The organism is Ruegeria sp. BG3 (genome assembly GCF_056538485.1).
Window position 1 is genome coordinate 1 of the sequence record NZ_JBQFTE010000007.1, and the last position, 55353, is coordinate 55353.

The following is a 55353-nucleotide window of genomic DNA, read 5'->3' on the forward strand; positions in this document are numbered from 1 at the left end:
GGTCAGCCTCTACCGCCTTGGCTGCCGCATCGAGGATGCGATCGGCCGACAACAAACGTTTATACGTCTCGGTCGGACTGATTGATCCGTTGGCAAAGGCAGAATTCGCGTATGAGGATGCCTGACCGATATTGGCCAGGTTCACCGATGCCGAAGCGCCAGACCCTGGCAGGATAAGCGATGCGTGTGAGGTGTATTTGACTGGCGCGGTTGCCAGATATCCGCTGATCGGGGCCCAGATGCAACTCGCACCCAGAAGGAACAGTGCCACGTAACGGGGCAGGCGGCCTAGATCGCTAAGGCGCCCACCCTTTAAGATGCGACGCCACCCCAGCGTTCTAAAATTGGATCGGGAAATGCGCACCCAATGCAGAAATTGCATGTCGCGCGTGGAATCAGAGGAGTTCGAAATCTGTTGCGGCATGGAAAAACCCTTTCTTGCAAGGGTGATACACCGCATCTGATCGCTGATCATTCGCTCAGCAGGCTAGGGGCCGAGGGGATTGGGAGCGCCCCCTATCCCTTTGGATAGTCACGCTTAGAACAACCCCGCCTCGCGCGCGGCCAAGGCGGCCTGGGTTCGATTGCTGACACCAACTTTGCGGTACAAAGTCTTCATATGCAGTTTGATCGTCGGCTCTGACAGATCCAGATCGCGGGCGATTTCCTTGTTGGATTTGCCTTCAGTCAGCCCTTTCAGAACCTGCCGCTCGCGCTCTGTCAGTTTTTGCGCCATGGGGTGGGAGTCTTCCGGCTGCTCTGCGTTTATGAAACCCGCAGGAAGGTATTGCTCGCCCATCGCCATAAAGCGGATCGCGTTAACCAGGGATTTGGCAGGTAGGGTTTTGGGAACGAAACCGGCAGCCCCTAGTTCCAGCGCGCGTTGCGCCAGATCGCGCGAGGTGTCGCCGGTAAACAGGGCCACATGTTGGACGCCGTCTAAAGCGATACAGGTTTCAAGCCCGCTCAACCCGTTCATGCCGGGCATGTTCAGGTCCAGAAGGACCAGATCAAAGGCTCCGTCGTTTTCAATCAGAGTTTTCGCCGCGGGGAAGTCCGGCGCGGTCTCAACCTCGATCCCACCTGCGGCATCTATGAAAGCAACGAGCGTGTCCAAAATAAGCTCGTGGTCGTCAGCAATAAGAACTTTCATCTAAAATCTCCGTCTGCCCCCAACCACACCCAAATGCGTTAATAAATCATTGAACACATGGCATGAAGCCTGCCTGACGGACAGGTGAATATCCAATCGGATAGGTCAGTGGGCCGTTTCCACCACGCTATGTGCTGCGGGGTCGTTTGAATAGACCTATTCTCCGATCGCTCTCCGGATGCTCGCCTATCGGTTGCAGGATCACGTTGGCAGTCTGAAACCACAGATTGTCATCGTTGATCGGAGAGTTCCATGCAGTTCCTGTCAGTCCAAGATATGTACAAAGGCGCGCAGCCGACACCCACACCAACTCTGGAAGAGACTGAGATTTTGGGTTTGCCAATTGTGAATGCCCAATCCGGACAGGTGATCTCAAAACTGCTGGATGGGATGCGCCGGACGGTATTTTTCCTGAACGCACATTGCGCAAACATACGGGCCCGTAACCATACCTATCGAGCAGCATTGGCCCGGGCAGATATGATCCTTCCGGACGGAATTGGGGTAGAGGTCGCGGCAAAGTTGCAAGGTGTCCAGCTGGCCGAGAACCTGAACGGTACGGACTTTGTGCCCAAACTGCTGAAACGGGCGGCGCGTCTTGGGCAGTCGGTCTACCTGTTGGGGGGACGTCCCGGAACAGCTCAGGCAGCGGCGGCCCGGTTGCAGCATATGATCCCCGATTTGGCAGTGGCTGGTACGCGCGATGGTTATGAAGGTGCAGCGCGGGTTGATGAGGCGATCGACGATATCAACCAGTCCGGCGCGGACATCCTGTTGGTCGCGATGGGCGTCCCGCTGCAGGAACTGTGGATCACGCAGAACCGCCACCGGCTTGACCCTCGCATCGCGCTTGGTGTGGGTGCTTTGTTTGACTTCCTGGCCGGGAATGTGCGCCGGGCACCGTGCGTCGTTCGTCGCGCCCGGATGGAATGGGCATGGCGGCTAGCGATGGAGCCCCGTCGCATGGCCCGAAGATATCTAATCGGCAATTTCGAATTCCTGGGGCGTGCCGCGCACAATTCTGTCCCCAAGGTCTCAGCATGCCGCCTGCTGGACCTTACTTTGGCGGTGGCCGCGCTGTTTCTTCTGGCCCTGCCCATGGCCGCAATCGCCGCATTGGTGCGATTGGACAGTCGCGGCCCCGCTTTTTTTCGGCAGACGCGGATCGGTCAAAACGGCGTGCCTTTCACGATCTACAAGTTCCGCTCGATGACGCAGGATGCAGAAGCACGGCGTACGGACCTGCTCGCCCATTCGGACCGTGAGGGCGTGTGCTTCAAAGCTAAAAATGATCCACGCATCACCCGTGTCGGGAAAGTTCTGCGCCGGTGCTCGCTGGATGAACTGCCGCAAATCTTCAACGTGCTGAAAGGGGATATGTCTCTGGTTGGCCCGCGCCCGGCCTTGCCCGAAGAGGTTGCAGCCTATCCTGAACAAGCACTTGAGCGCCTTCAGGTGCGTCCCGGTATCACTGGCCTCTGGCAGGTTTCGGGCCGCGCGGGCATCGGCTTTGACCGCATGATCGAACTGGATACGGCCTATGTCCGCGCCCGCTCGCTCCTTCTGAACCTTTTCCTCATCGCATTGACCGCACGTGCTGTCGTGTCGGGCAGAGGCGCTTACTGATCAAACCTAGGAGCATAGAAATGACACGTATTCGCAAAGCTGTATTCCCGGTCGCGGGTCTGGGCACAAGGTTTTTGCCCGCCACCAAATCGGTGACCAAGGAGATGTTGCCACTGATCGACCGTCCCTTGATCCAATATGCGGTGGACGAGGCCCGCGCCGCCGGGATTGATGAATTCATCTTTATCACCTCAACCGGCCAATCCGCGCTGGAGACGTATTTTAGGCGGAACCCGGGGCTGGAGCGCAAACTGAAGGATGGCGGCAAAACCACCCTGCTGAACCGATTACGCTGCACGCACCTTGAGGACGAGACATACAGTTTTATCCAACAAGACAGCCCGCGCGGTCTGGGCCACGCAGTCTCTCTGGCGCGTGACATTGTCGGTAATGAACCCTTTGCCGTGATCTTGCCGGATGATGTGATCCACGCGCAGCGTCCGGTCCTGGCGCAAATGGTCCAGAACTTAGAAGGCAGCCACATGATCGCGACCGAAGCCGTCCTATCCGACCGGATCAGCGCTTATGGCGTGGTCGATATCGAGCAAAGGAGAGGGCAGGTGCAACATCTGAAAGGGTTGGTTGAAAAGCCATCCGCCGACCAGGCCCCATCCGAGTTTGGCATTGTCGGGCGATATCTGCTGCACCCTTCGATCTTCGATCAGCTGAACGGATTGGCACCCGGCGCGGGCAATGAAATCCAACTGACCGATGCGATCGCGGCGGATATCGAAAGGACCGGTTGCCACGGCTTCGCCTTTCAAGGAGAGCGCTTCGATTGTGGATCGGTCGCCGGATATCTTGAGGCAACCACCGTCTTTGCGTTGCAACGTGCCGAACTGCGGGACGGGTTCAAATCCATGCTGCGTCAGCGCATGAACCTCCTGTCTGCCGCCGCATAAGACAGAGGCACCTATCCGAACGGATAGGTGCGTATCCCCATGCCCATCTGTCGCTGCGGACCTATTTCTGGTTTCTTATGGTCAAAGAAATGGAGACCAAGATGCGTGTGTTTTTTGCGATCATAACAGCGGCGTTCACTTTTTGCCTGACGTCTGCGCAAGCCGAAGACTTGGCGGCCCCGTCAGGTGAGGTCGTTCTGACCATTTCGGGCAATATCGCACAGACCGGGCCCGACGGGGCGGCGCAGTTCGATATGGAAATGTTGCAGGCGCTGCCGCAACGCAGCTTTGAAACCTCGACGATCTGGACTGAAGGCGAGACCAGCTTTGTCGGCGTTCCCCTGTCTGTATTGCTGGAACGGATCGGAGCAGAAGGTGAGACGATCCGGGCAACGGCGATTAACGACTACGCGGTTGAGATCCCTGTGGATTCGATCTCGGAACAGGACCCAATTGTCGCCTATGAGATGGACGGTGCGGGGATGTCACGGCGGCAGAAAGGTCCGCTATGGATCGTATATCCATACGACAGTGACACCAAGTACCAGACCGAGGTGATTTACTCTCGCAGCATTTGGCAACTCGACAGGTTGGAAATCGTTAAATAGCGTGGGGTTACAATACAGTATGAAGTGGGCGATGCGGGCCAAACATTGACAAGAAATTTCCAAAACCACTCGCGTCGCCGGTGGGCTTTCGGGCTCATCGGCATCGCCGTTCTGGGTGCCCTAGCTTTGGTCGTGTTGCTGTCCGTCAAGGTGATATCCGATCTGCGCGACCGGCAGTCAGCCCGGACAGACAACGTGCAATGGACGCTGACGCAGGTCGAGGTCGAGTTCCTGTTCTACCTCAACGCGCTAGAGGCTGGTGTATCGGATGCAGAGGCAAGCACCGAAAACCTGGACCTTATCCGCCGCCGTTTCGATCTTTTTTACAGCCGTATCGATATTCTGGACACCTCGCGTCTGTTTGAAACGCTGCGAAGTGACCCGAAATTCACTGAACCTCTGAGTGACGTCTCCGCCTATCTGGAGGCCTCGGTGCCTACAATCGACGCTAGGGATCCTGGGCTCATTGCGGGGCTGCCGGATCTCTATGACGGCGCGCAGGGGATCGCTCCAAAGGTGCGAGAGCTTTCGGTCTCGGCGATCTCGTACTTTGCAAGCCAGTCGGATCATCGCCGTGAGGAAACCGCGCTCAGCCTGTTTCAACTGGCCGTTTTGTCCGGTGGGTTGTTTTTGACGCTGACTGCGGTCAGCGCCTACCTCTTGGTGGTCAACCGCAAAGCTGATCGGCGGGGGCAGGCGATTCAGCAGGCAAACCAACGCATGAATACAATCCTGTCGACCTCATTGGATGCCGTGATCGTGGTGAACGCCGCCGGCACAGTGCTGGAGTTCAACGCGGCTGCACAATCGATTTTCGGGTATTCCGAGGCAGAGGCCAAAGGGCATTCGATCGGTGAATTGATTGTGCCTTCGCATCTACGCGAGGCCCACAACCAAGGCATGGAGCGGATGCAGAGCGGAGGCGACCGTCACGTCGTTGGCAAGGGTCGCGTCCAGCTTGAGGCGATGCGCAAGAATGGGGATGTCTTTCCCGTTGAACTCGCGTTGCAATCCGCCCAGGCCGGGGATGAGGAAATCGTCATCGGTTTCGTCCGCGATATCTCACAAAGCGTTGCGGATCAAAAAGAGCTTGTCTCGGCCCGCGACCGTGCCCTTGCCGGGGAAAAGGCCAAGTCGGATTTTCTGACTGTTATGAGCCATGAGATCAGAACCCCGTTGAACGGGCTGCTGGGCAACCTCACCCTTCTCAAGAATACGCGCACGACCAAACAGCAGTCTCAGTTTGTCCGCAACATGGAGATCTCGGGCCAGGTTCTGCAAAGCCATGTGGATGCGGTGCTGGATATTGCTCGGTTCGAGGCCGGCAAGCTGTCAGTCGCGCACGAGCCGACCGACCTGAACGCGATGCTGCAGGACCTAGTGGATGGTCAAAGCGGCAATGCGGCCTCGCGCGGCAACTCAATCTCTTGGCAATGGGTGGGTGGAGCCTATCCGCATGTCGCGACTGATGCGCAAAGGTTGCGGCAAATTCTGCTGAACCTCGTGGGTAATGCGATCAAGTTTACCGAAAATGGCCGTGTTTCTATTGAGGTCGAAAGATGTGAACCTGAAGATCAGGGTAAGGCACATGTATACGAAGTGCGTGTGATCGATACCGGGGCTGGCATCGCCGATGATGAGATCGACGCCATTTTTGATGACTTCTACACCAGCGATCCCTCTATCGGTCGCACGGTCGGAGGAACCGGGCTTGGCCTGGGAATTGCCCGTAGGTTCGCGCAGGCCATGGGCGGTGAGGTCGGGGCGGAAAGCACATTGGGCGAAGGCAGTGTTTTCTGGCTGCGGATACCGTTGCAGCCGTGGGCGCGCGACCAACTGCTAGAAGCTGCTCAGATCAATACCGAGACCGTTCGCCCTCTGAACTTGTTGGTGGTCGAAGATAACGAGATCAACCTCGAGGTCATCTGCAACATGCTGGCGCTGGACGGTCATAGTGTAGCGACAGCGGAAAATGGGCAGGTCGGCGTCGACAAGGCCAGCAGTCAGAGGTTCGACGCGATCCTGATGGATATCAGCATGCCGGTGATGGATGGGCCAACCGCAGCGCGCCATATTCGTAACGGTCAGGGGCGGTCTGAAGATGTGCCGATTATCGCGGTGTCGGCCAATGTCCTGCCAGACGCGGTCGAAACCTTTCGCGCCGCTGGCATGACGGCTTTCATTGGCAAACCAATTTCGCTTGATGCCCTGCGCACTGCGCTTTCGGTGGTCACCCGAGCCGAGGGACAGATTTCGGAGCATGCGCAGCCTGATCCGTTGGCTGAGCTAAGAGACAGCCTCGGGCCCGAAGTCTTTGCCCGCCTGCTTGCCAAGTTCATTGCCGAAGGGGATGAGTTCGTTGAACAGCTCGAAACCGGGGCTTTTGACCAGTCAGATTTGACCCAAGTCGCTCAGGTTTGTCACAAACTGGCTGGCAGTGCAGCGACCTTCGGCGCGGAAGAGTTTCGAGAGGCGTTAATTGCGGTAGAGACTGCGGTCAAAGAACGCAAAGAAATCACTGACAAACTCGCTGCAGTTTCTACCGCTTGGGAGCGGGCGAAAGCATCGCCCGCTCGGGATTGAATTAGGGGGCTAGCAGTGCCGCTGCGCCGACGATACCAACCGCGCGGGCGACCTCGGTCAAGCCGGTCACTTTGCTGTCGTAGCAGGCAATCGCATCACCCGGCAGAACATAGGGGTCATAGTCATCCCGATCCCCACGTCGCAGCAGCTTTTCGATATTGCGTTCAATGACGATCGAGTTCCCGGTCATCGGGTTGCGGGTGAACAGGACCGCGCTGCGATTGGCGTTGGTCGTCTTGGCTCCGCCGACGCAATTGGTATCGACGACGGCCTGCAGGTAGCGCGTGCCATAGGGTACCTCACGCACGTCGCGTCCAATAGCCGACTCTGCGTTGCCAGTTGCAGGTTGCGTGAGGTTGGACATATAAAGCGTCACGCCGGGCGGGCTGATCGGGCTGGGGCGCATCAGATCATCCTGGAAACACCCTCGGCTGTTGACCACGATCTGATCCCCGGTCAGCAGCATGATGTCGGTCGGGTCTGAGCCTTCGAACACGCCGCGTAGGTCCATCCGGTAGATCGTGCCTTGCCGGTGCAGTTCGACCGCTGACAGATCCGCATCAGGGCGCACACCTCCGGCAGCGCGAATGGCCACCGAGAGGTTGCGCGCCTCGGTCGAGGCGCCCAGCACACCCTGGCGCCCTCGATCCAGTGAGTCGCCTGAGATGCCTCCGATCTCGACCGAGTGCGGCTCAAACACTGCGCCTTTCACGCCGACAGTGACCGAGGCGAGATCGCTGATGCGCGCCGTGACGCGCGGGGTGTTGTCGTAGAACTGCGCTGCCACCAGAACGCGGGCGACATCCCGCTCTACCTGCTCGGTGGTACGACCCTGTGCACGCACCGGCGGTAGGTAAGGCAGCTTCAGATCGCCATCGCGGGACACAACATAGGTGTCGCTGAGAAGCTCATCCCCGTCGATGGTGATCTGCACCATGTCATTGCGCGAAAGCTTCTCGCCCAACAATGGGCTAAGCGCGGGCTGTGACCATTTAGCAAAAGCACTTGCACCCTGATCCCCGGTCTGAGGCATACAGGCGCGTCCATTCATATGCTCCGCTTGCAGCAAAGGTCCATTTGCCCGGCGCCGCGAGGGGGCACGGTACTGCGCTTGATAGCTGTCGCCTTTTGCGACGGGTTCGATGTTGCGCGGGGTCTTCATGCTGCTGCAACCCGACAGAGCAATTGCGCTGACGGCTCCTAATACCAAAACTTTGAAATGTCGTGTCATTTTGAACTCTCCTGAACTGCATCCACAGCTACAGCAGTGTCTTGATGTGCGTCAGACCGGCATCGGGATTGCCGCTTATCCCATTCGGATAGGTCGCTCGCCGGATGGTTCTTCCTGCTGTCCGCCCGCGTCTGGGACAGGGATGTCGCGGCTAATTTAAACTGATCCCAACAGTGTTTTGGACTTTTGGCGACATGACTCAGCGATTGGCACATTCCGGTTTCTTGCGGCACTTGCTGGCCTATGCGGCGTCCGAAGTGGCGGCAAAAGCCTCGCGTCTTGTGGTCGTTGTTGTTGTGGCCCGCAGCCTCAGCCCCGAGGCGATCGGTCTGGCTGCTGCTGCCCTCGCCGCAGGGGATATCCTCAAGGCGCTGACCGAGAACGGTGTGGGGCAGAGGATCATCCAAGCCCCGCAGGCCGAGCTGGAACAGCGCTGCAACACCGCGCGTCGTATTTTCTGGGTTTGGTGCGGGGCGCTGTTTTCGCTGCAACTGGCAATAGCTGCGTTCCTCTACGCGATAGGGCACGAGACGCTGGCGCTGCTGCTCGCCATTCTGGCCGGAGAGTACCTGTTAATGCCCGCCGGTCTGGTGCAGGCCGCGCTTGCGATGCGTGAGGGCAAGCTGCAACAGACTGCCGCGGTTGCAGGAGGGCAGGTGGTTGGTGCGAATGTCATGGCGGCGCTACTAGCGCTGCTCTGGGCCTCGCCGCTGGCTTTGGCGCTGCCCCGCTTGCTGGCTGCTCCGATCTGGCTGGTCCTAATGCGCCGCCTCCGCCCTTGGGCGTCGGACACCAAACAAGGATTTGCCGCCCTTCGCCCCTTTGTTGGGTTCGGCTGGGCCGTTCTGGGGGTCGAGATCGTCAAAGTTCTGCGTCTGCAAGCCGACAAGCTTGTCGTCGGCGCGATGCTGGGGGCCGAGAGCCTTGGCATCTACTTCATGGCTTTCAACGCTGGGCTCGGCTTGGCGACATCGTTCACGCAGGCCTTTTCAGTCGTTCTTTTCCCACATCTTTGCGCAGCCCCGGATAAAACCAAGGCGCTGCGTCATGGGCTCGGCACGTCCCTCCTGGTGCTGAGCCCGTTGGTTTTTCTGCAAGCCGCGCTTGCGCCGGTCTATGTGCCGCTGCTGCTGGGGGCCGAGTGGCAACAGATTTCACCGGTGGTTTCGGTCTTGTGCCTTGCCACATTACCCAGCGTCATCTGGTCCGCCGTGGCCGGCTGGCTACGGTCCGAGAACCTCGCGATTACTGAGCTGCGGGTCAGCGCGGCTTTGGCTTTCGCATTGATCCTCAACACCGCGATCATGGCTCCGTTCGGGCTGATGCCAGTGGCGTTCGGATACCTGCTGACCAGTACTGCCCTGATGTTGACCGCCTCTTGGGTGCTGTTGCCACGGGATCACAAATCAACAGAAAGGTTCGGCTTCCAATGACCCGCTTTACCGTCATCGTGCCGTTTCACACCGATGCGGATACAATTGCCGACACGCTGACCAGCATTCGCACGCAAAGCTTCACGAATTGGGAGGTGATCTGCGTCGGCGACCGTCCCTCAAGCGCGTGCCTGTCCGTCGTGCTAGATCACATCGCGCAAGACCACCGTATCCGGGTCGCCAGCAGCCCCTTCGATGGCCCAAGCGCTGCCCGCAACTATGGGGCCGAACTGGCCAAGGGTGACATACTGGCGTTCTGCGACGCGGATGATCTGTGGCACAAGGACAAGCTGGCGCAACTAGACGAAGCCTTTCAGCCGTCTTTGACAGATGCAGTTTTTGGGCAAATCCGGTTCTTCACCGATCAGCCCGGAGATTCTCAGACACGCTCGACCGTTCCAAGTGCAACGCTGACCATTCAGGACCTGTTGGCCGAGAACCCGGTCTGCACCATGTCCAATCTTTCGATACGTCGTGAAGTCTTCAACGCCGTTGGCGGGTTAGACACGAGAACGGTGCATAACGAAGACTTGGAGCTGTTGATCCGCCTCGCAGGCGAAGGGTTCACCATCGAAGGGGTCAATCAGTTCCAAGTCTGGTATCGCACCAGCGCCCGGGGCTTGTCGTCGGATTTGGCCGCAATGCGCGCTGGGCGGGCCTACGCGGTCAAAACAGCCGCATCATATGGCGTGTTCCCGTCGCGGTCATCCGAGGCCATCTATCAGCGCTATCTTGCACGCCGGGCGCTGCGGTTGGGGCATCAGAGTCAGGCCCTGTTCTACACACGCAACGGCTTGAGCCTGCATGCGCGCAGTTTCCTGCTGCCCCTGCGCCGAGGACTGCTTACCGTCGCAGGGGCCGCGCTGGCCCCGATCCTGCCGCAAGCGATCAAACGCGCGTTGTTTTCATGAGAATTCTGAAGGAGATCACCATGCCCACAGCATCCATCGTCGTACCCGCCTACAACGCCGAAGCAACCTTGGCCGAAACGCTCGCCTCACTGCAGGCGCAAACCTATGACGATTTCGAAATCATCATTGTCGACGATGGATCGCAGGATGCGACTGCCGAGATTGCCCGCGCACACCAAAGCGACCCAAGCGTACGACTGGTCCAGCAAGCCAATCGCGGGCTGGCGGGGGCCAGAAATACCGGCATCGCTGCCGCGCGTGGTGCATTCGTCGGCTTTTGCGACGCCGACGATCTGTGGATGCCCGAAAAGCTGGCGGCTCATATTCACCATCTCAAGGCCGAACCGGATGTGGGGGTTAGTTACTCCGGCAGTGCCTTGATCGACGAGGCGGGGTGCGCGATGGGGATCAAACAAGCACCCCGCCTGAAGGATGTGACCGCAGCACATGTTCTGAACCGCAACCCAATCGGCAATGGATCGGCGGCCGTTATTCGAAAGACGGTGCTGGAGGCTCTGGCCTACCGCCCGAGCTTTGAAACCCAGCGGGATTGGGTCTTCGATGAGACATTCCGCCAGTCCGAAGATATCGAATGCTGGATGCGGTTGATGTTGAAGACCGATTGGCAGATCGAAGGTGTTCCGGGGCTTCTAACCCACTACCGGATCAACGCAGGCGGGCTTTCGGCGGCTTTGGATCGCCAGTTGGAGGCGTGGGAGCGGATGGTCGCGAAGCTGCGCCCGCTGAACCCTGAATTCTTTGCCCGGCACGAACCCTCGGCCCGTGCTTATCAGCTGCGCTATCTGTCGCGGCGGGCCATCACCAACCTCGATCAGGACACAGCTTGGGAGTTGTTTGCGCGCAGCGTCCAGGAAAGCCTCCGCCCGGTGCTTGAGGAACCTATGAAATCGTTCAGCACCTTCGCCGCGGCCCTTGTGTTGAAAACGCTTGGACCCGGCCCGATCACCCGGCTGGGACAAATGAAATCCAAACTTCAATCGATCTGAGAGAGGGGTCATCATGGAACAGAAAAAGATCCTACACCTGGTAGACGACACCACAGCGGGTGGCGTGATGCGGATGCTCGACCATCTTTTGGCGCAATCAGATCTGTCCGGCGCGGTCGAGCAAAAGGTGTTGAAAGTCAAACGGACAGCATTTTCTTGGGGCAAACTGAATGCGGATGTCATCGTGTCCCACGTCGTACCAAGCTGGAGAAGCCTACCCGCATTCTCGGCGCTTCGCGCAATGCACCTGGACACTCGACTGGTCCATGTCGAACACAGTTACACCCGGGCATTCACCACCCTTAATGTACCTTATAAACGTCGGTTTTTTGCGATGCTGCGTGTGATCTATTCCTTATTTGATCAGGTGGTCGCCGTCAGCCATGCGCAGTCGGACTGGATGAAGGAACGACGCCTGGCTGCTTCGGAAAAACTGGCTGTCATTCCTCCGACCGTTGATCTTGAGCAGTTGTCACGCAACACTATGCCTCCCAAGTCAAAGACCACAATTGGCGCTATCGGGCGGCTGGAACAGCAGAAAGGGTTCGACATCCTGATCCAGGGTTTTCGGTCAACCCGAACGCCGGAGGCGCGCTTGTTGATCTTTGGCGAAGGCAGTCAGCGTTCATACCTTGAGGCGTTGGCAGAGGGTGACCTGCGCATCGAATTTAAGGGCCATGCCAAGGACCCGGCAAAAGCTTATCAAGCCGTCGATATCATTGCGATTCCCTCGCGTTGGGAGGCTTATGGACTTGTGCTGGACGAAGCGCTTGCCGCGAAGCGCAATGTGATCGCCAGTAAAGTTGATGGGTTACGTGACCGTGAAGGAGATACGAGAGTTTCATTCTGCAACCTTGACCCTTATGCTTGGCGATTTGCGATCAATAATTTTCTGCTTTCCAACACTATTGAGAAAAGCAGCTGAATCAAAATTTGACACTGGATCTTTTGCGTTTTGCCGAGCCATTCACTGCAAAATCAATTGTGATTTCAAAGAAATTGCCTGAGTCCAGCTTTGCGTTTTGTGCGCGAGCCTACTTAGCGCAGTACATTTTGGTGCCCTCTTTGGACTGCGAGCGGTCATTGCCTTGTGCTAAGTGGACGGCAGCTATGTCCCGCGTAGAGGTCGTTCGTCGCAACCGGACTGAACGTCAACTTTGCGGGACCAACCTGCCGTAAGTCTTCTAAGGTTGAATTGCCGCTTTGTGCGCTTAGTGAACTTTTCTGGTGTTCTCAGCGAGCGCAATTATTCAGTGCTCGCGCTTGTCATTTGCTAACCCGACATGGAATACAAACTTCGGTTTGGCCGCCGTTGCTAACCCTGAACCGTGCAGGGCGATGACGAGACAATACTCATCCCGCTGCTTTCAATTGCCCCATTGTGTGAAAAGTTCCACAGCGGCACGGATACCGTCTGCGGTTGCAGTGGGTCGCGGTTCATAACACGCCTCGTCACCAGTTTGGTATTTTCCGGTTCGGACCAGTATGGCCGCGCGCAAGTCCGCCTTCAAAGCACCCGCGATATCGCTTTCGACATCATCGCCAATCATTGTTACCTCAGCAGGCTCCAGCCCCATGCTTTGCGCGGCAGAGTGGAAAAACGCTGGCGATGGTTTTCCAAACAGAAGAGCATTCGTTCCACTCGAATACTCAAGCGCCCGGACGAAAGCGCCGGCATCCAGACTCAATTCGCCGTCTGTATCGCGAAACACTCTGTTCGACGCCAATGCAAGAAAGGGAGCACTGTCTTGGATCAGGCGAAAGGCTGCGTTCAATCGTTCATAGGTAAAATAGCGGCCGGCATCTCCAACCACTACCGCTTTGGGGCCAGATTTCGAGCACTTTGCAAAATCCTCTTCCAGATCCGGATGGATCAGAAGATGTGGCGCAAGACCGTTTTCCTCTAGCCAGGCACAAGCTGCCGCAGCGGGGGTCAGGATTTCTTCGGGATCTGCGTCTATTCCGAAGCCTTGTAGCTTATCCAGAATAACACGCTTCGGTCGTCGGGTTGAATTCGTTAGAAAGCGAACCGGAAGTCCTGTGTCGCGAATGGTTGAAACCGCCTCCGCAGCACCCGCCAGTGGTTTGTCGCCCTGATACAGAACACCTGCGATATCAAAGAGAACGCCTTTGCTCACACCTTCCTCACAAACTACGAAAAACTCTTTCTTTCGGGCTCAATTTGCCCAAGTGATGGTTCGCACTTGACGCCCACTTAGCCATCACATAGGAAGGCGAAGCATTTAGCGGGTATAGCTTAATGGTAAAGCCCCTGCCTTCCAAGCAGGCTATGTCGGTTCGATTCCGTCTACCCGCTCCAAAAAATAATCCCCGACACATTGCCTACAAAATAGTCTGATATTTTGTGTCAGATTGTTGACAAGTTTGACAAAATATTGACCTAAACCTTAGCCTTCCAAGCAGGCTATGTCGGTTCGATTCCGTCTACCCGCTCCAACTCAGCCGTACATCTCTGCGTCAAATGGCCCAGGCCCCTGGGCATTTTGCGCGCGGCTTCTTGACCCTGCGGGCCAGTATCGCCAAGAAACAGCAACTCCGCATTGAAGACAAAGTGAACACATAAGGGCCGCACATGGCGAGACAGACAGCCAGCACGACCACCGCATCCGCGCCGGGCGCCAGTGAAGAAAGAGCAGGCTCGAAAAAGTTGGGCGTCTTGGCGTCGCTTTGGCCGTTCATGAAGCCGTATCGCCTGCTGATGCTGGGGGCGACATTGGCGCTGGTCCTGACGGCTGGTATGACGCTTACCTTGCCCTTGGCCGTGCGCCGTGTGGTGGACAACTTCCGCATTCAGGACGGAGAGCTGCTGGATTGGTACTTCCTGGCCGCGCTTGGCATTGCCGGTATTCTGGCCGTGGGCACAGGCATCCGCTACGCGCTTGTTACCCGTCTGGGCGAACGTGTGGTCGCCGATATCCGCAAGGCCGTCTTTGACCGTGTGATTGGCATGAGCCCCGAGTTCTACGAACGCATCATGACCGGAGAGGTCCTCAGCCGGATCACCACCGACACGACGCTGATTCAATCGGTGATCGGGTCATCTGTATCGATTGCCCTGCGCAACCTGCTGATGTTTGTCGGAGGGTTGGTGTTGATGCTGTTGACCTCGGCCAAGCTGACAGCGCTGGTTCTGCTGCTGATCCCGGTCGTTGTGGTGCCAATTCTGGTGTTGGGCCGCAGGCTCCGCGCCATCAGCCGCGAGAATCAGGACTGGATCGCGGCCTCATCGGGCAACGCGGGCGAAGCGCTGGGTGCGGTACAGACCGTGCAGGCCTTTACCCACGAACGCGCAAGCCGCAAGCAATTCGGCGACATGACTGAGACATCGTATGTCGTCTCGTTGCGGCGTATCCAGACGCGGGCCATTCTGACGGTCATCGTGATCTTTCTCGTCTTCTCAGGCATCGTTGGAGTGCTGTGGATGGGGGCCAACGACGTGCGCAACGGGGTGATGACCGAAGGGGTTCTGATCCAATTCGTCATCTACTCGGTCATCATGGCAGGCTCTGTCGCTGCCCTGTCCGAGATCTGGAGCGAACTTCAGCGCGCCGCAGGGGCCACTGAACGGTTGGTCGAGCTGCTGAATGCTGAAGATACAGTGACCGACCCGTCCCAAGCAAAACCGTTGCCGCAACCGGTGCGCGGAGAGATCAGGTTCGAAGAGGTCACCTTCCGCTATCCTGCGCGACCCGATGTGGTGGCGCTGGACAAGCTCAGCCTGCAGGTCAATCCAGGCGAGACGGTTGCCTTCGTTGGCCCCTCTGGCGCGGGCAAAACAACTGTTGTTCAACTGCTCCAGCGGTTCTACGACCCGAACTCGGGGCGCGTGATGCTGGATGGGATGGATCTGCAAAACCTGAACCGGGCAGATTTCCGCCAGCATATGGCGCTGGTCCCGCAGGATCCGGTTATTTTTGCCGCCTCGGCTCGTGATAATATCCGCTTTGGCCGTCTGGATGCCTCGGACGCGGAGGTCGAAGCCGCCGCGCACGCTGCTGCTGCGCACGACTTCATCGCGGCACTGCCCGAAGGCTATGACAGTTTCGTTGGCGAACGGGGAGTGATGCTGTCCGGCGGGCAGAAACAGCGGATCGCTATTGCACGCGCCATTTTGCGGGATGCGCCTGTTCTGTTGCTGGACGAGGCGACCTCGGCGCTGGATGCAGAAAGCGAAAGGGCTGTGCAGGGCGCGGTGGATCAGATGCGCGCCGGGCGCACGACCCTGATCGTGGCGCACCGGCTGGCTACTGTGAAAAAGGCAGACCGCATTGTCGTGCTGGAGGCCGGTCGCATTGTCGCCCAAGGCACGCATGACGATCTGGTGGCGCAAGATGGGCTTTACGCCCGTTTGGCCCGTCTTCAGTTCACTGACGGCGTCGCTGCGGAATAAAGTGACGCTCCGGCAATCGCCGTTACGCCGTAGCGTCATTCTACATTTTCAACTTTTCCCTCGCTAAGCCCTTGCTTGCGCCGCCAAGGTTGTGATCCCATCTGAGGTAAGATCACTCCGCGTGTGGCGCGCGGGAGAATAAAACACGGGGAGGAGCCACATGGCCTTTGTTGGCAAGGAAGACAAAGCGCGTATTGAACAGGAAATGACGTGGGAGGACCGCGACCTGCCGGTGACGTTCCACCAGCTGCTATCGCGCACGGCAGAGAAATTTCCAAACCACAACGCGGTCAGTTTTCAGCTGTTTTCAGGTCCGAATGACAAGGCCGAGACGCTGACATGGTCCAACCTTCTAGGGCAGGTCAATCAGGCGGCCAACCTGTTTCGCTCGCTCGGGATCGGCGAAAACGACGTGGTGGCCTATATCCTGCCCAATTGTAACGAGACGCTGGTGACCCTGATGGGCGGTGCCGTGGCCGGTATCGTAAACCCGATCAACCCGCTGCTCGAGCCGGAACAGATCGCCGCCATTCTGCGCGAGACGGGTGCCAAGGTTGTCGTCACGCTCAAGTCCTTCCCGAAAACGGATGTGGCGCAGAAGGTAGAAGAGGCCGTGCGCCATGCGCCCAAGGTCAACACCGTTCTCGAGATTGACCTGAACCGCTATCTGACGCCGCCGAAGTCCTGGATCGTTCCCTTCCTGCGGCCGAAAATGGGCGACAAGGCAAAGCTCGCGCATGCGGACTATAAGAACTTCAATCAGGAATTGGCCAAACAGCCCACGACCCTGACCTTCGCAGACAGCACCGAGGACCGGGTGGCCTGCTACTTCCACACAGGCGGCACGACCGGCATGCCGAAGGTGGCGCAGCACAAATACTCGGGCCTGATCTACAATGGCTGGCTGGGCAATACGCTGTTGTTTGACGAAAACGACGTCATCATGTGCCCGCTGCCGATGTTCCACGTCTTTGCCGTTCATGTGATCTGGATGGCAGCCGTGTCCTCGGGCGCACATGTGATTTTCCCGACACCTCAGGGTTATCGCGGCGATGGCGTGTTCGACAATTTCTGGAAGCTGATCGAACGTTGGAAGGTCAGTTTCATCATCACCGTGCCCACCGCGATCTCGGCCAAGATGCAACGACCGGTGGACGCTGATATTTCCTCGGTGAAAACGGCGTTCTCCGGCTCGGCCCCGCTGCCGGTGGAACTGTTCCGGCGGTTCGAAGAGGCAACAGGCGTGACTATCGTTGAAGGCTATGGCCTGACCGAGGCCACCTGCCTAGTCTCGTGCAACCCGGTGGATGGTGAGAAAAAGATCGGCTCGATCGGGATTCCCTTCCCCTACACAGATGTCAAAATCCTGCAGGACAGTCCGGACGGGCCAAAGGAATGCGCGGTGGATGAGATTGGCGAAATCTGCGTTTCGAACCCCGGTGTCTTTGCGGGCAATACCTATACCGAAACCGACAAGAACGAGAACCTGTACCACTATGACAAGTATCTGCGCACAGGCGATCTAGGCCGTTTTGACGAGGACGGGTACCTCTGGATCACCGGACGTGCCAAGGACCTGATCATTCGAGGCGGACATAATATTGACCCTGCCGAGATCGAAGAGGCCCTGCTGGGGCATGAGGCCGTGGCCTTCGCAGGTGCCATTGGTCAGCCCGACGCCCATTCCGGTGAGGTGCCTTGCGCATTCGTAGAACTGGTGGAGGGAGCTTCGGTGACCGAAGAGGCGTTGATGGAGTTCTGTAAAGTCCATGTTCATGAACGCGCGGCTCAGCCCAAGCACATGACAATCCTGACCGAATTGCCCAAGACCGCGGTTGGTAAGGTGTTCAAACCTGATCTGCGCAAGCACGCGATCACCCGGATCTACAATGGCGCCCTTGAGCAAGCTGGCGTTGATGCCCGTGTCGTCTCGGTCATCGACGACAAGAAGCGTGGCCTTGTCGCACAGCTTGACGCGAACGGCGCATCCGAGGACGATGTCAGCAAGGTGCTGGGCGCGTACACCCGGCCGTGGGAGTGGGCAGCCTAACCGGGAGTGAACATGGATTATGAACGTCTGATTGATGAGGAAACTTGGGCGTTCATAAGACGCACGGCTGAAAGCTATCCTGACGATGCGGTGGATCTGTCAATCGAAGACCAGCGCAAGGTTTATGACAAGATGTGTCAGGATTTTCGCCAGCCGCGACCCGAAGGGGTGGCGGTGCAGGACCTGTCCGCCAATGGCGTGCCGGTCCGTATTTATACCGCTGGGCAACCGACACGAACCGTCGTCTATTTCCATGGCGGCGGTTTCGTCGTTGGCGGGCTGGAAAGCCACGACGATGTCTGCGCCGAGATTTGCGCACAGACCGGATATCGGATTGTCGCCGTCGACTATCGCCTGTGTCCCGAATACGTGCATCCGGCCCAGTTTCAGGATTGTTGGACTGCTACAAACTGGGCAGCGGAAGAGTTCGGCGACCCGATGATCCTGGCTGGTGACAGCGCAGGGGGCAATCTGGCCGCATCTGTTGCTCACCACGCGCGGGGTCGGCTAGAGAACATCTTGGGGCAGGTCCTGATCTACCCCGGGCTGGGCGGTGATACGTCCAAAGGCTCGTATATCGAACACGCGCATGCGCCGTTGCTGACGCTTCAGGATATTAAGTTCTACGAAACCGTCAGATGCGGAGGGCCAGCCCCGAGCGGTGATCCAACCTTTGCCCCGCTTCAGGATACCGACTTCTCGAGCTTGCCACCGACCGTTGTCATCACCGCCGATTGCGACCCTCTCAGGGATGATGGATCAGATTATTGCGCTGCGATCCAATCCGCCGGAGGACGGGCAGAATGGATCAACGAACCCGGCCTCGTCCATGGCTATCTGCGCGCCCGAACCTCGGTCAAGCGCGCGGCAGATAGTTTTGAACGGATTTCCATCGCCATTGAGGCGCTGGGGCAGGGGATCTGGTCCTACGACTAACCCATCTCGGGTCCAGTATAGAAAAGGAATGCCCTGCCAAGTTCAGGACATTCCTGCCGCCGTATGTGGCAGCGAAGTGCTTTGATCAGCTCAGGAAGGGCTTGGCCTTCATCGTGTCCGCAAGCGGCGCGCCCATACGGGTCAGGATGGTAGGGGCAAGCTGTAGCTGGTCGATCACGGTATCGGCCTCTGGGCCTTCTGCATCGCCAAAGTAGTAGAGCGCGGTTTCCTGTTGCAACGGGCTGCGCCCGCCGTGGTGACCGCGTTCGTCCTGCCCGTGATCGGCGGTGACGATGACCTCATAGCCCAGCTTGCGCCAGTTCGGAATGAAGGGGGCCAGCATCTCATCCATCACGAAACAGGCGTGGTCCATTTCCTCGCAATCGTGGAAGAAGCGATGGCCCATGCTGTCCAAGGTGCACGTGTGCAGGATGCCGTAGTCCAACCCGTGGCGCAGGCACAGGTTCGTCAGCGTGGCAAACAGATCGACATCGCAGGGCGTCATCTGGTTGGCCTTGCCATAGCCGGTCATGCTGTGGAACCGGCCATGGTTGATGGTTTGGCTCTCGTACTCGTCGTATTCCACGTCGCGCACATAGTCGAACGGATGGCGGTTGAAGAACTGCGACCAATAGCTGTGGGTGACGGCTCCGGTCACTCCCCCGGCCTCGCGGACCTGGCTGAATACGTCCTTGTGGCTTAGGCGGAAGACGTTGCCGTTGCCGGTGCAACCATGCTCCTGTGGGGTCACGCCCGTGTGGATCGAGGCATAGCAACTGGCCGAGGTCGATGGCAGGACCGAGCGGAGTTTCCACACGCGGGCCTCACCACTATCGACCCAACCTTCGAGATTGCCGAACAACCGGCGGAAGTTGCGCCACGGGACGCCGTCCAGAATGATGAGGAGGAGTTTGCGGTCCATGATCCGACCCTTTTCGAGAGTGTTTCCGGCGACCCTAGAAGATTCGTAGCACTTGGGCTGCCCATTCCCGCCCCGAATAGCAAAATCCCGACACCTGTTTTTGACACGTGCCGGGATTTCGTAGCTTTGATCGGGGTAGAGATCAGTTCCCTGCCGCCTCCATCTTGCGGTTGGCAACGACTTTTTCCAGCCAGCCCAGCTCCATCTCGGGAACCGAGCTGAGCAGCAGGTCAGTATAGTCGTCGAATGGCGGACTAAGCACCTGAGACTTCGAGCCATAGCGCGCGACGCGACCCTGATACATAACCGCGATGCTGTCGCTGATTGCGCGGACCGTCGCCAGATCATGGGTGATGAACAGGTAGGCCACATCCTCGATCTTCTGGAGGTCCAGCAGCAGCTTCAGGATGCCGTCAGCTACGAGCGGATCAAGGGCCGAGGTGACCTCATCACAGATGATCATCTTAGGCTTGGCCGCCAGTGACCGCGCGATACAGACACGCTGTTTCTGCCCACCGGAGAGTTCCGCCGGGTAGCGATCGATGAACTTTTCACCCAGTTCGATCTCATCCAGCAGCTCGACAACGCGTTTGCGTTTCTCGGCCCCGCGCATGTTGAAGTAGAACTCCAACGGGCGGCCGATGATCGTGCCGACGGTCTGACGCGGGTTCATCGCAGTGTCCGCCATCTGATAGATCATCTGCAGTTCTCGCAGGTCTTCGCGTGTGCGCCCCTTCAGATCCGAGCTCAGCTTGCGCCCGTTGAAGGTGATCTCACCCTCACGTGCGGGCAGCAGGCCGGTAATCACACGCGCCAACGTGGACTTGCCCGACCCGGATTCGCCCACAACCGCCAATGTTTGCCCCGGATAGAGCTCAACATTGACGTTGTGCAGAACATCAAAGTTCAGACCCTTATAGCGCGCGGTAATTCCGTCGACTTGAAGAACCGGCTCTGCGGTCGGCTTTTTCTCTTCGTGTTCGATAGACCGGACCGAGACCAGGGCTTTGGTGTAGTCTTCCTGAGGGTTGTTGATGATCTGATCGGTATTGCCGTACTCGACCGTGTCGCCCATCCGCAGAACCATGATGTCATCGCTGACCTGCGCCACAACCGCAAGGTCGTGGGTGATGTAGAGCGCGGCGACGCCGGTATCTGCAATGGCTTCTTTGATCGCCATCAGAACGTCGATTTGGGTGGTCACGTCCAAGGCCGTGGTGGGTTCGTCGAATACCACCAGATCAGGCTCAGGGCACAAGGCCAGCGCGGTCATGCAGCGTTGCAGCTGACCACCGGAAACCTGGTGCGGGTAGCGACTGCCGATATTGTCCGGATCGGGCAGGCCCAGCTTGGCGAAGAGTTCACGCGCACGGGCCTCAGCCTGTTTGCGGGTGAATTTCTTCTGCTCGACCGCCGCTTCGACGACCTGATCCATGATCCTTTTGGCAGGGTTGAACGACGCGGCAGCGGATTGGGACACATAGGTGACCTCACCCCCACGCAGCTTGCGGATATCCCCATGAGATGTCTTGAGGATATCGCGTCCGTTGACCCAGACCTCGCCGCCGGTGATCTTCACGCCACCCCGGCCATAGGCCATTGAGGCCAGGCCGATGGTGGATTTACCGGCACCGGATTCGCCGATTAGCCCCAGCACCTTGCCGCGTTCAAGGTCAAAGCTGACCCCATGCACGATTTCGATGTCATGGGGCTTTTCGCCCGGCGGATAGACGGTCGCGCCGATCTTGAGGTCGCGGACCTTGAGAAGGATATCGTCGCTCATCCCCGGCCTCCTTTCAGCGATGTGGTGCGGTTCAGAACCCAGTCAGCCACAAGGTTGACCGAGATGGCCAGCGTCGCGATGGCGACGGCGGGCCACAGCGCAGCACCGATGCCATAGACGATACCGTCCTTGTTTTCCTTCACAATGCCGCCCCAGTCCGCCAGCGGCGGTTGCACGCCCAGGCCCAGGAAGGACAGGGTAGAGATGAACAGAACCATGAAGATGAACCGTAGACCAAACTCGGCCACCAGCGGTGACAGAGCGTTGGGCAGGATTTCCCGGAAGATAACCCATGCGCGCCCTTCACCGCGCAGTTTCGCGGCTTCAACGTAGTCCATCACGTTGATGTCGACCGCGACCGAGCGCGACAGTCGATAGGGGCGGGTTGCGTCCAGCAGGCCCATCACAAGGATCAGGATCGGAACGGTCACCGGAACGATGGCCAGAATAACCAGCGCAAGGATCAGGGTCGGGATCGACATGATCAGGTCAACAGTCCGGCTGAGTGCCTGATCCGCCCATCCGCCCAGAACAGCGGCCAGCAAACCCAGAGACGTACCGGTCAGAAAGCTGAGCAACGTGGCTGCGGCGGCGATGAAGATCGTCGTGCGCCCGCCATAGATCATGCGGGTCAGTAGGTCCCGCCCAATATTGTCTGTACCCAGCAGATGTTCGGCGCTGGCTGGCTCCCACACATCACCAACAACTTCTGCCATTCCATAGGGCGCAATCAGGGGGGCCGCGATGGCCACAAAGAAATATGCGCCAGTGAACAAGAGGCCAATCAGTGCCGAAAGAGGAATGTTCTTTATCATTTCGGATGCCTCAGTCTTGGGTTGGCAAGGATCGACACGATATCGGCAACCATGTTCAGGCCGATATAGACGGCCGCGAATACAACGCCACAGGCCAACACGACGGGCACGTCACGTTTGGTCACCGCATCCACCAGATACTGCCCCATGCCAGGATAGACGAACACAACCTCGACTACGACGACGCCGACGACCAGATAGGCCAGGTTCAGCATCACAACGTTTACGATCGGGGAAATCGCGTTGGGGAAGGCATGGCGTGCAATGACCTGAAAAGTGCTGAGGCCCTTTAGTTCGGCTGTTTCGATATAGGCCGATTGCATGAGGTTCAGAATGGCCGCGCGGGTCATGCGCATCATTTGCGCCAGAACCACCAGCGTCAGAACGAAAGCCGGCAGCGCAATTGCATTCAGCTTCTGTCCGAAGGTCATTGAATCGTTGATCATCGCCAGGGATGAGAACCAGCCCAGTTTGACCGAGATAAAGTAGATCACCACGTAACCGATCAGAAACTCGGGGATTGAAACGGTTGTCAGAGTAATCGCCGAGATCAGCTTGTCGGGCCAGCGATTGCGGAACCGAACTGCCAGAAGGCCAAGGAAGATCGCAAGCGGAACAGACACGATTGCAGCGACGCAAGCAAGGAACAGCGTATTGCCCAGGCGTTTTCCGATGCTCTCGGAAATATCAAGTTTGTTGGTGAGGGATTGCCCTAGATCGCCTTGCGCGATGCCACCCAACCACTCGAAATAGCGGGTTAGGGCAGGGCGGTTCAGGCCCATCTCTTCTCGTAGGTTGGCAAGGGCCTCAGGGGTTGCGGACTGCCCCAGGACGGCTTGCGCGGCGTCTCCGGGAAGGGCTTCGGTCAGGCCAAAAATCAGAGCCGAAGCGCCGAGCAGCAATAGGAGTCCCAGCGCAAGGCGCTGGGAAACCAGTTTGATGATAGGATGCATTATCCGTTGCCCGAGTTACACGAACCACATCTTGCGCGACATGTTGCCGTTCATCATCTCTTGCGTCGGATCAGATTCCCAACCGTCCAGCTGGTTGCTGATGCCTTCAACAAAGTCGTTGAACATCGGGCAAATCAGGCCGCCTTCGTCGCGAACCATTTGGCCCATCTGGCTGTAGATGCCCTTGCGTTTCTCGGCGTCCAGTTCGGCGCGCGCTGCGAACAGCAAGTCGTCGAAGGCCTGAACCTTGAAGCGCGTGTCGTTCCAGTCTGCGCTCGACAGATACGCGGTCGAATACATCTGGTCCTGGACCGGACGACCACCCCAGTAAGAGGCACAGAACGGCTGAACGTTCCACACTTCCGACCAATAGCCATCATTGGGTTCACGCTTGATTTCCAGCGGGATACCTGCCTGTGCAGCGGTTTGTTGGAACAGCGCCGCCGCATCCACAGCACCGGGGAAGGCGCCATCTGCAACGCGCAGAATGATCGGCGATCCATCGTGGCCGGATTTCTTGTAGTGCTCGGCTGCTTTTTCAACGCTGAACTCTCGCTGCTCAATGGTTTCATCGAACAAGGGGTAGGCCGCGTTGATCGGCATGTCGTTCCCGATCGAGCCATAGCCACGCAGAACTTTGTCCACCAGATCCGCGCGGTTGATAGCGTATTTCAAAGCCGTGCGCAGTTCGTTGTTGTCGAACGGAGCCGTGTCACAATGCATGATGAACACATAGTGGCCACGACCAGCGGTCGAATGGACAGTCAGGTTTGGTGCGCGGCCCAGCAGGTCGGCAACTTTAGGCTCAACGCGGTTCACGGCGTGAACCTGACCCGATTGCAGCGCGGCTGTCCGGGCGGTTGCGTCGTTGATGACTACCACTTCGACGCTGTCAAAGTTGCCGAAATCGCTGTTCCAGTGGTTTTCGTTCTTGGTGAACAGGTGGCGGACGCCGGGTTCATCAACTTCCAGCTTATACGGGCCTGTGCCGATACCGGCTGCCGGGTTCTCCATGCCACCGTCAGGCTGAATAATCAGGTGATAGTCGGCCATCAGATAGGGAAGGTCGGCGTTGGGCTCGGACAGGGTGACCTGGAAGTTGTCGCCATCGGCCTTCATCGACTCGATGCCCTTCATGATGCCCAATGCACCGGACTTGGAGTCTTCGTTCGAGTGGCGCTGCATGGTTTTCAGCACGTCTTCGCTGGTCATGGTCTTGCCGTTGTGGAACTCGACCCCTTGACGCAGCTTGAAGGTCCAGACCTTCGCGTCTGCACTGCCTTCGACGCTTTCGGCTAGGCGTGGCTCGATCGTGCCGTCGGGTGCAACTTCGACAAGTTGGTCGCCAAACTGTTTGCCGTTCTGGAACGGGACCGAGCTTGCATAGGTCGCCGGGTCCAGCGAGTTGGTCGATTCGCCGCCCTGCAGGCCGAATTTCAGATCGCCACCCTTTTTCGGGCCGGCTGCACGGGCCGCGTCGGCAAACATCGTGCTGGCCATGGCTGCCGAAACGCCAAGAGCGGCGGCTTTGCCCATGAACTCGCGACGGGTCAGTTTGCCTGCCGTCACCTGTTTGGACATGTGAGTGAGTTGTTCGTTCATTCAGAAGCTCCCAGTTGGTTGTGTCCGCCCGTTTTCGGGCTTTTTATTGACGCGTGAGTCAACGTTGACGCATTTCAGCGGGTCGGGCAAGTGGAATTCCGTGTCGCAAATGTGCCTTGCCTGACAATACCGTGTTTATCAAAGCCGTCATAGCGCCGTGTCTTCGCGTCCTCCGCTATGACGAAAATGATCTATTGGTTGCCTTGGTCGGTATCGGGAGAATACGTCATTCTAATCCCGAATTGCGACAATCAGGTCCATGACATTGGTTCCTGTCGGCCCGGTCACCAGCAAAGCGCCTGCGTTTTCCAGGAAGGCCCCACTATCGGCGGCAGCCAGCGCCTCGTACGCGCCTTCGGCCCATGTGGTACCAGAAACGACCCCGCCCGCTGCGTTGGTTGGGCCATCCGTTCCGTCGGTTCCTCCGACCACGACCGTGATATCTTCAAGGCCGGAAATCTCGTGCGCCAGTGCCAGTGCCAGTGCCTGATTGCGCCCACCCTGTCCGGGGTTTGGGGGCAGCACAACAGTCGGCTCGCCGCCAAAAACCATGACGCCTGATCCCATCTGCCTTAGCTTCTCACCGATTGCGGTGGCGACAGCTTGATAATCGTCATGCAAGGCCTCTTCATTGGCCAGTACCGACAGACCCGTATCCTCGGCCGCTTCGGCGGCTGCCGCACGGGCATGGGCGTTCGAGGCAATGATCTGCGCTTCGGCCTCGTAAGAGACCTGTTCAGGCAGCGCGCCGATGCCCGAACCGATAACGTTCAGATCATCCCCCGGCACGTCCGAGATCGCCAGAACCGTGACCTTTCGGCCTTTGAGCCGGGACAGCAATCCTCCGCCTTTGACCTGCGAAATCTTGCGTCGTTCCGCATTCATCGCCCCGATATCAAGTCCCTCGGAGAGCAGCTTATTGTTCAACGCCTCCAGATCCTCAAGCGTTTTGCCACCTATCAAATCTTCAGCCAGCGAGGACGCGCCGCCCGACACCAACAGGAGCAAATGCGCCTCGGGTGGCATGGCCTCGACCGCAAGGCGTAGCGCCCTGCCGCCTGCCAGGCTGCGGCTATCCGGGACGGGATGAGAGGCCTCGATTACCTCAACGCCCTCCGGCAAGTCGCGCCCGTGATCGTCCTTGGTGACCACCAGCGTTGGGATGTCTCCGAAATGATCCAATGCCGCTCGGGCCATCGCCGCCGCAGGTTTGCCCACGGCCAATATTCGATCCGGTTTTGCAACATCGGATAGTGCTTTTCGGGTCGCCGTGTATCCGTCTGCCGCCGCGACTCCGGCTTGCCAGAGTGCGATTGCCTGTTCAGCGCGGGTCATCAATTCTCCATCCAGATTGTCACTGGCCCATCATTGACCAGCTCAACGGCCATGTCGGCCCCAAATTGCCCTGTCTCAACCGCGATTCCGCACGCGGCGAGGTTCTTGGCAAAGGTTTCATAAAGGTGTTTTCCGATATCCGGCGCAGCGGCCTGCGAAAATCCGGGCCGGTTACCGCTGGCCGTATCCGCAGCAAGAGTGAACTGGCTGACAACGAGAGCCGAGCCGCCAATGTCCACAACAGACCGGTTCATTTTGCCGGCGTCATCCTTGAAGATGCGCAGCTTGGAGATTTTCGCAGCAAGTTTCGAGGCATTCTCTTCGCTGTCGCCCTGCATCGCGCATACGAGAATCATCAGGCCCGGTCCCGATTGACCGACAACAGCGCCATCCACCGAGACTGACGCTCTAGAGATCCGTTGTAAGACTGCGCGCATCGCTCTCCCCAAATCGCATGCGTTCAGCAGTCGGTTTAGCCGCCGGAGGCCCGCTTGTCATCCAGCGTCTTGCGCGTAGTCGGGAAAACGTCTGCCTGTGTGATTTTGCTGGGCTCACCCCTGCGACGTCGCCATCACGTACCCCACGCCTGCCGCCACCAGCAGGCCGAGGACCACCGCAATGGTTATCTTGATCGCAGACCACGGTCGTTCCCCCTGCACCCGGCCAGTGCGCCCGTTGACCACAAACCGATAGGTTTGCCCGCGATACTTATAGGCAGCCATCCAGATGGGCAGCAGGATATGCTTGAACGTCACATCGCGCACATCAGTGTCCACCGCATGAATACGCTGTCGATCGCCGCCAATGTCAAAGCGCACGTCACGCTCGATCACGCGCACCATATGTGCCCGCGCCTCGGAATACCCATCGGGCAACTCGACCGAATAAGCCTCGGCCCGGAACCCCGCCAGGTATTGCGGCTGGTAGGGTTCAAGTGCGGGCAGATCCCAGGGCTCCAACGCGTCTGTATATTTCTTGGGCAGAGAGCGTGACGCCAACACCAGAACGTCATCAAAGAACCGCGCGACGCGACCGGATTTTGGACTCCAGCGCACTTTGGCTACCTGTTGCTGCACTCGCTTCCCGTCGCGCATAACAGTGCGCGTTTCATAGTAAACGGTGCCGCGCTCCCCGCGATAGCTGGATTTGGTGTCCGCGTCGAAGGTCCAGTAGGGCACGTAAATGCCCTGCATTTTTCGGCCCTTGCGCGCATAGTCCTTCAGCCCGTTCGGCGCGAACCAAAGCCGACCCAGCCAATCCCCCATCGCCTTGTGGGCCGACCGTTCATCCAGCGCAAAGGGCAAAACACCCTTGGGTTTGATATGCCGGTTGATGCCCGTATCCGTCACCACCGGAGTGGCGCAGAACGGACATTCTGCTGCGTGGGTATTCGGGTCGAACTCGACCTGAGCGGCACAGTTCGGGCAGGACAGAACCCGCGTTTCCTCAATTTCGCTGTCCGGAAGGCGGTCTGCGATGGCGGCGTCAAAATCCAACTCGCGTAGGCTCGCGCCGCCCCAAGGGCCTGAGCCAATGGGTTCTGAATGGCCGCAGTGGTCACAGGTCAATGTGCCATCGCCGGGATTGAACCGGTAGTCCGCGCCACATTGGTCGCAGGGAAAGCGGTGTTCTTCAGTCATCCGTCCGCCTGCTACCGCTTACGCACCCGGCGGAGGCGGGGGCAGGATCGTGAACAGTTGCGCCAACTCCTGCACCTCACCGGCTTTTTTCCAGCCATCCTGACCAGCGGTCCACACATGTGTCTCGCGTGTCAGTTCTCCGTCCGTGGCCATACGCCCCATCTTGGCCTTCGAGAACGGTCCGCTGGTCTGACCGTCCACCGCGATATGCCATACATGCTCAACGGGCGCAGGGGGCGGCGAGGCCGCATGCGCGGATGGTTGCGGGGCAGCGGGGGCAGGCGATCCCCAAGGGCCGCTCGGTTGGCCCGCTGCCATGTTCGCCATCTGATTGGCCATCGCCATGCCCATTCCCATGCCAAGACCCGCGCCCATGCTGCCGCCCTGACCGGGGTTGTTGGCCGCAGCAGTCATCGCCTCGGCGGCGGAATACTGCGTGAACTTGCCCAGATCGCCCGCCAGCCCCATCGAGGTACGCTTGTCCAAAGCGGCCTCTACCGCAGGCGGAAGCGAGATGTTTTCGATGTAGAACTCGGGCATCTCAAGCCCGTAGCCATCCAACACGGGCGAGACTTCGGCTGCGATCAGTTTGCCCAGATCGGCGGTGTTCGCCGCCATGTCGAGAACCGGAATGCCGGATCCAGCGATCACGCGGCTGAACTCTTGTACGATGATGTTGCGGACCTGAAAGCTGATCTCATCCATGGTGAATTCACCATCGGTTCCGACGATCTCGACCAGGAATTTCGCCGGGTCTTTCACCCGCACCGTATAGGTTCCATAGGCCCGAATGCGGGTTGGTCCGAATTCGGGATCGCGCAGCATGATCGGGTTCTTGGTACCCCATTTCAGATCATTGAACCGCGTGGTGTTGACGAAATAGATCTCGGACTTGAACGGGGACTGAAAGCCGTGATCCCAGTGCTGCAGGGTCGTCAGGATCGGCATGTTGTTGGTCTCAAGCATATAAAGACCCGGCGTGAACACATCCGCCAGTTGCCCTTCATGGACAAACACCGCCGCCTGACCCTCGCGGACGGTCAGCTTGGCACCATACTTGATCTCGTGCCCTTCGCGTTCGAACCGCCAGACCATGGTGTCTCGGGTGTCATCGACCCAGTGAATAACGTCGATAAATTCTCCGGTCAGAAAATCGAAAATTCCCATTTGGGTTCTCCTGTCCTTGGGGTCAGAGCGGCTGCCCCATCAATTCGCGCGCAATGATCCGCACCACCGGGCGGGCCTGATCGACCGTCACTCCGGGCGAAAGACGCGGATCATAGAGCATTGTCAGCAGTTTCTCATCATGACTTGTCAGCAACGCAAATTCGTCATCATCGTTGAAGATCGAGGGCCGCGCGGCGGGGCTGTCGTTGGACAGGCCCAGCCCTTGCGCAATCTCTTCGTGAATACAGCTGCGACGCACCAGATCGGGCAGTTCCGACCGGATCAGCGTCACAGCGCGCACGTATTTGTTCGGATCATTGCGGGTGGCCGAGGCGAACACAAAACAGTCGAAACTCGCGCGCGGATTGGCGACCAGATCCAGTGAGGCCTGACTGATGTTGGGCACCAGTTCCTTGAGCCGAGTGACAACATAGGCGCTGTCATCTTTGCCAGCAAAAAACACATGGAAATTGGCCTTGCGACTGACGGTCGAGATCGGATGACCGGTCAGTTTGGCCAGCCTTGCGGCATAGGACTGCACCTGATCCGCGTCACTAGTGCGAGTCGCGGGCAGGACCGAGGGTCCGAACTCGGTTTGGATGCGAACTGGTCCTGACCAGCGGCTGAGTTGCCCATCCGTTTGCCGCGACCCGAGCGAGACAGTGTGATCAGGATATTCGCTATAGAAGGCGATGGCCTCAAAATTCCGGCTCAGGTCGTCGGCGTCATAAGGGGTGTCTGGTCCGCCGCCATCGGTACGCAGCAGGCCGCGGGTCAGCAGGTCCCGCTCGATCCGCTGATAGAACCGCGCGAGGTCCTGACTGGCCGCGGATGGCGGCACATAGGCATTCGCTGCGGGTGGCGGGGCCGATGGCCGCACCTGCGGAACGACCGAAGAGGTCAGCGCCTCTTCGCACCCCGCAAGCGCTAGAAGCCCCAGAACACCTAGGCCCGTTTTGAGAAAGCTCAAAGGCCGCACGCCCAGCCCACCTTATCCCGGAACAGCCGTTCCGGCGTTGTCGCCGGTCCCGTCACGCCGTGCCTTGGCGGCTGCCAGTGTGTCACGCAGTTCGGCCTCCATCTTCTGAAGCTCTTGTTCGGCGGCTGCACGTTTGGCTTTGCCTTCGTCTGCGATCGCCAGACTTTCATTGATCGTGCCGATCAGATCAGCATTGGCCTGTTTGACGGCTTCGATGTCGAACACGCCACGCTCCATCTCTTCGCGGATCATCTTATTCGACTCGCGCAGGTTGGCCGCGTTCGAGGTCAGAAGCTCGTTGGTCAGATCATTGGCGTCGCGCACGGCAGCGGCGGCTTCGGCGCTGCGCTGGATGGTGACGGCCTGCGCCAACTGGGTTTCCCACAGGGGAACCGTGTTGACCAAGGTTGAGTTGATCTTCGTGACCAGAGATTTGTCGTTCTCTTGCACCAACCGGATCGAGGGCAGTGACTGCATCGTCACCTGCCGGGTCAGTTTCAGGTCATGCACCCGGCGTTCCAGATCGTCGCGCGCGGCGCGCATGTCGCGCAGCTCCTGCGCTTTCATGACCTGCTGATCTTCGGGCGCTGCCTGAACCTCGGCCTCTTTCTCGGGGATGTCGTGGCTGTCCAGCTCGGTCAGCTTTTCCTCGCCCGCAGCGATGTAAAGCGCCAGTTCATCATAGAACCCCAGCGTCTTTTCATAGAGCAGGTCCAGCGACTTGATGTCTTTCAACAGAGTGTGTTCATGGGACAGCAAATCGTCTGTGATGCGGTCGATCTGGCCCTGAACCTCTTCGTACTGGGCTGTGAACTTGGCAAAAGGCGCGGCACGGCCCAGTAGTTTCTCCCACCAGCTGCGTTCGCGCCGCACGTCCAACTCACTGACCGAGAACCCCCGGATCGTGGTGACGATGTTGCGCAGGCTGTCGCCTGCTGGGCCAACATCCTTGTTGCGCACATCCGCCAGCATGGCTTGGCTGATCTCTTGCAATTCGGCCTGCGCGGACGAGCCGAAGGCGACGATCGAATTGGTGTTGCCCATGTCGATCTCATCCATCCGCTTGCGGATCTCGGCGCTGACGGGTTCGTCGGCCTCTTCAAGCGAGACGACCTCGGCCTGCGGTTCGGGCAGGGCCACGGCGGTGACCTCTTGTACCAGTGTTTCGGCCTCAACCGCTTTGTTCTTGATCTCGTCGGACATAGGGGAGTTCCTCGCTCAAATAAGAAGGGCCGGTCAGTCCAGCCGGACGCCTTCGCGCTGCAGTCTGTCACGCAGCACGTCGATTTCGACCGTCAAATCACTACGGTCATCCAATAGCATTTTGCGCGTACGCGCGGCGAAATTTTGTTCCAGATCATCCAATAGGGCAGAGTAATCTGCCAAGGCCTGTCCGTCGCGGGTGCGGGCATATAAATCCGCGAACTTGACCGTAGCATCACGTGCGCCCTGTAGATACACGGTCAGATACTTCCGTGCGCCCGCCAGATCGCGCGGATCTTCTTCGACCGTGCGGAACAGATCACGGGCGGTGTCCTGAAATCGCTCGACTCGCGCCTCGATCCGTCGATCTCCGGCCCGTTTGATCGCATCCGTCATCTCGGCCAGATGCTTTTCGGCGTCATCGACGACGCGGGCGACACGGTCTTGCTGGAACGTGTCGATGCCCTCCATGCCCTTGTTTTTCATGGGATCCAAGCCGAAGGACACGGAATGCAGGGTCGCGGCGGCGGCGCCAAACAGGATCGGGGCTACAAGGCTTGCTTGCGCCGCGGTCTCAGCGTCCAGAAACTCGGTCCGGTAGGACGCGAGCGCAGCTCCAAGCCCGGTCAGAACGCTGGCAAAGATCTTACGAGGGAAGGCTGGGCGACGCGCGGTTTTGCGGGCGTTATAGGCGGCCTCGGCCCGCAACCCTTCGCGCAGCAAAAACGCGGCGGCTGTCAGAATGCCGGCGGCAACAAGGCCCATGGTCATGCCAATCGCGCCGTCATTCAGCGATAAAAAGACCAGAGGGATCGCGGGAATGAACAGGATGTTTGCCCGCGCGCCTGCAGGCTCGACCCGAGCATTGTCAAACTGGCCGCGCGGCAGCGGGCTGTCTGGCGAGTCCTCACCCTGAGGGCTGTATTTGCCACCGAACCGTTTGGCCATGGCTACAGACCCCCAAGCAGGCCGGTGCAGACGCCAAATAGCAGCACCAGAAGGGCCGCATAGGCCAGTTTTTGCACTCCGCTCCCGGACATTCAGTCCCCCAAATAGCAGCACTCACAGAAAATTTAGGGGATACGAGGGCTTGGCGCTAGGGGGAAGGTTGCCAAACCCGCATCACTTGCGGGGTTTCTTGCCGATCGGAGGGCGTTTTCGCTGCGGTCGGGTCGCGCGTTTCGCTGTTCCTTCGGGTTTTTCATCCCCATCCAGACCCAACTGGTCGCGCATAACGCGGCGGCGGACTTCTTCAACCTCACCCGGTTTCAGGTCGCCCAGTTGGAACGGCCCGTAAGACACACGCAGCAGGCGGTTTACGGTAAAGCCGATATCCTCCATCGCGCGGCGGATCTCGCGGTTTTTGCCTTCGCGCAGGCCGATGGTCAGCCAAGCATTCGCGCCCTGCTGACGATCCAGCGAGACGGTCATGGGCTGAAACCGCTCGCCCTCGATCACAAGACCCTTGCGCAAGGGGGCGAAATCTTCGTCCTTGGGGCGTCCATTCACCCGAACGCGATATTTGCGCAGCCAACCGGTTGAGGGAAGCTCCAGCTTGCGTTTGATGCCGCCATCATTGGTCAGCAGCAACAACCCTTCGGAATTCAGATCCAACCGGCCAACGGACATCACCCGAGGCATGTCTTCGGGCAGTTCGTCAAAGATCGTCGCGCGGCCTTTTTCGTCCTTGGTCGTGGTCACCAGACCAGTCGGCTTGTGATAAAGCCAAAGCCGCGAGGGTTCAGGGTCCGACACCGGCTTGCCGTCGACGGTGATCCTGTCTTTGCCGGTCACGTTCAGGGCAGGGCTTTTGATAGCCTTACCGTTCACACTGACACGGCCTGCTTCGATCATGCGCTCAGCCTCGCGCCGCGAGGCAACGCCAGCACGGGCAAGGACTTTGGCGATCCGGTCGCCGGGAGGAGGGGTGTTGCTCATGGCAGGGCCATACCCCATCCCGCCCGCTTGCGAAAGGCAGGTTTCTGAGGCAGTCAGGGGCATGGTGTTCAAATCACATATGGACAAGGCACTGGCCGAGGCCCGCGCGGCCGCCGAACGGGGAGAGGTTCCCGTCGGCGCGGTGATCGTCGCGCCTGATGGCCGGGTCGTTGCCTCTGCCGGGAATCGCACGCGAGAGCTGAACGACCCGACCGCTCATGCGGAGATCCTGGCGCTGCGCGCTGCATGTGCCGAGGCAGGCTCGGAAAGGCTGCCCGGTCATGACCTTTATGTGACGCTAGAGCCTTGCGCGATGTGCGCAGCGGCTTTGGCCGCAGCACGCATCCGCCGCCTCTACTACGGCGCGTCCGATCCGAAATCCGGTGGCGTCGCGCATGGCGCACGGGTGTTTGCGCACCCGCAGGCTCATCACAAGCCTGAGGTTTATGATGGCATCGCCGCTGACGAAGCTGCCGACCTGCTCAGGCGCTTTTTCGCGAGCCAACGCGATTAGGATTTAACTACCATCTCACGCGGGATATCGGCCAGCGGTTGGCCGCCCTCCGGCGTCACCACAAAGCTCTCGGTTATCGCCAGCCCCCAGTCCGGAGTCCACAGTCCTGGCATCAAGTGAAACGTCATGTTTTCCTGCAATGCCGTGGTGTCGCCGGGACGCAGGCTCATCGTGCGCTCTCCCCAGTCGGGCGGGTAGCTGAGGCCGATGGGATAGCCGGTGCGGTTGGCCTTTTCATATCCGGCGCGGGCGAAACTGTCGTAGACGCAAGTGGCGATTTCCTCGCATGTGGTGCCGGGGCGGGCGGTTGCCAAAGTGGCCTCAATCGCCGTCAGAACCGCCGCTTCGGCCCGGCGGATGTCATCCGGTGGATCGCCCAGAAACAGGCTGCGGCTGGCGGGACAGTGGTAGCGCCGGTAGCAGCCGGAGATCTCGAAATAGGTGGCCTCTCCTCGCGCCAAAGGCCTGTCATTCCAGGTGATATGCGAAGCCGAGGCCTCACGCCCCGAGGGTGCAATCGGTACAATCGCCGGGTAATCACCCGCCAAACCGGGCAGGCCTGCAATGCCTGCGGCCTGCACTTGGGCGACCAGTTGGTTCTTGGGTAGGCCTTCGCGAAATGCCTCGCGCAGCACCCCATGCATATGCGCGGTCAACTGGCCCGCCTTGCGCATCATGTCGATCTCAGCATCGCTTTTGACCGCACGCTGCCAGTTCACCAGACCCGTGGCGTCGATCGTTTCGCCGAAGGCGCGTTCAAGAATAAGATGGCTTGCGGCGGAGTAGTAGTAATTGTCCATCTCGACGCCCAGCCCTCGGGTCCAGTCCCGGTCGCGCAGCGCGAGAACCAAAGCGTCGACGGGATGGTGATCGGGGTGTTGGACGTGTTCTTCCGGCCAGTCCAGCAGGTCCGACGGATCAAGCCACGTGGTCTGCGCGGCGCCGGCCTTGTCCTGCGTGCGCCCCCACCAAAGCGGCGCGCCTTGTGCAGGCAGGATCACCATCTGCGGGACGTAGAAGCTCCAGCCGTCATACCCGGTAAGCCAGGCCATGTTGGATGGGTCGGTGACCAGCAGAGTCTCAATCCCGCGCGCGTTCATCGCCGCGCGGGTCTTGCTCAGACGATCCGCGTATTCCTGCGCGCTAAAATCTGACGCCGGCATCAGAGGGCGATCGCTTTCATGACTTCAGGCTCGATCACGTCCACACCGGGCAGGCCGTCGATCAGAGTCTGCGCGGATTGCTCAAGTATGGGGAAAGTTCTGTAGTGGCAGGGAATCACCGTTTTGAAATCGAAGTACCGCTTGGCGGCATAGGCGGTGGCTTTCATATCCATTGTGAAATGTCCGCCCGCCGACAGTATGCCGATATCGGGTTTGTAGTAATCCCCCATCCAATCCATATCCGCCATGACATCGGTATCACCGGAGACATAGAGCGTACGCCCCTCGGCTGCGATCATGAATCCGACCTCACTGCCGCCGGTGCGCAGCCCGTCCGGGGTCGAGAAGGTCGAGCTGTGCGAGGCAGGCACCATCGTGACCTTGATGCCGTTCAGATTGACAGTTCCGCCTTTGTTGAAGCCGATGGTCTCGATCCCTTCGGCCTCGGCCCAATAACCCATGAGGTCGTACTGACCGACCACCGGCACCTTCAGGTGTTTGGCCAAAGGCAGGATGTCGACGACATGGTCGAAATGCGTGTGGGTCAGAAGGATATGCGTGGCACCTTCGACGGCTGCATCATGCTGATCCTCGGGCAGTGACGGGTTGCCGGTCAGCCAAGGGTCGACCAGCAGCACCTGACCTTCGGTTTCAATGCGAAAGCTGCCATGGCCCAACCAAATGATGTTCATGAGAAATCCTCCTGCGATGCCTATTGGCATCACACTAGCATCCGTTATGTAAAAGTTCATGGATTGGTTTCAGGAAATTGATGGGTATTGCGAACGCCTTACCCCCGCCTATTGGGCCGAGCCGATCAACGCGGTGACCAACGCTGCGTTTCTGATCGCGGCTTTCATCATGTGGCGCAGGGTGCGCGGGCAGGGGATGCCTCTGGCCATGCTGCTGGTTGTGATTCTCGCCGCGATCGGGATCGGCAGCTATCTGTTTCACACCCACGCGCAGGTCTGGGCAGCGTTGGCCGATGTCGCGCCGATCCTTCTGTATATTCTGATCTATATCTTTGCGATCAATCGGGACGTCTGGCGGATGCGTCCTCTGCCCGCCGCGATGGTGACCGCGCTTTTCATTCCCTATGCCGCCGCGACCCTGCCGCTGTTTCAACTGGTTCCGGGGTTAGGAGGGTCCGCCGCATACGCTCCGGTGCCGCTGCTGATTCTGATCTATGCGTTTCTGCTACGCAATCGCACGCCGGAAACGGCACGAGGGCTAGCGATTGGCGCGTTTATCCTGATCGCCTCGATCACCTTCCGCGCTTTGGATGAACCACTCTGTATGCAACTCCCGCTGGGCACGCATTTCATGTGGCACATCCTGAACGCCACCATGCTGGGCTGGATGATCGAGGTCTATCGCAGGCACATGACCCGTGCGTCTCAGTCCTGAAAGGCCGCGGCCAGGTTTTCGGGCAGATCGAACTCTTGCAGAACCCGCGCGCGGCCCTCGGCTGACATCTTCCGGGCTGTCTTTTCGACAATGCTCTGAATCTTTTCGGCCGAGTGTTTTGCGGCGAAAGGCGCGAAATACCATTTCAGGAACACAAAGCAGATGACATCCTCAAGCGCCTGAACCTCATCATCGCGCTTGATGCCTTGCTTGCGTAGCATGCGACCGGTCGCGTCGATGTCATCCGCGTCGTATCCGGCCTGCTGCATCAGGCCCATGACAACCTCGGCGTGATGGACGCCCTGCGCTTTGCGCCATGCCAGATATCCGGCGCGGCCTTCGGGATATTCACTGCGCGCCAGCTTCCAGCGTTCGACATGCTGCCCGCGCGCGGCAATCTGCAACATGTCCGAGGCGTCAGGGAACAACCTGTCCATCTCGGTGCTCATGCGCTGGCCATAGATCAGCTCGACCGGTTGGCCGTCTTCGATGTTGGGGTCTTGCCTGTTGGCCGCATCAATCGCGTCCAGAACGGCTTGCTTACGCGCGCTCATCTTCTGCTCCGTTGGTTCTTGCCGAACCAAACTTACGGTTCGACGCATCACTCGGTCTACCGTAGCGGGTCGCGTCGAAAAGAGCAGCAGTCAATTGTTGCCGTCCGGGCCGGGCAGTTATGACCCGACCCGGGGCAGGGGGTCTATCACTTGTTCGTCTTGACCTGATCCTGGCTGACAACCTCGGGGGCAGGTGTGGGGAAGGTCAGATCAGGTGTCAGGGTATTCATTGTCGGGCCAAAAGCCTGTGCTTGCGACGCTACAACAGTGGTGGCCACTACAAATGCAATCAGGAAGGTTTTCATGTCTCTACTCCGGGTTTTGGCTGTGCCGTGGAATAGAAATGAACTGTTTAGTTCAGTTTTTCAAGAGTAAAAATGAACTAAACAGTTTACTTTTTTGCATGAGAGGTATGCAAAATGGAAAAGAGGCCATGTCAGATGATGCCAGGGCAGACCCTATCGCGCTCTTGCGACCCGGACCCTGGACGGGTAAATGCCCCCTAACGCATATGAGGTTTTCCGATGTCGATTGACCAAAGCACCGCCGCCAAGGTGGCCAAACTGGCCCGGATCAAGGTCGAGGATGACGCGCTGCCCGCGCTGGCGTCCGAATTCAACACCATCCTTGGGTTCATCGAGCAACTGAACGAAGTGGATGTCGAAGGTGTCGAGCCGATGGTCTCGGTCGAGCCGATGCGCCTGAAACGTCGTGAGGATGTGGTCACCGACGGAAACCAGCAGGACAAGGTTCTGGCCAACGCCCCCGACGCCCGCGAGGGCTTTTTCGCAGTCCCCAAAGTGGTGGAGTAAGACATGAGCGATCTGAACAAACTGGGCCTGGCCGAGGCCCGCGATGCGCTGCGCAAGGGTGACGTGACCTCGGTCGAGCTGACCGAATCCTGCCTGAAGGCCATTGATGACGCTGACGCGCTGAACGCTTTTGTCCACAAAACGCCCGAGATCGCGCTGGAGCGCGCCAAGGCTGCGGATGAGCGGATCAAGGGCGGCGACGCGCCGTCGATGTGCGGTCTGCCGATCGGCATCAAGGACCTGTTCTGCACCAAGGGTGTGCCTTCGCAGGCGGCATCCAAAATTCTGGAAGGCTTCAAGCCCGAATACGAATCCACCGTATCTCAGCAACTGGCCGATGCTGGTGCTGTTATGCTGGGCAAACTAAACATGGACGAATTCGCCATGGGCTCGTCCAACGAAACCTCGGTCTACGGCAACGCGGTCAGCCCGTGGCGTCGCGGGAATGATGATGCGCAGTTGACACCAGGCGGTTCGTCGGGTGGTTCGGCGTCTGCTGTGGCGGCGGACCTGTGTCTGGCCGCGACCGGCACCGATACAGGCGGTTCGATCCGTCAGCCTGCCGCTTTTGTTGGCATCACCGGTATCAAGCCGACCTATGGCCGTTGCTCCCGCTGGGGAATCGTGGCCTTTGCCTCTTCGCTGGATCAGGCCGGTCCGATGACCAAGAACGTGCGTGACGCGGCGATTATGCTGGAAACCATGTGTGGTCATGACCCGAAGGACTCCACCAGCACCGAACTGGCCGTCCCGAATTTCGAGGCGATGCTGACCGGTGACATCAAAGGCAAGAAGATCGGTATCCCGAAAGAATACCGCATGGACGGTATGCCTGCCGAGATCGAAAAGCTCTGGGCCGATGGCGCCGCGATGCTGAAAGACGCGGGCGCCGAGATCGTCGATATCTCGCTGCCACACACCAAATACGCGCTGCCTGCGTACTATGTGATTGCGCCTGCTGAGGCGTCCTCGAACCTCGCCCGCTATGATGGCGTGCGCTATGGCCGCCGCGCGCAGCTGTCGCAGGGCGACGGCATCACCGAAATGTACGAGAAGACCCGTGCCGAGGGCTTCGGTCACGAGGTGCAGCGCCGCGTGATGGTCGGCACCTATGTGCTGTCGGCGGGCTTCTACGACGCCTACTACAACCGCGCCCGCAAGGTCCGTACTCTGATCAAGAAGGACTTCGAGGATGTCTTCGCAGCAGGCGTCGACGCGATTCTGACCCCGGCCACCCCGTCCGCATCCTTCGGTCTGGGCGAGATGACCGAGGCCGATCCCGTTCAAATGTACTTGAACGACGTCTTCACCGTGACTGTGAACCTTGCCGGCCTGCCGGGGATTTCGGTGCCTGCAGGGCTCGATAAACAAGGGCTGCCACTGGGTCTGCAACTGATCGGTCGGCCCTGGGACGAGGGCGATCTGCTCAATACCGCCTATGCGTTGGAAAACGCCGCTGGTTTTGTGGCAAAACCGTCGAAATGGTGGTAAGCCTCGGGCCTGAAAGACATCAGACACGGAGGCGCAGCATGCGCTCTTTGCCTCTTATCGCGGCGATCTCGCTGATCGCCGCCTGTGATACGGTCACACCGATTGGCGGAACCGATTTCAACACGCCCGAGTATCAAGCGCAGCGTGAGGCTCAACTGTCCGGGCAGGGGAACGTCGTAAACCCGCTGCTTGCCCCGGTAGATGTTTCGGAGCAGGCCCTAGGTGCACCGGGTTCGGCGTCGAACCTGCCAGTTGCGACCGGTGCCAATGCCGACATTGCCAATCAGACGGCGGCGGCTTTGGCCAGCACTTCGACGCAGCCAACGGTCACTTCGGTGCCCAACAATACCGGCATCTCCGACGAACAGGATTTCGGAGCCGTGTCCGAGCGCCGCAGCATCGAATCCGACGCCGCCCGCATCGAACAGAACCGCCAGACCTACGAAGTGGTTGCCCCTACGGCCGTGCCTGAACGTGGTACCGACGGCCAGCCCAACATCGTGCAATACGCGATCAGCACATCCAACCCGGTGGGCACCCAGCTTTACAGCCGCGCGGGGTTCAACCTGCAAGCCAAAGCACAGCGCAACTGCGCGCAATTCCCCTCGCCAGATCAGGCCCAGATCGCCTTCCTGTCAAATGGAGGGCCACAGCGCGACCGCAAAGGACTGGACCCGGATGGCGACGGCTATGCCTGCAGCTGGGACCCGAGCCCGTTCCGCAGTGCCATCAACAACTAAGCCTGCGCCGATCTGGCACGCTTCGCCGAATTTCGGCCTCCGCCGCGATGTCCTGACGCCGACGCTGATTGTCCTGCACTACACCGCGATGGATAGCGCTCAGGCGGCGCTGGAGCGCCTCTGCGACCCACAAGCCGAGGTCTCAGCACACTACTTGATCGGTTCTGACGGTACGCTCTGGCAGATGGTGCGCGAAGAGGACCGTGCATGGCACGCCGGTGCGGGCGAATGGCATGGTCAGACCGACATCAACTCGCGCTCCATCGGGATCGAACTGGATAACACCGGAGCACACCCTTTCTCGAATTTGCAATTGGCAACACTGGAAACCCTTCTGCCTCAGATCATGTCGCGCTGGGCGATTCCGCCCGAGGGCGTGATTGGCCATTCTGACATGGCCCCCGGCCGAAAAAGCGACCCCGGATCAAAGTTCGACTGGCAGCGGCTCGAACGTCAGGGTTTGGCCGCCGCACGCGGAACCCAAACCGCCCCGGCAGACATCACGTGCGACAACTTCCGCACACTGGCCCGCGCCGCAGGTTTCACTGCCGATGTCCCGAACGAGACGCTTCTGGCTGCCATACGCCTACGATACCGCCCCTGGGGCACGGGCCCACTCTCTCTTACCGATTTCAAGGCACTCAGCCCGGCCCCACGCACAACCTGATCCGCTCTTCATCTGGCCAAAAATATCCTGGGGATGAATTGGCTGCAGGCCAAGTAGGGGCTGGCCTCTTCTTCCGTCCCGTCCACTCTTGACGCGACCGAGAACACAGCATACCCACCCCTCTGCGCGGAGGGCCGGATGGCCGCTGGGGTCGCAAGACCCGAGAGGAAAGTCCGGACTCCACAAGGCAACGGTGCCGGGTAACGCCCGGGCGGGGTAACCCGACGGAAAGCGCCACAGAAATCAGACCGCCTGCGACTTCGGTCAAAGGTAAGGGTGAAACGGTGGGGTAAGAGCCCACCGCGCCGCTGGCAACAGCGGCGGCACGGCAAGCCCCACCGGGAGCAATGCCAAATAGGGTCCCCGCGCGGGATGGTCGGCGTCTGCCGATACCACCGCTAAGCGCGTCTTGGCCGAGAGGGACCGGGTTGGCAGCTTGAGCCGCGCAGCAATGCGCGGCCTAGAGGAATGGTCATCGAAGGGGGCAACCCCGGAACAAGATCCGGCTTACAGGCTCTCCGCGCGTATCCTATTGTCAGTCGCCGGGGGGAGTATACGCCCCGACCAGTTTCGCAGCCTTTTTCTGAACCGCCACGAAGTCCTTCGCTTTCCAGGCCCTTACGGTTTCTATCTTGGATACCGCGCCCGAGGCGGCAACCGCCATGCCCACCGCAACTGCGTCCGACTCATCCGGTGCTTCGCTGATGACAACCACGTCGTTGTCCCCCGTCGTGATGTAGAAAGCCAAAAGCTTGGTACCGACCTTCTTCAACAGCGCTTTTACGGCGTCCGTCCGATCGGATGGTTTGCCGACCATCCCCTTCGCGCCTTTTTGGGAATAGGATGCATAGGTGATAAAAATAGGCATGGATGCCTCCTGACTGAAGTTGAGGGACCTTTGATTGGGCCGGTCCTTTGGCCTGAAATCCGATCCGAGGCGCGCGCTAAGGCACGGCCACCAGCCAGACGCCAAGAATGATCAGCGTCGCACCGGTTGCAGGCACCAGCCACATGGCGCGCGGCATCAGTTTCTCCAACGCGACGTAAATGGCGACGCCGACAATCCAATAAAGGTTCATTACGCCGCCCACGAATAGCAGCAGCATCAGGGCCCAGCAGCAGCCCAGACAATAAGCTCCGTGCAGCGCGCCGGTGCGGAATGCGCCATAGGCGTAGGGCCTGTTGTGATCGGCCAGAAAACGCGCCGGGCTACGGCAGTGGCGCAGGCAGGCAGTTTTGAGGCTAGACAGTTGGTACAGCCCCGCTGCGATCATAACGCACCCAGCCGCCGTCCGAGAGCGGATGGTCATCATCGGGCCATCGGACAGCCCAACTACTTCCAGCAGCCATTGTGCGCCGGTCGCCAGCACACTGAACAAGGCCCAGGCCACCAGATAGCCGGCCAGAAAAAACAGGCTCAGCCGCGCCGTATTGGCCTTGTCCGGCCCGACCCGTTTCAACGCCATGAACAGCAGAACAGTGGGGGCGGCGCTGGGCGTCATCATCGCGATCATCATCACCCACCACATCAGGAAGATCAGCACGGCATAAGGCGCCGTCCAATGTACCTCGGTCGCCATCTGCATCGGGTTGCCAATCGGGCGGGCCATCCGGGTCATGTCCACAGCGGTCATGTTCATGCCAACCCCGGCAATCGTGTACCACGATGCCGCCAGAATGATCAGCGCGACACAAACCAGAACAACTCCACGGTCATGCCGAAGCACCCGATCGACCAAATGGCTCGGTTGTGAGGATTCAGTCATTGGACACCCTTCCTAAGCGCCCAGAACCCCATGTCCTGAGATGTTGAGATGCGCCAGATGCGCGTGGGTCGCATCAAAGGCCAGGCTTATCGCAGCGCCCGTGGTTTGGGCTGAGCCCGAGGCCGCCTCGGCGGTGCGATATTCGAACCCGTTGGGCAGATGGAACGCCGCACGATGCGGGTCTCCGGTCACGATATTGGGGATCGGTCTGACTTTCACATCGAACACACCGGTCACTTTCGCATAGCCAGTCCGGTCCTCGCGGCTCCAGTCCAGTTCGATCGGAACGTACAGAGTTTCGTGTTTCTTGGGCGCCATTGCGCTGAAGACGTACCACATGGTCGCCATTTCATCCGTGTCTTCGCCGGACATGATCGCCTGCAACGCGGCACGCTGATCGGCAGAGGCGCTTTCGTCGATGATCAACTGCATCTGGCCATTGCCTTCATGGATCGGGCCGGGCCAGTGATACACGCCCGCTGCACGCACACCGGCAAGATCCGTGTCGCCATAGTGGCCGGATTCAATATCGAACACGACGACGGCTTCGCAATTGCCATGGGTGGGTAGAACACTGAACTGGCATGGGCAGCCGAAGTTGCAGTTACAATTGGCCAGCTCTTCGGCCTGCAGTTTCCATTCTGTCATGATTAACCCCCAAACACGCTTAAACGTAATCTGCCGTTTTAGGGTCGAGCCTGATATGATGCCTCGAAGGCCGGGCTTGGCGCCGACTTTTGGGTCGTTGGAATTGAGCGACCATATCACGAAAACGTGATCGCGCCAAATCCGGTGCAAGCGTGCAACTCAGCTTTTGTGCGCCTCACTTGCGGAATCCGGTTGACTCGGGCGCGCGACGGAGTAAAAGCGCACGCTCATAGGAATTCAACCGGAAGGCCCTGCCTTTTCGGACGCAGGAGATAACCATGGCGAAGCCGACGACAATCAAGATCCGCCTGAACTCGACCGCGGGCACGGGCCACTTCTACGTGACCAAGAAAAACGCGCGTACGATGACCGAGAAAATGACCATTCGTAAGTACGACCCGGTCGTTCGGAAACATGTCGAGTACAAGGAAGGCAAGATTAAGTAATCTGCCGTTCCAATTGGACATTTTGAAAAGGGCTCTGAATTGTCAGAGCCCTTTTTCTTTGTGACGCGTACGTTGGTGTGGCCATGTGAAAGGAACAGGTCCGTTGCAGGGACGCATCAGCGCCGCGCCCCTTCGCACCTGCCGCGGCTTGCTTTTTGCATCTCGCTACCGCTACGGTTTAGCAAATCGCCACAAAATGTTGACCGTCATGAAAAAAATCTTGCTACCGACAATCGCCGTTTTGACCCTCGCGGCTTGTGAAGACCCCTTCAATCGCCAAGGTGTCGGGTTCACCGGGATTGATGGTGAACCACGCACGGTGTCCGATGTTCCGGGAGCCGTCGCCTTCTTACCGCCAGCGACCAATGTCCCGGCCGAGCTTGCGGAATTGCCGACTGTCTCGGTCCTGTCCGACAAGGTCGGGATCGAAAAGATTGCCGGTGTGGCGATTGAAAATGGCGGTCAGTCGCCTGCAAACGCAGTGGAACTATCGGGAAGCAGTCAGAACCTGTATCTTAGCACGGTGAATGTGAACGGCACCCTGTTCGGAGTCGTCCGGACTCGCTCGAACAGCACTCGGGTCGATAACTCTGTGGGGGCGGCGTTTGGTAGAGAGACCGAACGCTTTACCGGTTGCCTGCCTGCAGGAGATGTCTACAGCAAGGGCTCATCCGATCGTAGCTCGGGCTTTGCGGTTCCGCTGAACTGCAGCTGATCCAGTCGAAGGTCAATTGACGTGAAAAAGGGCGGGGAATTCCCCGCCCTATTCGTTTGAACCGATAGCGAAACTTCCCAGCCGAGAAGGCGTTAGCCACCCTTAAGGATGCGGGCGAGGTCGGGCCGGCGGAAGGCCGGACCTTTCAGCACCTTGCCATCTTCGCGCAGAACCGGTTTCCCATCGACGCCCAGCTTGGACATGTTCGAGGCGTGGACTTCCTCCATCGCAGCTTGTTTGACACTGTGTAGGCCGAATTCCAGAAAGGTGCCGTCCAGCACGTATTGGATGTCACACAGGGCATCTAGCACCTCGACCAGATTGCCATCCTCCAACGCTGCGCGCAGCTCCGCAACTTCCTCTTCTAGGATCGCCAACCGCATCTGTGCGCGCGTCTCGGGGATTGCGGGTGCGTCCACGACCGGCACGTCAAAGGCTTCGTGCCAGTCCCGAACGATGGTCAGAGTGTCCTTTGCCATCAGAAATCCCAGTCTTCGTCCTCGGTCGCAACCGCCTTGCCAATGACATAGGAGGAGCCGGAGCCCGAGAAGAAGTCGTGGTTCTCGCTATCCGGGCTGAGGGCAGCTAGGATCGCCGGATTCACTTCGGACACTTCCGGTGGGAACAGGGGCTCGAACCCGAGGTTCTGCAACGCTTTGTTGGCGTTGTAGTGGAGGAAGACCTTCACATCCTCGGTCAGGCCGAGTTCGTCATAGAGCTCCTCGGTGTACTGGTTCTCGATCCCGTAAAGTTCGAACATCAAGCCAAAGGCATAGTCCTTCAACTTCTGCTGTTCCGCCTCGGTGAGCTTCTCGTAGCCGCGCTGGAATTTGTAGCCGATGTAATAGCCATGCACGGCCTCATCCCGGATGATCAGGCGGATAAGGTCGGCGGTATTGGTTAGCTTGGCGCGGCTGGACCAGTACATCGGCAGGTAGAACCCGGAATAGAACAGGAAGCTCTCGAGAAACACCGACGCGATCTTGCGTTTCAGCGGATCGTTGCCCGGAGCGTATGTGTTCAGGATCGCCTCGGCCTTTGCCTGCAGATGCGGGTTTTCTTCGGACCAGCGGAACGCCTCGTCGATCTCTTTGGTCGAACAGAGCGTCGAGAAGATCGAGGAATAGCTGCGCGCGTGAACCGCCTCCATGAAGGCGATGTTGGTCAGCACGGCTTCTTCATGCGGAGTGACAGCATCCGGCATCAAGGCAGGGGCACCGACCGTGTTCTGGATCGTATCCAACAGGGTCAGGCCTGTGAAGACACGGATGGTCAGCTGCTTTTCATGGTCCGTCAGCGTCGCCCAGCTTTGGATATCGTTGGACAGCGGCACCTTCTCGGGCAGCCAGAAATTGACCGTCAGGCGGTTCCAGACCTCAAGGTCCTTGTCATCCTCCAGACGGTTCCAGTTGATGGCGCGGGGGATCTTGGTTTGGATCGTGTCTTTCATATCGTTTCCCCTTACAGCGAGCAGGATACGCAGCCCTGCACCTCGGTCCCTTCAAGGGCTTCCTGGCGCAGACGTACGTAGTAGATGGTTTTGATGCCTTTCTTCCACGCGTAGATCTGCGCGCGGTTGATATCGCGGGTCGTGGCCTCGGCCGGGAAGAACAGGGTCAGCGACAGGCCCTGATCCACATGCTCGGTCGCCGCCGCATAGGTGTCGATCAGCGCCGCGGGGCCGATCTCATAGGCATCGCGGTAGTATTCGAGATTGTCATTGTTCATGAAAGCAGCCGGATAATAGACGCGGCCAATCTTGCCCTCTTTGCGGATTTCGATCTTCGAAACGATGGGGTGAATCGAAGAAGTCGAGTTGTTGATATAGCTGATCGATCCGGTGGGCGGCACCGCCTGAAGGTTGCGGTTATAGAGGCCGTGTTTCATCACATCGGCCTTCAACTCTGCCCAGTCGTCGCTTGTGGGTAGGGTCACGCCGTCGAACAGAGCCTTCACCCGATCGCTTTCGGGAAGCCAGTCACGGGTGGTATATTTGTCGAAGAATGTGCCCGAGGCGTAGTCGGAGGTCTCGAACCCCTTAAACGACGCCTTGCGTTCCTGCGCCAGTTCGCAGGAGGTGCGGATCGCGTGATAGGCTATGGCCGCGAAATACACGGATGTGAACTCGACCCCCTCGGGCGAGCCATAGTGGATATGTTCGCGCGCGAGGAACCCGTGCAGGTTCATCTGCCCCAGACCGATCGCGTGGCTTTCATCATTGCCACGACGTACCGACGGCACCGAGTCGATTGCCGACATCTCGGACACCGCCGTCAGCGCACGGATCGCAGCGCCGACAGTACGGCCCAGATCACCGCCATCCATCGTCTTGGCAATATTCAGCGAGCCGAGGTTGCAGGAGATATCCGTGCCCAGATGCGAATAGCTGAGGTCATCATTGAACTCGGAAGCTTCATTGACCTGCAAAATCTCGGAACACAGGTTCGACATGTTGATCCGGCCCGCAATGGGGTTCATCCGGTTCACCGTGTCTTCGAACATCACGTAGGGGTAACCGGATTCGAACTGAATCTCTGCAATGGTCTGGAAGAACTCACGCGCATTGACCTTGGATTTGCGGATTCGCTTGTCATCGACCATCTCGTGATACTTCTCCGTCACCGAGATTTCCGAGAACGGCACGCAATAGACCTTTTCTACGTCATGAGGCGAGAACAGGTACATATCCGCGTTTTTCTTCGCCAGCTCGAAAGTGATGTCGGGGATCACCACGCCAAGGCTCAGCGTTTTGATACGGATTTTCTCATCCGCGTTTTCGCGTTTGGTATCGAGGAAGCGCATGATGTCTGGGTGGTGCGCGTTCAGATACACTGCACCCGCGCCTTGCCGCGCACCCAGCTGGTTGGCGTAGGAGAAGCTGTCCTCCAGCAGTTTCATCACCGGGATCACGCCCGAGGATTGGTTCTCGATGCCCTTAATCGGCGCGCCGTGCTCGCGGACGTTGGTCAGCAGCAGCGCCACACCTCCGCCGCGTTTGGACAGTTGCAGGGCCGAGTTGATGCCGCGACCGATGCTCTCCATGTTGTCCTCAAGCCGCAGCAGGAAGCATGAGATCAACTCCCCGCGTGAGGCTTTGCCCGCGTTCAGGAAGGTGGGCGTGGCGGGTTGGAAACGACCGTCGAGGATTTCTTCCATGAAGGATAGGGCCAGCGCCTCATCGCCGCGCGCCAGCGCCAGCGCGGTCATGACGACGCGGTCCTCATAGCGTTCCAGGAACCGCTGCCCGTCACGGGTTTTCAGCGTATATGAGGTGTAATATTTGAACGCGCCCAGAAAGGTCGGGAACCGGAACTTCTTGGCATAGGCCGCATCCCAGATCTTCCGCATGAAGTTCTTGGAATACTGGTCCAGAACGGCCTCTTCATAGTAGCCCTCAGACACCAGATACCCGAGCTTTTCATCCAGCGAGTGGAAGAACACGGTGTTCTGATTTACATGCTGCAGGAAATACTGCCGCGCGGCCATACGGTCGGCATCGAACCGGATCTTCCCCTCACCATCGTAGAGGTTCAGCATCGCGTTCAACGCGTGATAGTCCTGCTCGTTTACGCTGCTGTCGAGCATAGATGTCTCCCTAGTTTTTCCAGCCCGGCGCGGACGCGGGCGATGTCGGTCTCTGTTCCGGCCAGCTCGAATGTGTAGAGCAGCGGCACGTTGCATTTCTGGGCGATGATGCGACCGGCCAAAGCGTAGGTCGCACCGAAATTGCGGTTGCCTGTGCCGATCACCCCAACGATCCCGGTGCGTCTGTCCGGGTCGTTCAGAAACCGGATCACCTGTTTCGGAACCGCCCCGCGCCCTTCGCCATCGGCATAGGTAGGGCTGATCAGCACATAGGGGTGTCCGGGGTCAGGCAGCGGGTCCATCCCGTTCGGAATGCGGAAAGAGGTCAGGCCCAGCCGCGAGACAAAGCGGTGGGTGTTTCCGGATTTCGATGAGAAATAGACCAGCGCCGGAATCGGCGCGGCCATGGGTCAGGCCAGTTGGGCGATCATGTCCGGGCGGAAACCCGACCAGTGATCACTGCCCGCCACAACGACAGGAGCCTGACGATAACCCAGCTCGGTCACATGGGTCATGGCGCTGTCGTCCTGGGTCAGGTCGATGACGTCATAGGTGATGCCTTTTGCATCCAGCGCTCGGGTGGTGGCGGTGCATTGTACGCATGCGGGTTTGGAATATACGGTAATGCTCATGTCGTCCTCTGTCCTTTTAATGAATGCCGAGGACGCTGCGGGCAAAATGAACCCTGAACACGCCCCCGAACCCTCCGTTCGCGGTTCTCTTTCTTTGCTTACGGCAGGTCTCCTGGCTCGCGGATTGATGTTCGGACTGGCCTTCCCAAAAGCTTGCTTTCAGTGGCGTATTCAGCCAAACTATCCGCTTACAGTTGCGGGGGCAGCGCCGGTTTTTCACCGGTTTCCCTCTTAGCTTTCAACAGGAATCGAAAGAACCGAAGCAACACCATATTGGGGTCGGTGGCGGCAAGTTGTCAATATATGGTGTGGCGAAGAAAATAAATTTCTTCGCTTGCACAACCTGCCGCGTGCGCTAAGGCGGTTTACTTTTTCCGCTTGGGCATCGCGTTGCCACCCTTCATCGCAGCCGCACGTGCGCGGTTTTTCTTGCTGCTTGGCTTACCTTTGGGCGGAGGCGGGCCCTTCGGACGGCGCGCAGGTTTCTTGTGCTGATCGCCCGAGGGGGCCTCATCCCGTTTGGGCCGCGTTTCGGGTTTGGGTTTCTCGGCCGATTTCCGGCGCGGTTTTGCGGGCTGTGGCTCAGCCGCGCGGGCCGGGCGTTCAGCACGTTCGGGGCGCTTCTTGCCTTTGAAGTCGCGCTTGGGACCTTTGCGGCCACCACCGGCAAGGGCGGGTGGCGCGTCCAGTTGCACAAGGGTCTTGGTGCCTTCGACGGTCATCTCGGGGCCGATGGCCTTCAGGAAACCTTCGACACTGCTTTCGCGAATCTCGATATAGCTTTCAGTGTCGGCAATGCGGATCGCGCCGATATCGTCTTTGGTGATCTTGCCCGCCTTGCACAACATGGGCAGCAGATAGCGCGGCGAGGCGTTTTCGTTGTGTCCCTCCGACAGCGAAAACCACACGCTTGGTCCAAAGGGCACGTTCGGCTTTGGTGCTGTATCCGGCGTGTCGCTCAACTCCTCGGGGGCGGAGTGCTTGCGCCCGTATTGACGCAGGTAAGCCGCCGCCAGCTGCTGCGGTGAAAAGCGCGAGACCAGATCGTCGACCAGAGCAGTTTCGCCCTCGGTTACTTCCACGGTCCAGTCATCCGAGCTGAACATCCGCTGCATGTCCTGCGCCTGAACCTCATCGGCCGAGGGCGCAGACCCCCAATCGGCTGTCAGCTTGGCGAATTTCAGCAGGCGTTGCGCCTTTTTGAACGATGCGGGCGGCACGATCAGCGCGCTGACGCCTTTCCGCCCGGCGCGTCCGGTTCGCCCCGAGCGGTGCAGCAGCGTTTCATGGCTGTTCGGCAGTTCCGCATGGATCACCAGATCAAGGTTCGGCAGGTCGATGCCGCGCGCCGCCACATCGGTCGCCACACAGACGCGGGCGCGTCCGTCGCGCATGGCTTGCAGCGCGTTCGAACGTTCGCTCTGCGTCAGCTCTCCGGACAGGGCCACGACCGAGAATCCACGATTCGACAGTCGCGCCGTCAGGCGGCTGACCATGGCGCGGGTGTTGCAGAAGATGATGGCGTTGGGGGCCTCGTAGAAGCGCAGCACGTTGATGATTGCGTTCTCACCATCGCGCGGGGCCACATTCATCGCGCGGTATTCGATATCGGCATGTTGCGTGCGCTCGCTGACGGTGCTGACACGCTCGGCATCGCGCTGGTAGCGGGCGGCGAGGGAGGCGATGGCGCGAGGAACCGTAGCGGAAAACAGCAGGGTCTGACGCTCAGACGGGGTCTGTTCCAGAATGAACTCAAGATCTTCGCGGAAGCCCAGGTCGAGCATTTCGTCGGCTTCATCCAGAACCACGGCGCGCACGGCGGTCAGGTCAATCGACTCACGCATGATATGGTCGCGCAGGCGGCCTGGGGTTGCGACCACGATATGCGCGCCACGGGCCAGCGCTCGCCGCTCGTCGCGCATATCCATGCCGCCGACACAGGACGCGATGAACGCCCCTGCATCCGCATAGAGCCACGCCAGTTCGCGTTTGACCTGCATCGCCAATTCGCGCGTCGGCGCGATGACCAGCGCCAAAGGCGCGCCAGCCGCATCGAATACATCCACGTCGCCCAGAACGGTCGGAGCGATGGCGAGGCCGAAGCCAATGGTTTTCCCCGATCCGGTCTGCGCCGAAACCAACATGTCGCGCCCTTCCAAGTCGGGCGCGGATACGGCGGTTTGGACAGGGGTCAGCGTGTCATACCCTTTGCGATCAAGGGCGTCTTGAAGTGTTTGTTTCATGGCTCGGCTCTTTGGGATGCTGCGGTCACCCTCAGAGCGTCTTGTACGCGGATGATCGTCGAAGGGCTCTCCTTACCGAGTGAGGCGCCGAATGTATAGTGCGGAAAGCGGGCTGCACGATCAAACACAGCATGAACGCTTGATGAAGGTTCCTTCAGGAAAGTTGTAACCGGTCGCCCTCCTCCCAATCTGTTGAACACAGCCAGAGATGGCCCCACTTTCAGGGAGAATGAGATCATGACCAGATTTATGACTGCCGGAGCAGCCGCTCTGGCCACGAGCCTAGCCCTTGGCACTGCCGCTGCCGCCGAAACCACGCCTGATCTGCGCGGTATTTGGACGGCCAGCCAGACTACGGTTTCGCCGTCGAATTCGGCTACCGGCGATGCTCCGCGATTTAACCAGTCGGAATGGGTGCTCGAAATTCAGGTTCAGAACGACAATGCGTTCTGGGGTCCGAGTATGTGGCGACGCAATGCCATGGATGACTGGACGATGTACGAGGCCACGGGTTCCATCAGCCAGGATGGCTCTGGAAAGATCGGGATTGTCGAAAGCTCGGCCGAGCCAGCGATAGGCGTGAACGCCTTGATCGACGCGCGCTACGAAGATGGGCGAATTTATGCGGATTTCCGTAGCCTGCGGACTGGAACAACCTACAGCACCGTTCTGGAACGTCAGGTGAACTGAAGCGTTTCCGGCCCGGCCGGACTGTAGGGGGTACGGACTGTCGCCTGATTTTGACTGCGACAGAATAGTAGGTAAACCGTCCGGGTCGGAACGCTTCTCAATATCGGAAAACTCGTCTCCATAGGGAGGAGGCGGACCGGACGGTAATTTCGCCGCTCGCGACATGATCCATGATATGCCGGGTCTACACGCGGTGTTCCTCGACTCGGGGTATTCGGATCTCGCGATCCTTCAGCGCGAAGTCGCGCGCGGTGAAAAACTCGCCGTCCGGTCCAAGCTTCATTTTAGGTGTATGGCATCCTATCCGCCATATGCCGCAAGTTCTGCTGGCAGGATTTGTCCAGTCGGTCTTTTGCGAACATATCTGTTTTGCCTCCGCGACCGACGTCAGCACGGCTGGCGTTTTTTAAGCGTCGGTTAAGTACCAATACCGGGCGCAAGCCTCACTCTAAATTCCGTCTTGTGCATATGCTCGACAGCGCAGGTGTTTAGTAGGGAACTTAGCCCTGTTTCGGTCCGAACGATTCGGTTCTGCGGACGGTGCGGCGTTGTCAGTTCCTGCAATTTGCGATCAGTTTATCGTCTGTTGCCGTTTGCACCTGCAGCAAATCGCAATATTCCGGTCAGAGTTTGGCGAAAAGAGTTTTGCAATTCTAACCCTACGTGCTTGTCGAGAAATCCGGAGTTATCCACAGTACCCTCCCGGCAGATATCAACAACTTATCCCCGTCTGATTTCCATGCTGCAGTGCTATTTTCTTGCTCGATGGAGGGTGCAATGCAACATTGGTTTCACCGCTGGAGTTCCTCGGATCAGAAGGCGGGATGCAAAGACCAAGGGGGTCTGCGCAGGGAAGGTGGATCTTAGGATTGACGTTCTTTTGCAAGGGCTTACCGGTTGGTGGTGCATCGAGTAGGGGCTTCGTGCCTTGGGTCGACGGATCATCTTCTCAAATGGGCTTTGTGCGTCGCGGCGACTTTCGAGTTTGTGGCGGCGGCTGCGGTTCCTTCGGGGGCCGGGGCAACTGGATCGAAGCGGTCTTAGGACCGACTTCGTCCGGGTAAGGCGTCAGGGGTTGCCCGCAAGGGCGCATGCAAAGACCGCGTCTGCGCACCTGACGCCTTTTCCCTTACTGGCTTCATGCAGGCTACCACCCACCCCTCGTCAGAATGGGAACGGGGCTCTTTCGCATGTGCAAAAGAGCCCCGTGTTAACGTCAGATGATGCAATGCCGCGTCTATGCACCTGTGCTTATATAGTAGCCAGTTCAGACCACCGCATCAACAATATATTGCGTGCGTCATCCTGCAATCCGCAAGATGGAGGCGTAAGTCAGAGGTTTTCCTGCACGTCCGAGGCTGCGTTCTGGATCGCATCGCCGGCTTTTTCGATATCTTTGCCCGCGCCTTTGGCGGTTTCGCAGGCGGTCAATGCAAATAGGCTCAGGCCAATCAGAATTGCGCGGATCATGTTTTTCTCCTTCATGCTCGATCAGGCCTTCGGTAGCAGTATCTTACTGAGGAGGCTAGCACTTTTGCGGTTTTCCGGAGGTCGCGCTGGGTCTACGCCTGCGGCCTGCCGGGCAAACTATTAATGCCCTTTGTTTTCGCTGCAGAACAGCTCATAGACGGTTTCCAGCATCCGACGGGGCTTATCATCGGCCAGTCGGTAATAGATCGCTTTGCCGTCGCGGCGGGGCGTCACCAGCCCTTCCAACCGCAAACGCGACAACTGCTGCGACACGGCGGCCTGGCGGGCGGACAACAGGGTCTCAAGCTCGGTGACAGATTTCTCGCCCGACGCCAGATGGCACAGGATCATCAGACGCCCTTCGTGGCTAATTGCCTTCAGAAAATTCGCCGCCCGCGACGCGTTTTCGACCATTTGGTCAAGCTCTGCGGAAGGGGTGTCCTGGGTTACTTGGGGGAGTGCCATCTAAACTTCGTTCCTTACTATCCCGCTGTGGGTGGAGTCAGCCATATACTGCTTTCCGGATAAGTACATCCAATTTACTTGTTTTGCACTTTTACTCCCATATGCATGCATCAAAATACTGTGATCAAAGAAGCAGTGAACAAAAAAGCGCCGTTTTCGGCCTCTGTGCAAGGTGAGCCAAAGACAAGCGCCGCCGTAGCTTGCAAACAGTTTGCAACGTCGTTCTTGTCTGCCCCCCTTGCAGCCCCCCAGTGGCGACACTAAGACTCGGGTAACTCTTGTTGGGATAGTGTCCCGATCCATAGCAAAGCAGGCAGGTTCCGAATGTTCGATCCAGTAGATACCTATATGAATACGCTCGTGCCCATGGTCGTTGAGCAGACCAGCCGGGGGGAGCGCGCCTATGACATTTTCTCGCGCCTGCTCAAAGAACGGATTATCTTCATTAACGGTCCGATTCACGACGGTATGAGCCATCTGATCGTCGCGCAATTGCTGCACCTTGAGGCGGAAAACCCGAACAAAGAAATCTCGATCTACATCAACTCGCCCGGCGGCGTGGTGACCAGCGGTTTGTCGATTTACGACACAATGCAGTACATCAAGCCTAAATGTTCCACATTAGTCATCGGTCAGGCGGCTTCAATGGGCTCGGTTCTGCTGGCCGGTGGCGAGGCGGGCATGCGCTTTTCGCTGCCCAATAGCCGGATCATGGTTCATCAGCCCAGCGGCGGATATCAGGGTCAGGCTAGCGATATCATGATCCACGCCGCTGAGACGCAGAAGCTGAAAGATCGCTTGTATGACATCTACGTACGTCACACCGGTCAAACCAAGAAGTCCGTTGAAAAGGCTCTGGATCGTGACAACTTCATGAGTCCCGAAGAGGCCAAGGACTGGGGCCACATCGACGAGATCGTCGAAAACCGTGCCAAGATGGACACGGAAGAGGCCTAAGAAACGCGTCCCGCGCGCCAAGTGCGGGGCCATTTTGAGATTGTAGCCGCCAGAGTGCTGGCCTAAGCTGCACGAACATGCGCAAGCGCGCCCCAAAGGTAGGGGCGCAGAGACGAAGCCCGAAAGGTAGATCATGGCGACGAATTCAGGCGGTGACGGCAAAAACACGCTCTACTGCAGCTTTTGTGGAAAAAGCCAGCATGAGGTGCGCAAGCTGATCGCAGGCCCGACCGTTTTCATTTGTGATGAATGCGTCGAGCTGTGCATGGACATCATTCGTGAGGAAACAAAGGCCAGCGGTCTGAAGTCCTCGGACGGGGTGCCAACACCCAAGGATATCTGTGAGGTTCTGGACGATTACGTAATCGGTCAGGCCACTGCCAAGCGGGTTCTGTCGGTTGCGGTCCACAACCACTACAAACGTCTGAACCACGCTCAGAAAGCGGGCAGCGATATTGAACTGGCCAAGTCGAACATCCTGCTGATCGGTCCGACCGGTTGCGGCAAGACGCTGCTGGCCCAGACGCTGGCGCGTATTCTGGATGTGCCGTTCACTATGGCCGATGCAACGACGCTGACCGAAGCTGGCTATGTGGGTGAGGATGTTGAGAACATCATCCTGAAGCTGCTTCAGGCCAGCGAATACAATGTCGAACGCGCGCAGCGTGGCATCGTTTACATCGACGAAGTCGACAAGATTACGCGCAAGTCTGAAAACCCATCGATCACTCGTGACGTCTCGGGTGAGGGTGTTCAGCAGGCGCTGCTGAAACTGATGGAAGGCACCGTCGCCTCGGTTCCACCTCAGGGTGGCCGCAAGCATCCGCAGCAGGAGTTCCTGCAGGTCGATACCACCAACATCCTGTTCATCTGTGGCGGTGCGTTTGCCGGTCTGGATCGGATCATCGCCCAACGCGGCAAAGGCTCGGCAATGGGTTTTGGGGCTGACGTACGCGACAATGACGAACGTGGCGTTGGCGAAATCTTCCAGGACCTTGAGCCGGAAGACCTGCTGAAATTTGGATTGATCCCGGAATTCGTTGGCCGTCTGCCAGTTCTGGCCACGCTGGAGGATCTGGATGAGGATGCTCTGGTCACCATCCTGACCAAGCCTAAAAATGCGCTGGTCAAACAATACCAACGTTTGTTCGAGCTGGAAGATGCTGAACTGTCCTTTACCGATGAAGCGCTGAAATCGAT

At 58.8% G+C, this 55353-nt stretch carries 53 protein-coding genes, 1 tRNA gene, 1 other RNA gene, 1 pseudogene and 1 riboswitch (1 of these 57 only partly in view); of the genes and pseudogenes, 24 read left to right on the forward strand and 32 right to left on the reverse strand.

From position 1 onward, the window contains the following. Nucleotides 1-424, reverse strand: a pseudogene (locus tag ACR0AI_RS11850) (hypothetical protein); the annotation flags it as partial. Between the two features lie 114 nt (nt 425-538). Then, nucleotides 539-1153 (reverse strand): LuxR C-terminal-related transcriptional regulator, encoded by a 615-nt coding sequence (locus ACR0AI_RS11855; protein ID WP_480674655.1) that lies wholly within the window; start codon nt 1151-1153, stop codon nt 539-541. A gap of 252 nt (nt 1154-1405) precedes the next feature. Between ACR0AI_RS11855 and ACR0AI_RS11860 the strand changes: the two genes are divergently transcribed. From ACR0AI_RS11860 to ACR0AI_RS11875, 4 genes are all read left to right on the forward strand, one after another. Then, complete coding sequence (locus ACR0AI_RS11860) at nt 1406-2779, forward strand: WecB/TagA/CpsF family glycosyltransferase (RefSeq protein ID WP_480674653.1); 1374 nt, start codon at nt 1406-1408, stop codon at nt 2777-2779. A gap of 20 nt (nt 2780-2799) precedes the next feature. Continuing rightward, entirely contained in the window at nt 2800-3681 is an 882-nt protein-coding gene (locus tag ACR0AI_RS11865) for a UTP--glucose-1-phosphate uridylyltransferase (RefSeq protein WP_480674651.1), read from the forward strand. Between the two features lie 101 nt (nt 3682-3782). After that, entirely contained in the window at nt 3783-4289 is a 507-nt protein-coding gene (locus tag ACR0AI_RS11870; RefSeq protein WP_480674649.1) for a putative pterin-binding protein, read from the forward strand. A gap of 45 nt (nt 4290-4334) precedes the next feature. Then, the gene (locus ACR0AI_RS11875) at nt 4335-6872 is read left to right on the forward strand and encodes an ATP-binding protein (RefSeq protein ID WP_480674647.1); all 2538 of its coding nucleotides are present in this window, start codon (nt 4335-4337) and stop codon (nt 6870-6872) included. A gap of 1 nt (nt 6873) precedes the next feature. Here the strand turns inward: ACR0AI_RS11875 and ACR0AI_RS11880 are convergent, their stop codons facing one another. Further along, entirely contained in the window at nt 6874-8103 is a 1230-nt protein-coding gene (locus tag ACR0AI_RS11880; RefSeq protein ID WP_480674645.1) for a polysaccharide biosynthesis/export family protein, read from the reverse strand. Between the two features lie 194 nt (nt 8104-8297). Here ACR0AI_RS11880 and ACR0AI_RS11885 point away from each other — a divergent pair, with 194 nt between their 5' ends. Genes ACR0AI_RS11885 through ACR0AI_RS11900 form a run of 4 tightly spaced genes read left to right on the forward strand, consistent with a single transcriptional unit; the run spans nt 8298 to nt 12379 of the window. Continuing rightward, nucleotides 8298-9536: an oligosaccharide flippase family protein gene (locus ACR0AI_RS11885; RefSeq protein ID WP_480674643.1), complete on the forward strand. Its 1239-nt coding sequence runs from the start codon at nt 8298-8300 to the stop codon at nt 9534-9536. After that, complete coding sequence (locus tag ACR0AI_RS11890; protein ID WP_170471327.1) at nt 9533-10447, forward strand: glycosyltransferase family 2 protein; 915 nt, start codon at nt 9533-9535, stop codon at nt 10445-10447. Before ACR0AI_RS11885 ends, ACR0AI_RS11890 begins: the two co-directional genes overlap by 4 nt. Before the next feature lie 20 nt (nt 10448-10467). Further along, complete coding sequence (locus tag ACR0AI_RS11895) at nt 10468-11454, forward strand: glycosyltransferase family 2 protein (protein WP_480674641.1); 987 nt, start codon at nt 10468-10470, stop codon at nt 11452-11454. Between the two features lie 13 nt (nt 11455-11467). Then, nucleotides 11468-12379, forward strand: a complete 912-nt coding sequence (locus ACR0AI_RS11900; protein WP_480674639.1) for a glycosyltransferase family 4 protein — start codon at nt 11468-11470, stop codon at nt 12377-12379. A 442-nt stretch (nt 12380-12821) separates the two neighbouring features. Here the strand turns inward: ACR0AI_RS11900 and ACR0AI_RS11905 are convergent, their stop codons facing one another. After that, on the reverse strand, nt 12822-13592 hold the full coding sequence (locus ACR0AI_RS11905; protein ID WP_480674637.1) for a TIGR01458 family HAD-type hydrolase: 771 nt from the start codon (nt 13590-13592) through the stop codon (nt 12822-12824). 108 nt (nt 13593-13700) lie between these two features. Here ACR0AI_RS11905 and ACR0AI_RS11910 point away from each other — a divergent pair. The 4 genes from ACR0AI_RS11910 (at nt 13701) to ACR0AI_RS11925 (ending at nt 18851) form a co-directional block, all read left to right on the forward strand. Next, nucleotides 13701-13774: transfer RNA gene (locus ACR0AI_RS11910), tRNA-Gly, on the forward strand. A gap of 273 nt (nt 13775-14047) precedes the next feature. Continuing rightward, on the forward strand, nt 14048-15865 hold the full coding sequence (locus ACR0AI_RS11915) for an ABC transporter transmembrane domain-containing protein (RefSeq protein ID WP_480674635.1): 1818 nt from the start codon (nt 14048-14050) through the stop codon (nt 15863-15865). A 160-nt stretch (nt 15866-16025) separates the two neighbouring features. Then, nucleotides 16026-17915, forward strand: coding sequence for an acyl-CoA synthetase (locus ACR0AI_RS11920; RefSeq protein WP_480674633.1), 1890 nt, complete (start codon nt 16026-16028; stop codon nt 17913-17915). A gap of 12 nt (nt 17916-17927) precedes the next feature. Next, on the forward strand, nt 17928-18851 hold the full coding sequence (locus ACR0AI_RS11925) for an alpha/beta hydrolase (RefSeq protein WP_480674631.1): 924 nt from the start codon (nt 17928-17930) through the stop codon (nt 18849-18851). 85 nt (nt 18852-18936) lie between these two features. Here ACR0AI_RS11925 and ACR0AI_RS11930 read toward each other — a convergent pair whose 3' ends face one another. From ACR0AI_RS11930 to ACR0AI_RS11990, 13 genes are all read right to left on the reverse strand, one after another. Next, complete coding sequence (locus ACR0AI_RS11930) at nt 18937-19773, reverse strand: alkaline phosphatase family protein (RefSeq protein ID WP_480674629.1); 837 nt, start codon at nt 19771-19773, stop codon at nt 18937-18939. Between the two features lie 142 nt (nt 19774-19915). Then, on the reverse strand, nt 19916-21556 hold the full coding sequence (locus ACR0AI_RS11935; protein WP_170374802.1) for an ABC transporter ATP-binding protein: 1641 nt from the start codon (nt 21554-21556) through the stop codon (nt 19916-19918). Beyond that, complete coding sequence (locus tag ACR0AI_RS11940) at nt 21553-22368, reverse strand: ABC transporter permease (protein WP_170375341.1); 816 nt, start codon at nt 22366-22368, stop codon at nt 21553-21555. Before ACR0AI_RS11940 ends, ACR0AI_RS11935 begins: the two co-directional genes overlap by 4 nt. After that, nucleotides 22368-23324, reverse strand: coding sequence for an ABC transporter permease (locus ACR0AI_RS11945; protein WP_170374804.1), 957 nt, complete (start codon nt 23322-23324; stop codon nt 22368-22370). Before ACR0AI_RS11945 ends, ACR0AI_RS11940 begins: the two co-directional genes overlap by 1 nt. Nucleotides 23325-23339: 15 nt before the next feature. Further along, a complete protein-coding gene (locus ACR0AI_RS11950; protein WP_480674627.1) occupies nt 23340-24926 on the reverse strand; it encodes an ABC transporter substrate-binding protein in 1587 nt (528 codons plus the stop codon). Between the two features lie 231 nt (nt 24927-25157). Then, complete coding sequence (locus tag ACR0AI_RS11955) at nt 25158-26261, reverse strand: DUF4147 domain-containing protein (RefSeq protein WP_480674625.1); 1104 nt, start codon at nt 26259-26261, stop codon at nt 25158-25160. Further along, nucleotides 26261-26698: a D-aminoacyl-tRNA deacylase gene (dtd, locus tag ACR0AI_RS11960; protein ID WP_480674623.1), complete on the reverse strand. Its 438-nt coding sequence runs from the start codon at nt 26696-26698 to the stop codon at nt 26261-26263. Before dtd ends, ACR0AI_RS11955 begins: the two co-directional genes overlap by 1 nt. Before the next feature lie 114 nt (nt 26699-26812). Further along, nucleotides 26813-27901 carry a TFIIB-type zinc finger domain-containing protein gene (locus ACR0AI_RS11965; RefSeq protein ID WP_480674621.1) on the reverse strand — a complete coding sequence of 363 codons (1089 nt, stop codon included), beginning with the start codon at nt 27899-27901 and terminating at the stop codon, nt 26813-26815. Nucleotides 27902-27919: 18 nt separating this feature from the next. Continuing rightward, entirely contained in the window at nt 27920-29068 is a 1149-nt protein-coding gene (locus ACR0AI_RS11970; RefSeq protein ID WP_480674619.1) for an SPFH domain-containing protein, read from the reverse strand. A gap of 22 nt (nt 29069-29090) precedes the next feature. Further along, complete coding sequence (locus tag ACR0AI_RS11975) at nt 29091-30047, reverse strand: DUF2927 domain-containing protein (protein ID WP_480674617.1); 957 nt, start codon at nt 30045-30047, stop codon at nt 29091-29093. A 12-nt stretch (nt 30048-30059) separates the two neighbouring features. Beyond that, nucleotides 30060-31250 (reverse strand): toxic anion resistance protein, encoded by a 1191-nt coding sequence (locus tag ACR0AI_RS11980; RefSeq protein WP_170374831.1) that lies wholly within the window; start codon nt 31248-31250, stop codon nt 30060-30062. A gap of 33 nt (nt 31251-31283) precedes the next feature. Beyond that, nucleotides 31284-32198: a 5-bromo-4-chloroindolyl phosphate hydrolysis family protein gene (locus ACR0AI_RS11985; protein ID WP_480674615.1), complete on the reverse strand. Its 915-nt coding sequence runs from the start codon at nt 32196-32198 to the stop codon at nt 31284-31286. Nucleotides 32199-32372: 174 nt separating this feature from the next. After that, nucleotides 32373-33188: a pseudouridine synthase gene (locus ACR0AI_RS11990; protein WP_480674613.1), complete on the reverse strand. Its 816-nt coding sequence runs from the start codon at nt 33186-33188 to the stop codon at nt 32373-32375. 61 nt (nt 33189-33249) lie between these two features. On the opposite strand from ACR0AI_RS11990, the gene ACR0AI_RS11995 reads away from it, so the two are divergent. Then, a complete protein-coding gene (locus ACR0AI_RS11995; RefSeq protein WP_480674611.1) occupies nt 33250-33702 on the forward strand; it encodes a nucleoside deaminase in 453 nt (150 codons plus the stop codon). Here ACR0AI_RS11995 and ACR0AI_RS12000 read toward each other — a convergent pair. Continuing rightward, entirely contained in the window at nt 33699-34865 is a 1167-nt protein-coding gene (locus ACR0AI_RS12000) for a M24 family metallopeptidase (RefSeq protein ID WP_480674609.1), read from the reverse strand. The genes ACR0AI_RS11995 and ACR0AI_RS12000 overlap by 4 nt on opposite strands. After that, a complete protein-coding gene (locus tag ACR0AI_RS12005) occupies nt 34865-35557 on the reverse strand; it encodes a metal-dependent hydrolase (protein WP_480674607.1) in 693 nt (230 codons plus the stop codon). Before ACR0AI_RS12005 ends, ACR0AI_RS12000 begins: the two co-directional genes overlap by 1 nt. Nucleotides 35558-35615: 58 nt before the next feature. Between ACR0AI_RS12005 and ACR0AI_RS12010 the strand changes: the two genes are divergently transcribed. After that, nucleotides 35616-36272 carry a ceramidase domain-containing protein gene (locus ACR0AI_RS12010; RefSeq protein WP_480674605.1) on the forward strand — a complete coding sequence of 219 codons (657 nt, stop codon included), beginning with the start codon at nt 35616-35618 and terminating at the stop codon, nt 36270-36272. Here the strand turns inward: ACR0AI_RS12010 and ACR0AI_RS12015 are convergent. Next, nucleotides 36263-36826, reverse strand: a complete 564-nt coding sequence (locus tag ACR0AI_RS12015; protein ID WP_480674603.1) for a DUF4202 domain-containing protein — start codon at nt 36824-36826, stop codon at nt 36263-36265. The two genes, ACR0AI_RS12010 and ACR0AI_RS12015, sit on opposite strands and share 10 nt — an antisense overlap. Nucleotides 36827-36972: 146 nt before the next feature. Beyond that, on the reverse strand, nt 36973-37131 hold the full coding sequence (locus tag ACR0AI_RS12020; protein ID WP_170664811.1) for a hypothetical protein: 159 nt from the start codon (nt 37129-37131) through the stop codon (nt 36973-36975). Nucleotides 37132-37350: 219 nt separating this feature from the next. On the opposite strand from ACR0AI_RS12020, the gene gatC reads away from it, so the two are divergent. From gatC to rnpB, 5 genes are all read left to right on the forward strand, one after another. Next, nucleotides 37351-37638: an Asp-tRNA(Asn)/Glu-tRNA(Gln) amidotransferase subunit GatC gene (gatC, locus tag ACR0AI_RS12025; RefSeq protein ID WP_170325838.1), complete on the forward strand. Its 288-nt coding sequence runs from the start codon at nt 37351-37353 to the stop codon at nt 37636-37638. A 3-nt stretch (nt 37639-37641) separates the two neighbouring features. Next, nucleotides 37642-39129 carry an Asp-tRNA(Asn)/Glu-tRNA(Gln) amidotransferase subunit GatA gene (gene gatA, locus ACR0AI_RS12030; RefSeq protein WP_480674601.1) on the forward strand — a complete coding sequence of 496 codons (1488 nt, stop codon included), beginning with the start codon at nt 37642-37644 and terminating at the stop codon, nt 39127-39129. Between the two features lie 38 nt (nt 39130-39167). Further along, the gene (locus ACR0AI_RS12035; protein WP_480674599.1) at nt 39168-39869 is read left to right on the forward strand and encodes a hypothetical protein; all 702 of its coding nucleotides are present in this window, start codon (nt 39168-39170) and stop codon (nt 39867-39869) included. Beyond that, nucleotides 39820-40536, forward strand: a complete 717-nt coding sequence (locus ACR0AI_RS12040) for an N-acetylmuramoyl-L-alanine amidase (RefSeq protein WP_480674669.1) — start codon at nt 39820-39822, stop codon at nt 40534-40536. Before ACR0AI_RS12035 ends, ACR0AI_RS12040 begins: the two co-directional genes overlap by 50 nt. Before the next feature lie 126 nt (nt 40537-40662). After that, an RNA gene (gene rnpB / locus ACR0AI_RS12045) (RNase P RNA component class A) lies at nt 40663-41062 on the forward strand. Nucleotides 41063-41071: 9 nt separating this feature from the next. Here the strand turns inward: rnpB and ACR0AI_RS12050 are convergent. The 3 genes from ACR0AI_RS12050 to ACR0AI_RS12060 all read right to left on the reverse strand — a co-directional run bounded on the left by ACR0AI_RS12050 (nt 41072) and on the right by ACR0AI_RS12060 (nt 42950). Then, nucleotides 41072-41404, reverse strand: coding sequence for a GYD domain-containing protein (locus ACR0AI_RS12050; protein ID WP_480674597.1), 333 nt, complete (start codon nt 41402-41404; stop codon nt 41072-41074). A gap of 76 nt (nt 41405-41480) precedes the next feature. Next, a complete protein-coding gene (locus tag ACR0AI_RS12055) occupies nt 41481-42302 on the reverse strand; it encodes a DUF2182 domain-containing protein (protein ID WP_480674595.1) in 822 nt (273 codons plus the stop codon). Between the two features lie 12 nt (nt 42303-42314). Beyond that, nucleotides 42315-42950 carry a DUF1326 domain-containing protein gene (locus tag ACR0AI_RS12060; RefSeq protein ID WP_170643081.1) on the reverse strand — a complete coding sequence of 212 codons (636 nt, stop codon included), beginning with the start codon at nt 42948-42950 and terminating at the stop codon, nt 42315-42317. Nucleotides 42951-43228: 278 nt separating this feature from the next. Between ACR0AI_RS12060 and rpmG the strand changes: the two genes are divergently transcribed. Both rpmG and ACR0AI_RS12070 read left to right on the forward strand, forming a co-directional pair. Continuing rightward, nucleotides 43229-43396, forward strand: coding sequence for a 50S ribosomal protein L33 (rpmG, locus tag ACR0AI_RS12065; protein WP_037309480.1), 168 nt, complete (start codon nt 43229-43231; stop codon nt 43394-43396). 208 nt (nt 43397-43604) lie between these two features. After that, nucleotides 43605-44111, forward strand: a complete 507-nt coding sequence (locus ACR0AI_RS12070; protein WP_480674593.1) for a hypothetical protein — start codon at nt 43605-43607, stop codon at nt 44109-44111. A gap of 92 nt (nt 44112-44203) precedes the next feature. Here ACR0AI_RS12070 and ACR0AI_RS12075 read toward each other — a convergent pair whose 3' ends face one another. From ACR0AI_RS12075 to ACR0AI_RS12100, 6 genes are all read right to left on the reverse strand, one after another. Then, the gene (locus ACR0AI_RS12075) at nt 44204-44590 is read right to left on the reverse strand and encodes a pyrophosphohydrolase domain-containing protein (RefSeq protein ID WP_480674591.1); all 387 of its coding nucleotides are present in this window, start codon (nt 44588-44590) and stop codon (nt 44204-44206) included. Further along, a complete protein-coding gene (gene nrdF, locus ACR0AI_RS12080) occupies nt 44590-45561 on the reverse strand; it encodes a class 1b ribonucleoside-diphosphate reductase subunit beta (RefSeq protein ID WP_480674589.1) in 972 nt (323 codons plus the stop codon). Before nrdF ends, ACR0AI_RS12075 begins: the two co-directional genes overlap by 1 nt. Before the next feature lie 11 nt (nt 45562-45572). Then, on the reverse strand, nt 45573-47696 hold the full coding sequence (gene nrdE / locus ACR0AI_RS12085; protein ID WP_480674588.1) for a class 1b ribonucleoside-diphosphate reductase subunit alpha: 2124 nt from the start codon (nt 47694-47696) through the stop codon (nt 45573-45575). Next, nucleotides 47678-48091: a class Ib ribonucleoside-diphosphate reductase assembly flavoprotein NrdI gene (gene nrdI, locus ACR0AI_RS12090; protein WP_480674667.1), complete on the reverse strand. Its 414-nt coding sequence runs from the start codon at nt 48089-48091 to the stop codon at nt 47678-47680. Before nrdI ends, nrdE begins: the two co-directional genes overlap by 19 nt. A gap of 15 nt (nt 48092-48106) precedes the next feature. Beyond that, entirely contained in the window at nt 48107-48328 is a 222-nt protein-coding gene (gene nrdH, locus ACR0AI_RS12095) for a glutaredoxin-like protein NrdH (protein ID WP_170374861.1), read from the reverse strand. Between the two features lie 85 nt (nt 48329-48413). Continuing rightward, nucleotides 48414-48605: riboswitch (cobalamin riboswitch) on the reverse strand. 88 nt (nt 48606-48693) lie between these two features. Next, the gene (locus ACR0AI_RS12100) at nt 48694-50571 is read right to left on the reverse strand and encodes a DEAD/DEAH box helicase (protein ID WP_480674585.1); all 1878 of its coding nucleotides are present in this window, start codon (nt 50569-50571) and stop codon (nt 48694-48696) included. Between the two features lie 237 nt (nt 50572-50808). Here ACR0AI_RS12100 and ACR0AI_RS12105 point away from each other — a divergent pair, with 237 nt between their 5' ends. Beyond that, nucleotides 50809-51261 (forward strand): hypothetical protein, encoded by a 453-nt coding sequence (locus ACR0AI_RS12105; protein ID WP_480674583.1) that lies wholly within the window; start codon nt 50809-50811, stop codon nt 51259-51261. A 1332-nt stretch (nt 51262-52593) separates the two neighbouring features. On the opposite strand, the gene ACR0AI_RS12110 is transcribed toward ACR0AI_RS12105, so the two are convergent. Then, complete coding sequence (locus ACR0AI_RS12110; protein ID WP_170374868.1) at nt 52594-52731, reverse strand: entericidin A/B family lipoprotein; 138 nt, start codon at nt 52729-52731, stop codon at nt 52594-52596. Between the two features lie 120 nt (nt 52732-52851). Further along, nucleotides 52852-53196 carry an ArsR/SmtB family transcription factor gene (locus ACR0AI_RS12115; RefSeq protein ID WP_480674581.1) on the reverse strand — a complete coding sequence of 115 codons (345 nt, stop codon included), beginning with the start codon at nt 53194-53196 and terminating at the stop codon, nt 52852-52854. 324 nt (nt 53197-53520) lie between these two features. On the opposite strand from ACR0AI_RS12115, the gene ACR0AI_RS12120 reads away from it, so the two are divergent. Both ACR0AI_RS12120 and clpX read left to right on the forward strand, forming a co-directional pair. Beyond that, complete coding sequence (locus ACR0AI_RS12120; protein WP_170374872.1) at nt 53521-54153, forward strand: ATP-dependent Clp protease proteolytic subunit; 633 nt, start codon at nt 53521-53523, stop codon at nt 54151-54153. 133 nt (nt 54154-54286) lie between these two features. Beyond that, on the forward strand, nt 54287-55353 hold the 5' portion of the coding sequence (clpX, locus tag ACR0AI_RS12125; protein WP_170374874.1) for an ATP-dependent Clp protease ATP-binding subunit ClpX. 202 nt of this gene lie beyond the right edge of the window; the window shows 1067 of its 1269 coding nt (coding positions 1-1067); the start codon lies at nt 54287-54289; the stop codon falls past the right edge of the window.

Excerpts from the sequence above, each read along its gene's own strand:
- ACR0AI_RS11860 (WP_480674653.1), top strand. The coding sequence starts at position 1,406 with ATGCAGTTCCTGTCAGTCCAAGATATGTACAAAGGCGCGCAGCCGACA.
- nrdE (WP_480674588.1), bottom strand. The coding sequence starts at position 47,696 with ATGCTCGACAGCAGCGTAAACGAGCAGGACTATCACGCGTTGAACGCG.
- rpmG (WP_037309480.1), top strand. The coding sequence starts at position 43,229 with ATGGCGAAGCCGACGACAATCAAGATCCGCCTGAACTCGACCGCGGGC.
- nrdH (WP_170374861.1), bottom strand. The coding sequence starts at position 48,328 with ATGAGCATTACCGTATATTCCAAACCCGCATGCGTACAATGCACCGCC.
- ACR0AI_RS11985 (WP_480674615.1), bottom strand. The coding sequence starts at position 32,198 with ATGGCCAAACGGTTCGGTGGCAAATACAGCCCTCAGGGTGAGGACTCG.
- ACR0AI_RS11895 (WP_480674641.1), top strand. The coding sequence starts at position 10,468 with ATGCCCACAGCATCCATCGTCGTACCCGCCTACAACGCCGAAGCAACC.
- ACR0AI_RS12015 (WP_480674603.1), bottom strand. The coding sequence starts at position 36,826 with ATGAGCGCGCGTAAGCAAGCCGTTCTGGACGCGATTGATGCGGCCAAC.
- ACR0AI_RS11980 (WP_170374831.1), bottom strand. The coding sequence starts at position 31,250 with ATGTCCGACGAGATCAAGAACAAAGCGGTTGAGGCCGAAACACTGGTA.
- ACR0AI_RS11965 (WP_480674621.1), bottom strand. The coding sequence starts at position 27,901 with ATGACTGAAGAACACCGCTTTCCCTGCGACCAATGTGGCGCGGACTAC.
- ACR0AI_RS12105 (WP_480674583.1), top strand. The coding sequence starts at position 50,809 with ATGACCAGATTTATGACTGCCGGAGCAGCCGCTCTGGCCACGAGCCTA.
- ACR0AI_RS11950 (WP_480674627.1), bottom strand. The coding sequence starts at position 24,926 with ATGAACGAACAACTCACTCACATGTCCAAACAGGTGACGGCAGGCAAA.
- ACR0AI_RS11995 (WP_480674611.1), top strand. The coding sequence starts at position 33,250 with ATGGTGTTCAAATCACATATGGACAAGGCACTGGCCGAGGCCCGCGCG.
- ACR0AI_RS11885 (WP_480674643.1), top strand. The coding sequence starts at position 8,298 with ATGACTCAGCGATTGGCACATTCCGGTTTCTTGCGGCACTTGCTGGCC.
- ACR0AI_RS11870 (WP_480674649.1), top strand. The coding sequence starts at position 3,783 with ATGCGTGTGTTTTTTGCGATCATAACAGCGGCGTTCACTTTTTGCCTG.
- ACR0AI_RS11915 (WP_480674635.1), top strand. The coding sequence starts at position 14,048 with ATGGCGAGACAGACAGCCAGCACGACCACCGCATCCGCGCCGGGCGCC.
- ACR0AI_RS12050 (WP_480674597.1), bottom strand. The coding sequence starts at position 41,404 with ATGCCTATTTTTATCACCTATGCATCCTATTCCCAAAAAGGCGCGAAG.
- ACR0AI_RS11970 (WP_480674619.1), bottom strand. The coding sequence starts at position 29,068 with ATGGGAATTTTCGATTTTCTGACCGGAGAATTTATCGACGTTATTCAC.
- ACR0AI_RS11990 (WP_480674613.1), bottom strand. The coding sequence starts at position 33,188 with ATGAGCAACACCCCTCCTCCCGGCGACCGGATCGCCAAAGTCCTTGCC.
- ACR0AI_RS12040 (WP_480674669.1), top strand. The coding sequence starts at position 39,820 with ATGCCTGCAGCTGGGACCCGAGCCCGTTCCGCAGTGCCATCAACAACT.
- ACR0AI_RS11945 (WP_170374804.1), bottom strand. The coding sequence starts at position 23,324 with ATGCATCCTATCATCAAACTGGTTTCCCAGCGCCTTGCGCTGGGACTC.
- ACR0AI_RS11880 (WP_480674645.1), bottom strand. The coding sequence starts at position 8,103 with ATGACACGACATTTCAAAGTTTTGGTATTAGGAGCCGTCAGCGCAATT.
- gatC (WP_170325838.1), top strand. The coding sequence starts at position 37,351 with ATGTCGATTGACCAAAGCACCGCCGCCAAGGTGGCCAAACTGGCCCGG.
- ACR0AI_RS12110 (WP_170374868.1), bottom strand. The coding sequence starts at position 52,731 with ATGATCCGCGCAATTCTGATTGGCCTGAGCCTATTTGCATTGACCGCC.
- ACR0AI_RS11920 (WP_480674633.1), top strand. The coding sequence starts at position 16,026 with ATGGCCTTTGTTGGCAAGGAAGACAAAGCGCGTATTGAACAGGAAATG.
- ACR0AI_RS11955 (WP_480674625.1), bottom strand. The coding sequence starts at position 26,261 with ATGACCCGCGCTGAACAGGCAATCGCACTCTGGCAAGCCGGAGTCGCG.
- nrdF (WP_480674589.1), bottom strand. The coding sequence starts at position 45,561 with ATGAAAGACACGATCCAAACCAAGATCCCCCGCGCCATCAACTGGAAC.
- ACR0AI_RS12070 (WP_480674593.1), top strand. The coding sequence starts at position 43,605 with ATGAAAAAAATCTTGCTACCGACAATCGCCGTTTTGACCCTCGCGGCT.
- ACR0AI_RS12000 (WP_480674609.1), bottom strand. The coding sequence starts at position 34,865 with ATGCCGGCGTCAGATTTTAGCGCGCAGGAATACGCGGATCGTCTGAGC.
- ACR0AI_RS12120 (WP_170374872.1), top strand. The coding sequence starts at position 53,521 with ATGTTCGATCCAGTAGATACCTATATGAATACGCTCGTGCCCATGGTC.
- dtd (WP_480674623.1), bottom strand. The coding sequence starts at position 26,698 with ATGCGCGCAGTCTTACAACGGATCTCTAGAGCGTCAGTCTCGGTGGAT.
- ACR0AI_RS12115 (WP_480674581.1), bottom strand. The coding sequence starts at position 53,196 with ATGGCACTCCCCCAAGTAACCCAGGACACCCCTTCCGCAGAGCTTGAC.
- gatA (WP_480674601.1), top strand. The coding sequence starts at position 37,642 with ATGAGCGATCTGAACAAACTGGGCCTGGCCGAGGCCCGCGATGCGCTG.
- ACR0AI_RS12100 (WP_480674585.1), bottom strand. The coding sequence starts at position 50,571 with ATGAAACAAACACTTCAAGACGCCCTTGATCGCAAAGGGTATGACACG.
- ACR0AI_RS11925 (WP_480674631.1), top strand. The coding sequence starts at position 17,928 with ATGGATTATGAACGTCTGATTGATGAGGAAACTTGGGCGTTCATAAGA.
- ACR0AI_RS11900 (WP_480674639.1), top strand. The coding sequence starts at position 11,468 with ATGGAACAGAAAAAGATCCTACACCTGGTAGACGACACCACAGCGGGT.
- ACR0AI_RS12060 (WP_170643081.1), bottom strand. The coding sequence starts at position 42,950 with ATGACAGAATGGAAACTGCAGGCCGAAGAGCTGGCCAATTGTAACTGC.
- ACR0AI_RS12020 (WP_170664811.1), bottom strand. The coding sequence starts at position 37,131 with ATGAAAACCTTCCTGATTGCATTTGTAGTGGCCACCACTGTTGTAGCG.
- ACR0AI_RS12005 (WP_480674607.1), bottom strand. The coding sequence starts at position 35,557 with ATGAACATCATTTGGTTGGGCCATGGCAGCTTTCGCATTGAAACCGAA.
- ACR0AI_RS11935 (WP_170374802.1), bottom strand. The coding sequence starts at position 21,556 with ATGAGCGACGATATCCTTCTCAAGGTCCGCGACCTCAAGATCGGCGCG.
- ACR0AI_RS12055 (WP_480674595.1), bottom strand. The coding sequence starts at position 42,302 with ATGACTGAATCCTCACAACCGAGCCATTTGGTCGATCGGGTGCTTCGG.
- ACR0AI_RS12010 (WP_480674605.1), top strand. The coding sequence starts at position 35,616 with ATGGATTGGTTTCAGGAAATTGATGGGTATTGCGAACGCCTTACCCCC.
- ACR0AI_RS11890 (WP_170471327.1), top strand. The coding sequence starts at position 9,533 with ATGACCCGCTTTACCGTCATCGTGCCGTTTCACACCGATGCGGATACA.
- ACR0AI_RS11865 (WP_480674651.1), top strand. The coding sequence starts at position 2,800 with ATGACACGTATTCGCAAAGCTGTATTCCCGGTCGCGGGTCTGGGCACA.
- ACR0AI_RS12075 (WP_480674591.1), bottom strand. The coding sequence starts at position 44,590 with ATGGCAAAGGACACTCTGACCATCGTTCGGGACTGGCACGAAGCCTTT.
- ACR0AI_RS12035 (WP_480674599.1), top strand. The coding sequence starts at position 39,168 with ATGCGCTCTTTGCCTCTTATCGCGGCGATCTCGCTGATCGCCGCCTGT.
- ACR0AI_RS11855 (WP_480674655.1), bottom strand. The coding sequence starts at position 1,153 with ATGAAAGTTCTTATTGCTGACGACCACGAGCTTATTTTGGACACGCTC.
- ACR0AI_RS11930 (WP_480674629.1), bottom strand. The coding sequence starts at position 19,773 with ATGGACCGCAAACTCCTCCTCATCATTCTGGACGGCGTCCCGTGGCGC.